General features: G+C 63.6%; 48 protein-coding genes and 3 pseudogenes (2 of these 51 only partly in view). 28 read left to right on the forward strand and 23 right to left on the reverse strand.

The features are described from left to right. The 8 genes from sucC to lpdA all read left to right on the forward strand — a co-directional run. Positions 1-880 carry the 3' portion of an ADP-forming succinate--CoA ligase subunit beta gene (gene sucC / locus M1D34_RS16850; RefSeq protein ID WP_003530260.1) on the forward strand. 317 nt of this gene lie to the left of the window's left edge, so only the last 880 of its 1,197 coding nucleotides appear in the window; the start codon falls outside the window, past its left edge; the stop codon is at positions 878-880. Between the two features lie 6 nt (positions 881-886). Next, positions 887-1,789, forward strand: a complete 903-nt coding sequence (sucD, locus tag M1D34_RS16855) for a succinate--CoA ligase subunit alpha (protein ID WP_003530262.1) — start codon at positions 887-889, stop codon at positions 1,787-1,789. 280 nt (positions 1,790-2,069) lie between these two features. Further along, positions 2,070-5,066 carry a 2-oxoglutarate dehydrogenase E1 component gene (locus tag M1D34_RS16860; RefSeq protein WP_028011346.1) on the forward strand — a complete coding sequence of 999 codons (2,997 nt, stop codon included), beginning with the start codon at positions 2,070-2,072 and terminating at the stop codon, positions 5,064-5,066. 122 nt (positions 5,067-5,188) lie between these two features. Beyond that, complete coding sequence (gene odhB / locus M1D34_RS16865) at positions 5,189-6,436, forward strand: 2-oxoglutarate dehydrogenase complex dihydrolipoyllysine-residue succinyltransferase (RefSeq protein WP_498780013.1); 1,248 nt, start codon at positions 5,189-5,191, stop codon at positions 6,434-6,436. 254 nt (positions 6,437-6,690) lie between these two features. Further along, entirely contained in the window at positions 6,691-7,335 is a 645-nt protein-coding gene (locus tag M1D34_RS16870) for a LysE family transporter (RefSeq protein ID WP_498780015.1), read from the forward strand. Further along, a complete protein-coding gene (locus M1D34_RS16875) occupies positions 7,335-7,835 on the forward strand; it encodes a hypothetical protein (protein ID WP_498781742.1) in 501 nt (166 codons plus the stop codon). The genes M1D34_RS16870 and M1D34_RS16875 overlap by 1 nt, the downstream gene beginning before the upstream one ends. Then, positions 7,832-8,584 carry an SDR family oxidoreductase gene (locus M1D34_RS16880; RefSeq protein ID WP_498780017.1) on the forward strand — a complete coding sequence of 251 codons (753 nt, stop codon included), beginning with the start codon at positions 7,832-7,834 and terminating at the stop codon, positions 8,582-8,584. Before M1D34_RS16875 ends, M1D34_RS16880 begins: the two co-directional genes overlap by 4 nt. A 36-nt stretch (positions 8,585-8,620) precedes the next feature. Beyond that, the gene (lpdA, locus tag M1D34_RS16885; protein ID WP_013844901.1) at positions 8,621-10,027 is read left to right on the forward strand and encodes a dihydrolipoyl dehydrogenase; all 1,407 of its coding nucleotides are present in this window, start codon (positions 8,621-8,623) and stop codon (positions 10,025-10,027) included. Between the two features lie 205 nt (positions 10,028-10,232). Here the strand turns inward: lpdA and M1D34_RS16890 are convergent, their stop codons facing one another. Together M1D34_RS16890 and M1D34_RS16895 are read right to left on the reverse strand one after the other, a co-directional pair. Then, a complete protein-coding gene (locus M1D34_RS16890) occupies positions 10,233-11,309 on the reverse strand; it encodes a TraB/GumN family protein (protein ID WP_010970375.1) in 1,077 nt (358 codons plus the stop codon). A 237-nt stretch (positions 11,310-11,546) separates the two neighbouring features. Then, entirely contained in the window at positions 11,547-12,482 is a 936-nt protein-coding gene (locus M1D34_RS16895) for a tyrosine recombinase XerC (RefSeq protein WP_003530279.1), read from the reverse strand. A gap of 177 nt (positions 12,483-12,659) precedes the next feature. Between M1D34_RS16895 and M1D34_RS16900 the strand changes: the two genes are divergently transcribed. The 3 genes and pseudogenes from M1D34_RS16900 to M1D34_RS16910 all read left to right on the forward strand — a co-directional run. After that, entirely contained in the window at positions 12,660-13,583 is a 924-nt protein-coding gene (locus tag M1D34_RS16900; RefSeq protein ID WP_003530281.1) for a GNAT family N-acetyltransferase, read from the forward strand. 63 nt (positions 13,584-13,646) lie between these two features. Next, positions 13,647-13,850 (forward strand): annotated as a pseudogene (locus M1D34_RS16905) (AAA family ATPase); the annotation flags it as partial. A gap of 615 nt (positions 13,851-14,465) precedes the next feature. Continuing rightward, positions 14,466-14,729 (forward strand): annotated as a pseudogene (locus M1D34_RS16910) (AAA family ATPase); the annotation flags it as partial. Positions 14,730-14,760: 31 nt separating this feature from the next. On the opposite strand, the gene M1D34_RS16915 reads toward M1D34_RS16910, so the two are convergent. Together M1D34_RS16915 and M1D34_RS16920 are read right to left on the reverse strand one after the other, a co-directional pair. Further along, the gene (locus M1D34_RS16915) at positions 14,761-15,930 is read right to left on the reverse strand and encodes a surface lipoprotein assembly modifier (RefSeq protein ID WP_498780021.1); all 1,170 of its coding nucleotides are present in this window, start codon (positions 15,928-15,930) and stop codon (positions 14,761-14,763) included. Next, positions 15,927-16,817: a transferrin-binding protein-like solute binding protein gene (locus tag M1D34_RS16920; protein WP_127596362.1), complete on the reverse strand. Its 891-nt coding sequence runs from the start codon at positions 16,815-16,817 to the stop codon at positions 15,927-15,929. The genes M1D34_RS16915 and M1D34_RS16920 overlap by 4 nt, the downstream gene beginning before the upstream one ends. Before the next feature lie 260 nt (positions 16,818-17,077). Between M1D34_RS16920 and M1D34_RS16925 the strand changes: the two are divergent. Continuing rightward, a pseudogene (locus M1D34_RS16925) lies at positions 17,078-18,607 on the forward strand (bifunctional helix-turn-helix transcriptional regulator/alpha/beta hydrolase). Positions 18,608-18,687: 80 nt separating this feature from the next. Here M1D34_RS16925 and fsa read toward each other — a convergent pair. Continuing rightward, positions 18,688-19,341, reverse strand: coding sequence for a fructose-6-phosphate aldolase (fsa, locus tag M1D34_RS16930; protein WP_003530290.1), 654 nt, complete (start codon positions 19,339-19,341; stop codon positions 18,688-18,690). A 175-nt stretch (positions 19,342-19,516) separates the two neighbouring features. Between fsa and M1D34_RS16935 the strand changes: the two genes are divergently transcribed. The 7 genes from M1D34_RS16935 to M1D34_RS16965 all read left to right on the forward strand — a co-directional run bounded on the left by M1D34_RS16935 (position 19,517) and on the right by M1D34_RS16965 (position 27,542). Beyond that, positions 19,517-21,721 (forward strand): primosomal protein N', encoded by a 2,205-nt coding sequence (locus M1D34_RS16935; RefSeq protein ID WP_010970369.1) that lies wholly within the window; start codon positions 19,517-19,519, stop codon positions 21,719-21,721. A 122-nt stretch (positions 21,722-21,843) separates the two neighbouring features. Then, the gene (locus M1D34_RS16940; protein ID WP_003530294.1) at positions 21,844-22,230 is read left to right on the forward strand and encodes an AGROH133_08824 family phage infection protein; all 387 of its coding nucleotides are present in this window, start codon (positions 21,844-21,846) and stop codon (positions 22,228-22,230) included. Between the two features lie 238 nt (positions 22,231-22,468). Next, positions 22,469-23,035 carry a F0F1 ATP synthase subunit delta gene (locus M1D34_RS16945; RefSeq protein ID WP_010970368.1) on the forward strand — a complete coding sequence of 189 codons (567 nt, stop codon included), beginning with the start codon at positions 22,469-22,471 and terminating at the stop codon, positions 23,033-23,035. Continuing rightward, the gene (gene atpA, locus M1D34_RS16950) at positions 23,035-24,564 is read left to right on the forward strand and encodes a F0F1 ATP synthase subunit alpha (protein ID WP_003530298.1); all 1,530 of its coding nucleotides are present in this window, start codon (positions 23,035-23,037) and stop codon (positions 24,562-24,564) included. Before M1D34_RS16945 ends, atpA begins: the two co-directional genes overlap by 1 nt. Positions 24,565-24,591: 27 nt before the next feature. Continuing rightward, positions 24,592-25,476, forward strand: coding sequence for a F0F1 ATP synthase subunit gamma (locus M1D34_RS16955; protein ID WP_003530300.1), 885 nt, complete (start codon positions 24,592-24,594; stop codon positions 25,474-25,476). 24 nt (positions 25,477-25,500) lie between these two features. Then, on the forward strand, positions 25,501-27,015 hold the full coding sequence (gene atpD / locus M1D34_RS16960) for a F0F1 ATP synthase subunit beta (RefSeq protein ID WP_003530302.1): 1,515 nt from the start codon (positions 25,501-25,503) through the stop codon (positions 27,013-27,015). A gap of 122 nt (positions 27,016-27,137) precedes the next feature. Beyond that, entirely contained in the window at positions 27,138-27,542 is a 405-nt protein-coding gene (locus tag M1D34_RS16965; protein WP_003530304.1) for a F0F1 ATP synthase subunit epsilon, read from the forward strand. Positions 27,543-28,179: 637 nt separating this feature from the next. Here M1D34_RS16965 and M1D34_RS16970 read toward each other — a convergent pair. Then, positions 28,180-29,283 carry a saccharopine dehydrogenase family protein gene (locus M1D34_RS16970; RefSeq protein ID WP_498780026.1) on the reverse strand — a complete coding sequence of 368 codons (1,104 nt, stop codon included), beginning with the start codon at positions 29,281-29,283 and terminating at the stop codon, positions 28,180-28,182. 103 nt (positions 29,284-29,386) lie between these two features. Between M1D34_RS16970 and M1D34_RS16975 the strand changes: the two genes are divergently transcribed. Next, positions 29,387-29,839 carry an Lrp/AsnC family transcriptional regulator gene (locus tag M1D34_RS16975; protein WP_028011080.1) on the forward strand — a complete coding sequence of 151 codons (453 nt, stop codon included), beginning with the start codon at positions 29,387-29,389 and terminating at the stop codon, positions 29,837-29,839. A 14-nt stretch (positions 29,840-29,853) separates the two neighbouring features. Here the strand turns inward: M1D34_RS16975 and M1D34_RS16980 are convergent, their stop codons facing one another. From M1D34_RS16980 to M1D34_RS17000, 5 genes are all read right to left on the reverse strand, one after another. After that, a complete protein-coding gene (locus M1D34_RS16980) occupies positions 29,854-30,738 on the reverse strand; it encodes a DUF6030 family protein (RefSeq protein ID WP_003530308.1) in 885 nt (294 codons plus the stop codon). Between the two features lie 225 nt (positions 30,739-30,963). Further along, a complete protein-coding gene (locus tag M1D34_RS16985) occupies positions 30,964-31,818 on the reverse strand; it encodes a metal ABC transporter permease (protein ID WP_010970363.1) in 855 nt (284 codons plus the stop codon). Next, positions 31,815-32,672 (reverse strand): metal ABC transporter permease, encoded by an 858-nt coding sequence (locus tag M1D34_RS16990; RefSeq protein WP_107608490.1) that lies wholly within the window; start codon positions 32,670-32,672, stop codon positions 31,815-31,817. Before M1D34_RS16990 ends, M1D34_RS16985 begins: the two co-directional genes overlap by 4 nt. Then, positions 32,669-33,604 (reverse strand): manganese/iron ABC transporter ATP-binding protein, encoded by a 936-nt coding sequence (locus M1D34_RS16995; protein ID WP_010970361.1) that lies wholly within the window; start codon positions 33,602-33,604, stop codon positions 32,669-32,671. Before M1D34_RS16995 ends, M1D34_RS16990 begins: the two co-directional genes overlap by 4 nt. Next, entirely contained in the window at positions 33,601-34,506 is a 906-nt protein-coding gene (locus M1D34_RS17000) for a metal ABC transporter substrate-binding protein (RefSeq protein ID WP_498780030.1), read from the reverse strand. Before M1D34_RS17000 ends, M1D34_RS16995 begins: the two co-directional genes overlap by 4 nt. Before the next feature lie 121 nt (positions 34,507-34,627). On the opposite strand from M1D34_RS17000, the gene M1D34_RS17005 reads away from it, so the two are divergent. Beyond that, the gene (locus tag M1D34_RS17005) at positions 34,628-35,056 is read left to right on the forward strand and encodes a Fur family transcriptional regulator (protein ID WP_003530317.1); all 429 of its coding nucleotides are present in this window, start codon (positions 34,628-34,630) and stop codon (positions 35,054-35,056) included. Positions 35,057-35,062: 6 nt separating this feature from the next. Here the strand turns inward: M1D34_RS17005 and M1D34_RS17010 are convergent, their stop codons facing one another. The 11 genes from M1D34_RS17010 to M1D34_RS17060 form a co-directional block, all read right to left on the reverse strand. Next, the gene (locus tag M1D34_RS17010; protein WP_127596373.1) at positions 35,063-35,968 is read right to left on the reverse strand and encodes a DMT family transporter; all 906 of its coding nucleotides are present in this window, start codon (positions 35,966-35,968) and stop codon (positions 35,063-35,065) included. A gap of 126 nt (positions 35,969-36,094) precedes the next feature. Beyond that, a complete protein-coding gene (locus M1D34_RS17015) occupies positions 36,095-37,579 on the reverse strand; it encodes a nucleobase:cation symporter-2 family protein (RefSeq protein WP_027992409.1) in 1,485 nt (494 codons plus the stop codon). A 204-nt stretch (positions 37,580-37,783) separates the two neighbouring features. Continuing rightward, complete coding sequence (locus M1D34_RS17020; RefSeq protein ID WP_027992408.1) at positions 37,784-39,256, reverse strand: nucleobase:cation symporter-2 family protein; 1,473 nt, start codon at positions 39,254-39,256, stop codon at positions 37,784-37,786. A gap of 255 nt (positions 39,257-39,511) precedes the next feature. Then, positions 39,512-41,236: an ABC transporter substrate-binding protein gene (locus M1D34_RS17025; protein ID WP_003530325.1), complete on the reverse strand. Its 1,725-nt coding sequence runs from the start codon at positions 41,234-41,236 to the stop codon at positions 39,512-39,514. Positions 41,237-41,317: 81 nt separating this feature from the next. Beyond that, a complete protein-coding gene (locus M1D34_RS17030; RefSeq protein WP_003530327.1) occupies positions 41,318-41,737 on the reverse strand; it encodes a DUF2160 domain-containing protein in 420 nt (139 codons plus the stop codon). Continuing rightward, positions 41,737-42,561 carry a carbohydrate ABC transporter permease gene (locus tag M1D34_RS17035; protein WP_010970356.1) on the reverse strand — a complete coding sequence of 275 codons (825 nt, stop codon included), beginning with the start codon at positions 42,559-42,561 and terminating at the stop codon, positions 41,737-41,739. The genes M1D34_RS17030 and M1D34_RS17035 overlap by 1 nt, the downstream gene beginning before the upstream one ends. 20 nt (positions 42,562-42,581) lie before the next feature. Next, positions 42,582-43,448 (reverse strand): carbohydrate ABC transporter permease, encoded by an 867-nt coding sequence (locus M1D34_RS17040; protein WP_003530331.1) that lies wholly within the window; start codon positions 43,446-43,448, stop codon positions 42,582-42,584. 1 nt (position 43,449) lies between these two features. Further along, on the reverse strand, positions 43,450-44,520 hold the full coding sequence (locus tag M1D34_RS17045; RefSeq protein WP_107608487.1) for an ABC transporter ATP-binding protein: 1,071 nt from the start codon (positions 44,518-44,520) through the stop codon (positions 43,450-43,452). A 23-nt stretch (positions 44,521-44,543) separates the two neighbouring features. Beyond that, entirely contained in the window at positions 44,544-45,614 is a 1,071-nt protein-coding gene (locus M1D34_RS17050; protein ID WP_010970354.1) for an ABC transporter ATP-binding protein, read from the reverse strand. Between the two features lie 38 nt (positions 45,615-45,652). After that, complete coding sequence (gene glpD, locus M1D34_RS17055; protein ID WP_498780035.1) at positions 45,653-47,164, reverse strand: glycerol-3-phosphate dehydrogenase; 1,512 nt, start codon at positions 47,162-47,164, stop codon at positions 45,653-45,655. Positions 47,165-47,294: 130 nt separating this feature from the next. Continuing rightward, on the reverse strand, positions 47,295-48,059 hold the full coding sequence (locus M1D34_RS17060) for a DeoR/GlpR family DNA-binding transcription regulator (protein WP_003530340.1): 765 nt from the start codon (positions 48,057-48,059) through the stop codon (positions 47,295-47,297). Between the two features lie 167 nt (positions 48,060-48,226). On the opposite strand from M1D34_RS17060, the gene M1D34_RS17065 reads away from it, so the two are divergent. The 7 genes from M1D34_RS17065 to M1D34_RS17095 all read left to right on the forward strand — a co-directional run bounded on the left by M1D34_RS17065 (position 48,227) and on the right by M1D34_RS17095 (position 56,531). Beyond that, positions 48,227-48,997 carry an SDR family NAD(P)-dependent oxidoreductase gene (locus M1D34_RS17065; protein WP_010970352.1) on the forward strand — a complete coding sequence of 257 codons (771 nt, stop codon included), beginning with the start codon at positions 48,227-48,229 and terminating at the stop codon, positions 48,995-48,997. A gap of 157 nt (positions 48,998-49,154) precedes the next feature. Continuing rightward, positions 49,155-50,051 carry a LysR family transcriptional regulator gene (locus M1D34_RS17070; RefSeq protein WP_010970351.1) on the forward strand — a complete coding sequence of 299 codons (897 nt, stop codon included), beginning with the start codon at positions 49,155-49,157 and terminating at the stop codon, positions 50,049-50,051. 176 nt (positions 50,052-50,227) lie between these two features. After that, complete coding sequence (locus M1D34_RS17075; RefSeq protein WP_003530346.1) at positions 50,228-50,707, forward strand: formate dehydrogenase subunit gamma; 480 nt, start codon at positions 50,228-50,230, stop codon at positions 50,705-50,707. Beyond that, a complete protein-coding gene (locus tag M1D34_RS17080; protein ID WP_498780039.1) occupies positions 50,704-52,260 on the forward strand; it encodes a formate dehydrogenase beta subunit in 1,557 nt (518 codons plus the stop codon). Before M1D34_RS17075 ends, M1D34_RS17080 begins: the two co-directional genes overlap by 4 nt. A 259-nt stretch (positions 52,261-52,519) precedes the next feature. Further along, complete coding sequence (gene fdhF, locus M1D34_RS17085; protein WP_010970349.1) at positions 52,520-55,399, forward strand: formate dehydrogenase subunit alpha; 2,880 nt, start codon at positions 52,520-52,522, stop codon at positions 55,397-55,399. An 8-nt stretch (positions 55,400-55,407) separates the two neighbouring features. Then, positions 55,408-56,280, forward strand: coding sequence for a formate dehydrogenase accessory sulfurtransferase FdhD (gene fdhD / locus M1D34_RS17090; RefSeq protein WP_498780041.1), 873 nt, complete (start codon positions 55,408-55,410; stop codon positions 56,278-56,280). A 17-nt stretch (positions 56,281-56,297) separates the two neighbouring features. Beyond that, a complete protein-coding gene (locus M1D34_RS17095) occupies positions 56,298-56,531 on the forward strand; it encodes a formate dehydrogenase subunit delta (protein WP_010970348.1) in 234 nt (77 codons plus the stop codon). Positions 56,532-56,675: 144 nt separating this feature from the next. Here the strand turns inward: M1D34_RS17095 and M1D34_RS17100 are convergent, their stop codons facing one another. Beyond that, a protein-coding gene (locus tag M1D34_RS17100) for a methyl-accepting chemotaxis protein (protein WP_498780043.1) crosses the window boundary here: on the reverse strand, positions 56,676-57,671 show its 3' portion. It continues 786 nt past the right edge of the window; 996 of the gene's 1,782 nt are visible here — the last part of the coding sequence; the start codon falls outside the window, past its right edge; its stop codon occupies positions 56,676-56,678.

Here is a 57,671-nt window from a genome sequence, read left to right on the forward strand (position 1 = left end):
CTATATCGAGGACGGCGCCGATATCGACCGCGAGCTCTATCTCTCGATCCTCGTCGATCGCTCCGTCGGCCAGGTGGCCTTCGTCGTTTCGACCGAGGGCGGCATGGATATCGAAGCGGTCGCCGAACATACGCCGGAGAAGATCGTCACCGTCGCGATCGATCCGGAAAAGGGCGTGACCGCAGAAAATCTGAAGACGCTGGCCGACGCGCTGAAGCTCGAAGGCGAAGCGCGCGCAGATGCCGAGAAGCTCTTCCCGATCCTCTACAAGGCATTCGTCGAAAAGGACATGAGCCTGCTCGAGGTCAATCCGCTGATCGTCATGACGAACGGCCGGATGCGCGTCCTCGACGCCAAGGTCTCCTTCGACGGCAATGCGCTCTTCCGCCATGAGGACGTGGTCGCGCTGCGCGACACGACGGAAGAGGACGACAAGGAAATCGAGGCGTCGAAATACGACCTCGCCTATGTCGCCCTGGACGGCAATATCGGCTGTATGGTCAACGGCGCCGGTCTGGCCATGGCGACGATGGACATCATCAAGCTCTACGGCGCCGAGCCTGCGAACTTCCTCGATGTCGGCGGCGGCGCCTCGAAGGAAAAGGTCACCCAGGCCTTCAAGATCATCACGGCCGATCCGGCGGTGAAGGGCATCCTCGTAAACATCTTCGGCGGCATCATGAAATGCGATGTCATCGCCGAGGGCGTGCTTGCAGCGGTCAAGGAAGTCGGCCTCAAGGTGCCGCTCGTCGTGCGCCTGGAAGGCACCAATGTCGAGCTCGGCAAGAAGATCATCAATGAATCGGGCCTCAACGTGATTTCCGCCGATGATCTGGACGACGCCGCCCAGAAGATCGTTGCAGCCGTGAAGGGAGCCTGAGGTTTCATGTCCATCCTGATCAACAAAGACACCAAGGTTCTCGTTCAGGGCCTGACCGGCAAGACCGGTACCTTCCACACCGAGCAGGCACTCGCCTATAACGGCACCAAGATGGTCGGCGGCATCCACCCGAAGAAGGGCGGCGAGACCTGGACCGGCGCCAAGGGCGAGCAGCTGCCGATCTTCGCTACCGTTGCCGAAGGGCGCGACGCAACCGGCGCCAACGCTTCCGTGATCTATGTCCCGCCGGCCGGTGCCGCCGCGGCGATCATCGAGGCGATCGACGCCGAAATCCCGCTCATCGTCTGCATCACCGAGGGCATTCCCGTCGCCGACATGGTGAAGGTCAAGGCCCGGCTCGAAAAGTCCTCTTCGCGCCTCATCGGCCCGAACTGCCCGGGCGTGCTGACGCCCGACGAATGCAAGATCGGCATCATGCCGGGCAACATCTTCCGCAAGGGCTCGGTCGGCGTGCTTTCGCGCTCCGGCACGCTGACCTACGAGGCGGTGTTCCAGACGACCAATGAAGGCCTCGGCCAGACGACGGCAGTCGGCATCGGCGGCGACCCGGTCAAGGGCACCGAGTTCATCGACGTGCTGGAAATGTTCCTCGCAGACGACGAGACCAAGTCGATCATCATGATCGGCGAGATCGGCGGCTCGGCCGAAGAGGAAGCGGCGCAGTTCCTGAAAGACGAGGCAAAGCGCGGCCGCAAGAAGCCGATGGTCGGCTTCATCGCGGGCCGTACCGCGCCTCCCGGCCGCACCATGGGCCATGCCGGCGCCGTCATCTCCGGCGGCAAGGGCGGTGCGGAAGACAAGATCGCGGCTATGGAATCGGCCGGGATCCGCGTCTCGCCTTCGCCCGCACGCCTCGGCAAGACGCTGGTCGAAGTCCTGAAGGGCTGACGAACGATCCTACGGCGCCCGCGCGTCCTGTCGGACGCATAAAGGTCGCCGTGGCACTTTGCAGCGGGGCGGCAGGCCATGCCGCCCCATTGGAGCCACGAAAGATACGATGATGAGCGTCAAGTCCGGTGCAGATGGCGAATTGCCGGAACCGGGCCGACGCAGCCGGAGCGACGCGCCTGACCGTTGAAAGGCGCCGATCCGGCAGAAGGCAAACATGACCGGGAAAACCCGGCACACCAACTTAAGTCAGGAGGCGGGCCGAAGTCCGCGATAGACCATGACAAGGCAAGAGGCCAACGAGCAATTCCAGCTCACATCCTTTCTGGACGGCGCCAATGCCGCCTATATCGAGCAGCTCCATGCGCGCTACGAAGCGGACCCCTCATCCGTTTCGGCCGAGTGGCAGTCCTTCTTCAAGGCGCTTGCCGACCGGCCCGAAGATGTGGTGAGGGCGGCCAAGGGCGCCTCCTGGAAGAAGCAGAACTGGCCGATTCCCGCCAATGGCGAGCTCGTCTCGGCCCTCGACGGCGACTGGGGCACGGTCGAAAAGGTCATCGAAAAGAAGGTGAAAGCGAAGGCCGAGGAAGCCGCAGCCGTTGCCGGCGTGGCGCTCAGCGAGGCCGAGGTGCATCAGTCGACGCGCGATTCCGTCCGCGCCATCATGATGATCCGCGCCTATCGTATGCGCGGCCACCTGCACGCCAAGCTCGACCCGCTCGGCCTTGCCGATCCGGTCGAGGATTACGACGAACTCTCCCCGAAGACCTACGGCTTCGAAGAGAAGGACTACGACCGCAAGATCTTCATCGACAACGTGCTCGGCCTCGAATATGCGACCGTGCGCGAGATGGTCGAGATCCTCGAGCGGACCTATTGTTCGACGATCGGCGTCGAATTCATGCATATGTCCAACCCGGAAGAGAAGGGCTGGATACAGGAACGCATCGAAGGTCCGGACAAGGGCGTCGAATTCACCCCCGAGGGCAAGAAGGCGATCCTGCAGAAGCTCATCGAGGCGGAAGGCTTCGAGCAGTTCATCGACGTCAAGTACAAGGGCACCAAGCGCTTCGGCGTCGACGGCGGCGAATCGCTGATCCCGGCGCTCGAGCAGATCATCAAGCGCGGCGGCCAGCTCGGCCTCAAGGAGATCGTGCTGGGCATGGCGCATCGCGGCCGCCTCAACGTTCTCTCGCAGGTGATGGCCAAGCCGCACCGCGCCATCTTCCACGAGTTCAAGGGCGGCTCCTACACGCCCGATGACGTGGAAGGCTCCGGCGACGTCAAGTATCACCTGGGCGCTTCCTCGGACCGCGAGTTCGACGGCAACAAGGTCCACCTGTCGCTGACGGCGAACCCGTCGCATCTCGAGATCGTCAATCCGGTCGTCATGGGCAAGGCGCGCGCCAAGCAGGACCAGATGGCGACCGTATTCGAAGGCGACATCATTCCGCTGCGCGAACGCGTCAAGGTCATGCCGTTGATCCTGCACGGCGACGCGGCATTTGCCGGCCAGGGCGTGGTCGCCGAAATTCTCGGCCTCTCCGGCCTGCGCGGGCATCGTGTCGGCGGCACGGTGCACTTCATCATCAACAACCAGATCGGCTTCACCACGAACCCGGCCTTCTCGCGTTCCTCGCCCTATCCGTCGGACGTGGCGAAGATGATCGAGGCGCCGATCTTCCACGTGAACGGTGACGATCCGGAAGCGGTCGTCTATGCGGCCAAGGTCGCGACCGAATTCCGGATGAAGTTCCACAAGCCGGTGGTCATCGACATGTTCTGCTACCGCCGCTTCGGTCACAACGAGGGCGACGAGCCGGCGTTCACGCAGCCGAAGATGTACAAGGCGATCCGTGCGCACAGGACCGTCGTCCAGCTCTATTCGGACCGGCTGATCGCCGAGGGCCTGATCAGCGAAGGCGAAGTCGAGAAGATGAAGGCCGATTGGCGCGCCCATCTCGAACAGGAATTCGAGGCGGGCCAGTCCTACAAGCCGAACAAGGCCGACTGGCTCGACGGCGCCTGGTCGGGCCTGCGCACGGCCGACAACCAGGATGAGCAGCGCCGCGGACGGACCTCGGTGCCGATGAAGCAGTTGAAGGAGGTCGGCCGCAAGCTGTCCGAAATTCCGGCCGGCTTCAGCGCGCACCGCACCATCCAGCGCTTCATGGAAAACCGCGCCAATATGATCCAGACCGGCGAGGGCATCGACTGGGCGATGGCGGAAGCGCTCGCCTTCGGCACGCTCGTTACCGAGGGCACCAAGATCCGCCTGTCCGGTCAGGATTGCGAACGCGGCACCTTCTCGCAGCGCCATTCGGTCCTCTACGATCAGGAGACCGAAGAGCGCTATATCCCGCTCGCCAACCTGTCGCCGACGCAGGCACGCTACGAGGTCATCAATTCGATGCTCTCGGAAGAGGCGGTGCTCGGCTTCGAATACGGCTATTCGCTCGCCCGCCCGAACGCCCTGACGCTCTGGGAAGCCCAGTTCGGCGACTTCGCCAACGGCGCGCAGGTAGTGTTCGACCAGTTCATCTCGTCGGGCGAGCGCAAGTGGCTGCGCATGTCGGGCCTCGTCTGCCTGCTGCCGCACGGCTACGAGGGCCAGGGGCCGGAGCATTCCTCCGCCCGGCTGGAACGCTTCCTGCAGCTTTGCGCGGAAGACAACATGCAGGTCGCCAACGTCACGACCCCGGCGAACTATTTCCACATCCTGCGCCGTCAGGTGAAGCGCGATTTCCGCAAGCCGCTGATCCTGATGACGCCGAAGTCGCTGCTGCGTCACAAGCGGGCGGTCTCCAGCCTGTCGGAAATGGCCGGCGAGAGCTCCTTCCATCGTCTCCTCTGGGACGATGCCGAGGTTATCAAGGACGGTCCGATCAAGCTGCAGAAGGATTCGAAGATCCGTCGCGTCGTCATGTGCTCGGGCAAGGTCTATTACGACCTTCTGGAGGAGCGCGAGAAGCGCGGCATCGACGACATCTACCTGCTGCGCGTCGAACAGCTCTATCCGTTCCCGGCCAAGGCGCTCATCAACGAGCTCAGCCGTTTCCGCAACGCGGAGATGGTCTGGTGCCAGGAAGAGCCGAAGAACATGGGCGCCTGGTCGTTCATCGATCCCTATCTGGAGTGGGTCCTTGCCCATATCGATGCCAAGTACCAGCGGGTGCGCTATACCGGCCGTCCGGCCGCCGCTTCCCCGGCGACGGGCCTGATGTCCAAGCATCTGGCACAGCTTGCCGCCTTCCTCGAGGATGCGCTGGGGGGCTGACGAAGCCCCTCACGGTCTGCCGATCGCTGGAGCACTTCCAGGAAAGTGCGTAGCGGTTTTCCGTCCGGGAGCGCGTAACTCAAAGAGCTAGAAACAGAAATCTGATCAACGGAACAAAACTCATGGCAACAGAAATCCGCGTTCCCACCCTTGGCGAATCCGTCAGCGAAGCGACCGTCGGCACCTGGTTCAAGAAGGTCGGCGACGCGATCAAGGCCGACGAGCCGATCCTCGAGCTCGAGACCGACAAGGTGACGATCGAAGTTCCGGCCCCGGCCGCCGGCACGCTCAGCGAAATCGTCGCGCAGGCGGGCGAAACCGTGGGTCTCGGCGCGCTGCTCGGGCAGATCGCCGAGGGCGCGGGTGCTGCCGCCGCTGCGCCGGCTGCGGCCGAGAAGAAGCCTGAACCTGCTGCCGCCACCGCTGCTGCGGCCGCACAGCCGGCCGCCGCTGCCGCGACGCAGACGTCCACGTCGATGCCGCCGGCCCCGGCCGCCGCCAAGCTCATCGCCGAGAACAATCTTTCCGCCGATCAGATCGACGGCTCGGGCAAGCGCGGCCAGGTGCTGAAGGGTGACGTGCTCGCGGCCGTCGCCAAGGGCATTTCGGCTCCGGCTGCAGCCGAACCGGCCAAGGTCCAGGCCCGCGCGCCGGCGCCGGCGGAAGATGCCGCCCGCGAAGAGCGCGTGAAGATGACCCGCCTGCGCCAGACGATCGCCCGGCGTTTGAAGGACGCGCAGAACACCGCGGCTATGCTCACCACCTATAACGAGGTGGACATGAGCGCCGTCATGAGCCTGCGCTCGAAGTACAAGGACATCTTCGAGAAGAAGCACGGCGTGAAGCTCGGCTTCATGGGCTTCTTCACCAAGGCCGTGACGCATGCGCTGAAGGAGTTGCCGGCTGTCAACGCCGAGGTCGACGGCACCGAGATCATCTACAAGAACTTCTGCCACGTCGGCGTCGCCGTCGGCACCGACAAGGGTCTCGTCGTGCCGGTCGTGCGCGATGCCGACCAGATGTCGATCGCCGAGATCGAGAAGGAAATCGGCCGTCTCGGAAAGGCAGCGCGTGACGGTACGCTGTCCATGGCCGACATGCAGGGCGGCACCTTCACCATCTCCAACGGCGGCGTCTACGGTTCGCTGATGTCCTCGCCGATCCTCAACGCTCCGCAATCGGGCATCCTCGGCATGCACAAGATCCAGGACCGCCCGGTCGCGATCGGCGGTCAGGTCGTCATCCGCCCGATGATGTATCTGGCGCTCTCCTACGATCACCGCATCGTCGACGGCAAGGAAGCGGTGACCTTCCTCGTGCGCGTCAAGGAAAGCCTCGAGGATCCGGAACGCCTGGTGCTGGATCTCTAGATCACGGTGATTTTAGGTCGGGTCGACTCAAAGTCATGAGACGCGGGATGCGGGAGGAAAACCGCACACGCTTTTCCTCATCCCGCTCCAAGGAATGGCGGGGGCCGCGTGCCCCCGTTTCCATCTCCACCGATGCCCGTGCCGGGACGCGCGTCTGACGGGCATCGACAGCCACGGAACCAGAGGTTAGGTTTCGGGGGCACGCTATGCGCGCATCCCGGACAGTTTGGCATCGTAAGCACCGGTCGCAAAACATGATGAGCTATCTGATCGAACTCGCTTCGCTAATGGCGATCTTCACCTTCGCCATCGTTTCGCCCGGCGCCGACCTCGCCATGGTGCTGCGCCAATCGCTGGTGCACGGCCGCCGCTCAGCGGTCATCACCTCCTTCGGCATCGGCGCGTCGCTGATGTTCCACGTGACCTACACCATTCTCGGCCTCGGGCTGATCATCTCGCAGTCGATCTACCTCTTCAACATCGTCAAATGGTGCGGCGTCGCCTACCTGATCTACATCGGCATCAAAGCCCTTCGCGCCGGCCAGACGGAAATCGCGGTCGAAGAAGCGGCCGAGTGCGGCGAAGCCCGCCGGCAGCAGTCGGCGCTGAAGGCCTTCGGGCTCGGCTTTGCCGCCAACGCGCTCAATCCCAAGGCGGTCTTCTTCTTCCTGTCGATCTTTTCGACGGTCGTCAGCGCCCATACGCCGATGACGGTCAAATTCGGCTATGGCTTCGTCATGGCGAGCGCGCTGATCCTTTGGTTCGTCGGGGTCAGCCTGTTCATGACGACGCCGCGGATGCGGGCGGCCTTCACGCGTGCGAGCAAATGGATCGACCGGGCGAGCGGCATGGTCTTCATCGCTCTCGGACTGAAGCTGGCGACGGAAAAGGCCGCGTGATGATCTGCGGCCGCAACGTTCTTTTCGCTTCGCTTATGCTTTCGGCAGCACCCGCGCTTGCGGACGAGTGCACCCAGGCGCAGGCGGTCTATGCCGATCCGGCCGGAACCTATGAGCTGCACTTCGAGCCCGTCGGATCGGAGGCGGCAGTCACCAGCAATCACTTCAAGGTCAGGATCGGGGACACCGGGGTATTGCTCGATGGCGTCGTGATGCAGTCGGGCGAACCACTGCGGGCGAACGGGATCGTCATGAACGATTGCCCGACCGGCGACGTGACCGGCGCGGAACTCGAGGCCTGCACCGTCTGGCAGGGCCCGATCTATGCGGTCGACAAGGCCGGCCAGATCGGACTGCTTCAGCCGGAGGACGCGCCCGCAGCCGATCGGATCCTGCTTCCGGATTTCGGACCGTCGCTGCGCGAATCGAGCGCCTGGGGCGAAGGCAGGGATACCACCGACAGTTCCGATGTCTTCCAGTTCAAGGGGTGTGGATCATGAGCGACGGACCCGTGCTTCTCGTCACCGGGGGCAGCCGCGGCATCGGCGCCGCGGTCGCGCTTGCCGCGGCCAGCGAAGGCTGGAGGGTCGCCGTCAACTATGCGTCCAATCGCGATGCGGCCGAGGACGTGGTCCGCCGCATCGCGGAAGCCGGCGGCACGGCCGTTTCCGTCGAGGGCAACGTGGGCAGGGAAGAGGGCGTGAAGGCGATCTTTGCCGCTGTCGACACCGCCTTCGGCCGTCTCGACGGCCTCGTCAACAATGCCGGGATCATCGGTCCGCCGCAGCGCGTAGACGAGGTTTCGCCCGAGCGGATCGAGCAGTTGTTCCGCGTCAACGTGACGGGCTCCATCCGTTGCGCCGCCGAGGCGGTGCTTCGAATGTCGACGCGCCACGGCGGGCGGGGCGGTTCGATCGTCAATCTCTCCTCCATCGCCGCCGTGCTCGGTGCGCCCGGGCAATATGTCGACTACGCCGCCACGAAGGGCGCGATCGACAGCTTCACGGTCGGACTGGCGCGTGAAGTTGCCACCGAGGGCATACGCGTGAACGCGGTCAGGCCCGGCATCATCGATACGGAAATTCATGCCTCCGGCGGGCTGCCCAACCGCGCCCGCGACCTCGCACCCACGATCCCGATGCAGCGGCCCGGAACGGCCGGTGAGGTTGCCGATGCAATTCTCTATCTCCTGTCCGACAAGGCGACTTACGTGACGGGAACCATTCTCACCGTCAGCGGCGGGCGGTAGCCCTCCCAAGACTGTCCTCCCAAGAAGGATTATCAAATGGCCTATGATCTCATCGTTATCGGAAGCGGCCCCGGCGGCTATGTCTGCGCCATCAAGGCGGCGCAGCTCGGCATGAAGGTTGCCGTGGTCGAGAAGCGCAGCACCTATGGCGGCACATGCCTGAATGTCGGCTGCATCCCCTCCAAGGCGCTGCTGCATGCTTCCGAGATGTTCCATCAGGCTCAGCACGGCCTGGAGGCGCTGGGTGTGGAGGTCGCAAACCCGAAGCTCAACCTTCAGAAGATGATGGCCCACAAGGACGCGACCGTTAAGTCCAACGTCGACGGCGTCTCCTTCCTCTTCAAGAAGAACAAGATCGATGGCTTCCAGGGCACCGGCAAGGTTCTCGGCCAGGGCAAGGTCTCGGTCACGAACGAAAAGGGTGAGGAGCAGGTGCTCGAGGCGAAGAACGTCGTCATCGCCACCGGCTCGGATGTCGCCGGCATCCCGGGCGTGGAGGTCGCGTTCGACGAAAAGACCATCGTCTCCTCGACCGGGGCGCTCGCGCTCGAAAAGGTCCCCGCGAGCATGATCGTCGTCGGCGGCGGCGTCATCGGCCTCGAGCTCGGCTCGGTCTGGGCGCGCCTCGGCGCCAAGGTGACCGTGGTCGAATTCCTCGACACGATTCTCGGCGGCATGGACGGCGAAGTCGCCAAGCAGCTTCAGCGGATGCTGACCAAGCAGGGCATCGACTTCAAGCTCGGCGCCAAGGTGACGGGCGTCGTGAAATCGGGCGACGGTGCCAAGGTCACCTTCGAGCCCGTTAAGGGCGGCGAGGCCACTACGCTCGATGCCGAAGTCGTGCTCATCGCTACCGGTCGCAAGCCCTCGACGGACGGCTTGGGTCTCGCCAAGGCGGGCGTCGTCCTCGATTCGCGTGGCCGCGTGGAGATCGACCGGCATTTTCAGACGAGCATTGCCGGCGTCTACGCGATCGGCGACGTGGTGCGTGGGCCGATGCTGGCGCACAAGGCCGAGGATGAAGGTGTCGCCGTGGCGGAGATCATCGCAGGTCAGGCCGGCCACGTGAACTACGACGTCATTCCGGGCGTTGTCTACACCCAGCCCGAGGTCGCCTCCGTCGGCAAGACCGAGGAAGAGCTGAAGGCTGCGGGCGTCGCCTACAAGATCGGCAAGTTCCCCTTCACCGCCAATGGCCGCGCCCGCGCCATGCTTCAGACGGACGGTTTCGTGAAGATTCTCGCGGACAAGGAGACCGACCGCGTGCTCGGCGGCCACATCATCGGCTTCGGCGCCGGCGAAATGATCCACGAGATCGCGGTGCTGATGGAATTCGGCGGATCGTCGGAGGACCTCGGCCGCACCTGCCACGCCCATCCGACGATGTCGGAGGCGGTAAAGGAAGCGGCGCTTTCCACCTTCTTCAAGCCGATCCACATGTGATTATTGGAGGGCGGCGCTGCCCCTCATCCGCCTGCCGGCTCCTTCTCCCCGCAGGCGGGGAGAAGGGACAAGCGGCGCCAACTGAACCCCGCATTCACTGCCCGCCCGAGGGAGCGAGCGGGCGCGGCATATCCCTTCTCCCCGCCTGCGGGGAGAAGGTGGCGGCAGCCGGATGAGGGGCATTCTCACCGCATCGACCGGCCGATCATTCCACCCGCGTTACCGTGAACCCCTGCTGACGCAGGAGTTCGACGAGGCCTTCCCTGCCGGGAAGGTGGAGCGCGCCGACGGCCATGAAGGCGCCGCCGCCCTTCAGGAGGGGCGCGGCGCGATCTGCCATGATCCTGTTGCGATCGATGATGATGCGCTGCTCGAATTCGGCGTAGCCGGCGTCGTCGGACGACAGCCCGGCGGAGACGAGTTTCATCATCGGCATGATCGTGCCCGTCTCGCCGGAGAGGTAGAGATCGGTGGTCGTCGTCATCACGTCGTCCATCGTCTTGCCGAGAGCAAGCGTTTCGATCAGCGCCTTGAGATGCAACTCGACCGGCAGCGAATCCATCGCCGATAGCTGCTCGACCAGCGTTTCGAGCCCCTTGAGCGTCTTGCCCTCCTTCACCGCGTCCTCGGCGAGCTTCTTGTCGAGGAAGGAGGCACCGGCCGCCTTGCGCGAGAATTCGCAGGCCGGCAGGGCCACGAAGCTGGCGATCATCCAGGGCTTCATCTTGGTGACGAGCGGCAGGGGGATGCCGCGCGCCTTGAGGCCGTTTTCGAGAAGCGCGCGGTCCTCCGGCTTCAGGAAGTCGTTGATCGTCTTGTCGCCGGTGAACATGGTCAGTTCGGGCTGCATCATGATCGCAGCGGTTGCCCTGTTCTGGTCGACGATCTCGTCGGATTCGACGATCACGGTCTCAGCCCTTGCGAAGGCTTCCGTCGCGCCGCCGGGCATCGCCAGTACGCGAGGATCGGTGACATGCATGGTGCCGAGCAGGAAGGAGGGCGCCTGTCCGTGGCCTTCGATTTTCCAAAGCAGGCCCTTTCCGTTGGGCACCGCCGCCGCTTCCGCGCGCAGCGCCGCCAGGCGGGCCGGGTCCGAGAGTTCGAGGCCGGTCAAGATGTTGCTGCCGGCGCAATCGACTTCTTCCGCGCGTGCATCCGACACATAAAGCAGGGCGGCAAGGAGGCTTGCTGCCGTCAGTGCATTCAACATCGCGATCAGCCACAGCAGGCCGTCTGCCGCCTTGGCCGCCAGATCGCGGACCGGTCCGGTGAAAGTGTTCATGGGTGCCCCCCGCATTTAGAGCATGTCAGCGTTTCATTGAAACGCAGATGCGCTCTAACTCTTTGAAGCTGCGCACTTCCGGACGGAAAACCGCTGCACACTTTTCCTGGGAGCGCTCTGGCGGAACCCTACTCCCCCGCGGTCACGGGTTCCTTAACGCGCTTGGTTAACCGTCAAGCACGTCGGATTTTGGGCACGTCGGATTTTGGGCACGTCGGATTTTGGGCGCGTCGGATCTTAGGCGCGCGGGTGGGCACGGTCGTAGATTTCCAGGAGCCGCGCCGAATCGACGCCGGTATAGACCTGCGTCGTCGACAGGCTGGCATGGCCGAGCAGTTCCTGGATGGTGCGGAGATCCCCTCCGCCTGCCAGAAGATGCGTCGCGAAAGAGTGGCGCAGCGCGTGCGGCGTCGCCGAATCCGGCAGGCCGAGTGCGGCGCGCAGCTTCTGCATCTCGCGCTGGATGATCGCCGGCTGGAGCTTCGCGCCGCGAGCGCCGCGGAAAATCGGCTCTTCGGGCTCGATATGGTAGGGGCAGAGCTTCCGATAGGTCTCGACCGCTTCCGCGGCGGCCGCGATCATCGGCACGATCCGTGTCTTGCCGCCCTTTCCGGTGACCCTGAGCGACGTGACCGGTCCTGAGAAATCGGCAGGGGTCAGGTCCAGCGCCTCCGCTATCCGCAGGCCGCAGCCATAGAGCAATGTCAGCACTGCGGCGTTGCGCGCCGCGATCCAGGGTTCCTCGGCCAGTTGCGCGTCCGCCGTGACGACCTTCAGGGCCTCCCGGTCGGTCAATGCCTTGGGGAGGGACTTCGGCTGCTTCGGGGACCGCACCGCCCCTGCGCCCGCCGCATTGGCGAGCCCGTTTCTCTCGAGATAGCGCAGGAAGGAACGCAGACCTGCCAGCCCGCGGCCGAGCGTGCGCGCGCCGGCCCCGCCCTTGCGGCGCTGCGCCAGGAAGCCGCGCAGATCCGCCGGGCGCAGGGCGCGAATATCCGAGAGCCGCGGCGGCCCCGCGAGGTGCCCGGTCAGGAACGTCAGGAACTGCCGCGTGTCGCGCTCATAGGCGTCGACCGTCTTTTCGGACAACCGGCGTTCCTCGGCGAGGCTCGCAAGCCAGCGCCTTCGTTCCGCCATCACTTCCGGATGGCCTATCGCAAGAAGTTCGTTCATCATCGGGCCCGGCGGTTTCATCAGCGCGGTGAGCTCGCTGATCCAGGCTCGGAGCATCGCATCGGGCGTGTTATGTTTTTGCTAACGTGCTGAAGTTTGCTGCGGCGGCCCCTTGGAATTTGTCATTGTTCGATCATATTGAACTGCAATGTTCGGCCAGCAACAGCGGATGGGACAATGTCGAGACGTGATTCGGCGAGCGCTCTGGCGCATTTTGCAGAGGCGGTTGCGCTGGTCTCGCAAGGGCGTCCCGGCCATATCGTCGATACGCTGATAGCGGAGCGCGGCCAGAAGATCGTCCGCCATCCCCTGTGGCCCGCAATGCGGCCCTTTCTCTACACGCTGCTCAACTACCGCAAGGCGATCGAGTTCGCCAATGCCGTCGCCAATATGCCGGGCTTCCAGGCCTTCGAGCATCTGAGTTCGCTTCTCGATCTCGAGATCCGCGCCGACAAGCCGGAGCGTATTCCCGAGAAGGGCGGGTTCCTGCTCGTCAGCAACCACCCGACGGGGATCGCCGACGGCATCGCCGTCTTCGATCTCCTGAAGAGCCGGCGGCCGGACATGATGTTCTTTGCGAACCGCGACGCGATCCGCGTCAATCCGCGTTTCGTCGAGATGGTCATCCCGGTCGAATGGCGGGAGGAGTACAAGTCGAAGCTGAAGGCGCGCGAAACGCTGCAGGTCACGAACAGGGCAATCGAGGAGGGCAAGGCGACCGTGCTCTTCCCCTCCGGCCGCATCGCCTACTGGGCCGAGGGACGCCTCAACGAGCGCCCCTGGAAGAGCTCGGCGGTCGGCTTCGCACGCAAATACGGCCTGCCGATCCTGCCGGTGCATATGAGCGCGCGCAATTCCGGCCTCTTCTACTGGTTCGCCAAATGGTCGACGGAACTGCGCGACATGACGGTGTTCCACGAACTCCTGAACAAGAAGGGCGACCGCTTCGACTTCCGGATCGGCAATCTCATTCCGGCGGACGCGCTCGACGGCGATCCGATGGAAGTGACACGTGCGCTGGAACGTCATACGGTACACGCACTGGCTGCCGACAGCGACGCGGCGTTCGAGCTGTCTGCCAGGGCGGTTGTAGCGGGCTAAGCCGTCACCATGATGCTTCGCTCGATGTTCGCCGAGAACTACCGGTCGCTGCGCTCGATCCGTATGGATTTGGCCGGCGTCAATCTGTTCATCGGAGAGAACGGCGTCGGGAAGTCCAACCTCTATCGTGCCCTGCAGCTGGTTCAGGCTGCCGTGCGAGGCCATCTCGCCCGCGAGATCGCCGAAGAAGGCGGCATGGTGTCCGCTATCTGGAGCGGCCCGCAACGCGTCGGCAAGCCGGCGCGTATTCGCCTGGACGCCGAACTGATCGACGAGGAGCGAGCGATCACCTTCCGCTACCGGATCGAGGCGGGGTTCCGCCCGCCAAAAGGGGCGGCGGGTTTCGCTCATGAGCCGCAGGTCAAGGAGGAGGAGCTCACGATCGAGACGGGCCGGCGCCCGGTTCCGGTGATGAAGCGTACCGGCCCCGGTATCTTCGTGCGCGGCGAGGGCGGCCGGATGGTGGACTATCCGGAACAGGCGATGACATCGGAAACGGCCATTTCGTTGCTCGGCGATGCCGGCCACTATCCGGAGATCGGGGACTTCCGCCGGGCGGTCGACCAATGGCGGTTCTTTCACGGCTTTCGCACCGACCGCGAATCGCCGCTGCGAATGCCCTGTCTCGCGATCACCGCGCCGCTGCTGGACGAGACCGGCTTCAACATGGCCGCCGTCTTCGCGACGCTTCGGCACACGAGACAGGATACGGTCGATCTCGATCGCGCGATTGCCGACGCCTTTGCAGGCGCCCGTCTCGCGGTTCCTGAACCTGGTCAATACGCCGATTTCTCCCTGGTCTTTCCTGACTTTCCGCACCGGTTGTTTTCGCCCCGCGAGCTTTCGGACGGGCAGATGCGCTTCCTGGCGCTGGCGGCTGCGCTTTTATCCTATCGCCGTCCCAGGTTCATCGCGCTGAACGAACCGGAGACCAGTCTTCATCCCGATATGCTGCCGGCCCTGGCCGCCATGGTCGCCAGCGCCGCGCGCGAAAGCCAGATATGGATCGTCACCCATTCCGAAAGACTGGCGGCACTCGTTCAGGAGCGGTGCGGCGTCCGGCCCCGCCGGGTGATCCGCAGGGACGGGGCCACCTGGATCGAGGGTATGCGGCTTACCGGCATGATCGACGAGGAAGACGAATAAGGACGCCCCTTCATCCGCCGTGCGGACGCCGTCAGAAAAGCTTGCGCAAATTCACATAGCCGCCAAACTGATCATAATCGTAGATGCCGACATTACTGCTGCGCTTCTCATAGAAGACGCTCACCTCCGGGCGGATACCGTTCCACTCCAGCCGTTCGGCCGACAAGGCTATCTCGGGCCTTACCGTTGCATCTCTACGCCGGTTGCCCCAGAAGGGGCTGTATTCGGCGAAACGCGTTTGCTTCCAGCTCACTTGCGGCGTCAGCTGTATGTCGGCGACACTGAAATTGACGCCGAAATCGACCTTTGTCGAAATATAGCTGTAGTAATCGTTCCGACTGTTGAGCGTTTCTGCCGACAACTTGCCGAACACGGTCGCGTTTGGCTGGAATGTCCAGTCCCCGAAAACATAGGCTCGGTGGAATGGTCCGGAGACGTCGGCCTCTCGCGAAAACATGTATCCGGCCTGGCCGCCAAGCCCGGCACCCGCCGTGTCGGAAAGCCGGAAGCGTTTCCACGATTCGATGGTGGGCAGCACATAGGAGTTCGGCCGGGCGATGCCGGTATCGAGGTTCGCTTGGACGAAGAGGCCGGCCAGGGTCGTGATCTGCTTGCCGACTGCAAGCTGAAGATGGCCCGCTCGCAGCTCGTCGTCCTCGAAGAGCCTCGCCGACAGTTGGAACTTTGTCAGGTAACCGTTCTGCCAGAGTTTCTCGGCGGAAAACCACGGTTCTATCCCGTAGGACACTTCTTTCCGGGCCGGCGGTTGATACTCCAGCGGAATGCCGTTGAAATAGACCGTGCCGCCCTCCCCAACCTTGGACGGGTTGCTGTCCGTAATGATTCTGGCGCCATAACGGATGCGCAGCACGCGCAGTTCAGCCTGCTCGATAAAGGGAAGAATGTTGCGCCGAACCTTTTGTGGCGTGGCTTTTTCCAGATAGACCTGTCGAAACAATGCAAGCGCACCGGCATTGTCGCCGGTGCGCAGGAGTAACCGCGCCAGTTCGAGTTTGATACGGGGTGCCGCCGTCTCAGTTACAAGGAGGCGGAGGCTTCGTATCGCGCTGTCCGGCCGACCGGCGCCGGCTTCGGCCAGGGCTTGCTTGAACCTGGCGTCGATCTCGGCAGGCGTGGCGGCGGCCGAGTTCGTCGCCACGCCTGCGATGAGCATCCCGGCCATGAACCCGATGCGAATCATGGCTGCTTGACGGTGCCGTAGCCGCCAACCATCGTCGCGTTGTTTCCCTTCAAGTCGAAGGTGCCGCCGACTTCTTGAGCGCCCGATCCGTAGAAGCGGCCGTCTACCGTGCCGGACATCGACTGGTCGGCAGTAGCGATATTGCCGGAGAGACCGCCGGCTGCGATATCGAGCTTGCCGGACATGTCGAGGTTGGCAGCCGTGCCGCCCGCTTCGAGCCTGGTGTTGTTGGTCCTGAACCTGGCCGTATTGTCGCCGAAGTCGACATCCAATGCGGCGTCCGCGCTCATGACGTCATAGCCGACCGTGTCGACGTAGATGCCGCCCGCCGTTCCTTTGAACGTCGCGGTTGAACTGGTGGGAACATCCGCCTTGGCCGTTTCGCTGCCGAGGCTGAAGGCCCCCAAACGGCCGCCCTTTTCGTCGACCCAGCCGCCATAGGTCTGATAGGCGAACCCGTTCTTTTCCGGATCGGCGAAACCGATGCTGCCGCTGTCGTCCTCGGCGCTGGCGATCACAAGCTTTCCGTTTTGGGAATAGGCGAGCTCGGAATTGGTGTGGTCCCAGGTTTTCGTCGTGGTCGCCGTCTTCAAGGTAGTCGAGCTGATGTCGCCACTCGTCGCGTCCCTCGCCAACTCCGCTTCCAAAGGAGCGGAAGCGCCAAACGCGGAGACGGCACCGCTTTTCGTAACGGTGGCTTCCCGGCCGTTTCCTTTTAAAGTCGTGGTCTTGCCCGTTTCGAGCGGAAACTTCGTGAAGTTGGTCGTCCCGCCTGGAACGCCTGAACCGCCTGGACCGCCTGGACCGCCGGAGCCTCCTCCGCAGCCGGCCAGTGCCAGTGACGCTGCCAACAGAACCGAAAATCTGACTGTAACCGAAGAATTCATTCCAGTGCCCCTCAATGTGTTGCCTATTCCTGTAGTATTACCTCCAATCAAGGAGGCAAAACTGCAATAGAGAATGCCCTTTCCGATCGGCGCATGCCGAAATTGCACTTTGGTGTTTCTACCGGGCTAATTTGTTCTCTCTGGAGAGAAACTTAGCTATACGGACCTTACGGGCGGGTCCTGTTGAGGCAATCACCCAAATGGGTGAGTGCTTGATTTTGTTGCCGGGCCTATGGGTTGGCAGACACGGGAGGGGCGAAGTGGACGACGCGGCATCGGAAGAACTGACGGAAGCACTGGCGCATGCATTGGGTACGCTGCAGGATGGGCTGACCGGTTCCTTCCTGAAGAGCGTGGGGTCCGGGCGGAGCGATCCGGGCGATCCGGCCGGGGCATGGCAGATCATCGATTGCCAGCTTACCGGCCGCGTTCCGCATCCGCTGAAACAGGCAGACCGGCACAGCGCGCTGTGGCGGGACCTCACCCATGCGCTGAACCGGCAAGGGGAACTGCGCGGCGGGATTCTTCTCGACGATGGCCTGGCGCTGTTCGTGCCCGGCGGCAGCGAACGTCCTGCCCGCCTCATCGTCTTGAGGGATTCAACCCTTTTCGATGCCGCGGGCGAGGTTACCGGTGGCCTGACGCTCTACCCTTCGGAGCAACGCCTCCTGAAGCAACTTGTCTGCGGTTTCAACCTGGCCGCGGCCGCGACTCTCGATGGTGTCAGCCATGAGACGAAGCGCTCGCAGTTCAAGTCTCTCGCCCGCAAGCTTGGCGGCGGTTCGCAGGCGGAGATCGCCGGCAGGGCGCTCTCGCGCGTCTTCCTCGAGATTGCTTCGTTTTCCGGTACGGGCGTATCGCAGGACGACTACTTCGACGATCTGCTGCGGGAGTTCGCGCCCGGAGCGCGGACCTTGCGCCTGCGCAGCCGGGCCGGTCGGAGCCACCGCTTCGTGGAGATAGGGCCGATCGGTGGGCGGCCCGTCGTGATGCTGCATCCCATGGTTCTGCCTGACTTCAGGAACGGGGATCTCGGGGCGCTCGATACCGTCGCCCTGCGCCTGATCGTCCCGTTGCGCCATGGCGCGATGTCGCAGGAAACGGTTGCACTGGGAGTCTCCGCTCATCTCGACCACGCCTGTGAGGGGATTGATCTCGCTCGCAGGCATTTCTGCGGCGAGCAGGCAGATATCATGGCCTGCATCAGCGGAACGGCCTATGGATTGGAATATGCCCGCCGTCATCCCGATCGCGTTGCTTCCTTGGCTTTCGTGGGCGCCACCGTGAAGCCGACGACATCGCGTACCACGGCGGGGCGGCTGCGGTCCGGCCTGTTCACTCTCTCGATGAACCAATGGCACGTCTACTCACGGCTCATGGATTTCTATGTGCGGCGCATCCGTCGGCCGGAAACGCTGAAACAGCTGCTCTTAAGCGTTTATCGACCCAACCTGGCCGATGTGGCCATCATCGGTGCCGAATAGAGAGCGCCCTTCGGCGGCGAACGGCTGCGCAAGTTCTTCACCTCGTCGGTGCAATCGATCAAGCACGACTTCTATCATCAAGCCTTACCCGACTGGAGCGGTTTCCCGGCACCGGGCTGCCGTACGATCTTTCTTCACGGTGCGCAGGATTTCATACACTCCGCCACTGACGTGCGCGCCCTGGCGCAATCGCTGGGCGGCGTTCCGGTCGTAACGCTGCCCAATGCCGGGCAGTTGCTCTACCATGACCACTTCGAGGCAGTGATTGGCCTCTATCGCGGATTTCTCGAACATCGGCTGGAATGAGGGCTTTCGCGGTCAGCAAACGGGCGAAACGAAAGGGCCCCGCATCGCTGCGAGGCCCTTTCCACTCCATGCCATTAAAGTCAGGCGATCTTCTGGCCGGTCTTGGCCCAATCGGCGAGGAACATTTCGAGGCCCTTGTCGGTCAGCGGGTGCTTGACCAAGGCCTTCAGCGTTGCCGGCGGCGCGGTGACGACGTCGGCGCCGATGAGGGCGGCTTCCTTCACGTGGTTGACCGTGCGCACCGAGGCGGCGAGGATCTCGGTCTCGTAGCCGTAATTGTCGAAGATCTGGCGGATTTCGCGGATCAGGTCCATGCCGTCGACAGCGATATCGTCGAGGCGGCCGATGAACGGCGAGACGAAGGTCGCGCCGGCCTTGGCGGCGAGCAGCGCCTGGTTTGCCGAGAAGCACAGCGTCACGTTGGTCTGGTGGCCGTCCGAGGTCAGCGCCTTGCAGGCCTTGAGGCCGTCGAGCGTCAGCGGCAGCTTGATGCAGATGTTGTCGGCGATCTTCGAAAGTGCGGCCGCTTCCTTCATCATCGCGCTGTATTCGGTCGCGGTCACTTCGGCCGACACCGGTCCTTCGACGATCGAGCAGATTTCCTTGGTAACCTCGACGATGTCGCGGCCCGCCTTCAGGATCAATGACGGATTGGTGGTGACGCCGTCGAGCAGGCCGAGATCGTTCAGTTCCCGGATGTCCTTCACATCGGCGGTATCAACGAAAAATTTCATCGGAGTCTTCCTTTGGCACTCAGCCGTTTCGGGCGCATCTCCGCAGCAGGAAATTCCATGGCGGATATCGCGCGCGTTGAAACTCGGTTGGAACCGTGACAAACCCTGCTTTCTGCAAGGCAGCGGTTCGCTGCGAGTTTTCTTTAACTGAAAGCGGTGGCAAGGTCACGGCAAAATGACTCTTGATTCAACCGATTTATTCGGCCCCGTACTCGACCGCCGGGTGGTGCCCGTCCTGGTGCCCATGCCGGCGCCGAGGGCCTATTCCTACGCGGTGCCCGACGGCATGGCGGTCGAGCCGGGATCGATCGTGCAGGTGCCGCTCGGCCCCCGTTTCGTCGTCGGCGTCGTCTGGGACGGCGAAGACGACGGCGGCGTCGATCCGAAGAAGCTGAAGCAGATCGAGAAGGTCTTCGACTGCCCGCCGCTCGGCCCGGACATGCGCGCCTTTCTCGATTGGGTGGCCGCCTATACGCTGACGCCGCCTGGCCTCGTCGTCCGGATGGCGCTCCGGGCGCCGACCGCCTTCGATCCGGAGCCGATGGTGGAAGCCCTGCGCCTGACCGAGATGCGGCCGGAACGGATGACTGCGGCGCGCGAGCGCGTCCTCGCCACGGCGAGCGACGGGCTTTCCTGGACCCGCTCGGGGCTTGCCCATGCCGCCGGGGTCTCGTCCAGCGTCATCGACGGCCTGACGTCGCAGGGCGTGTTCGAAACCGTCTTCATGCCGCCGCCGCCCGTCGTCGCCGCGCCGGATCCGGCTTTCGCCGCGCCGCGCCTCGAAGGCCCGCAGAAGCAGGCGGCTGCGGATCTTCTGGCGGCTGTCGAGGAGCGGAAATTCTCGGTATCGCTGATCGACGGCATCACCGGTTCCGGCAAGACGGAGGTCTATTTCGAGGCGATAGCGGCGACGTTGCGCGCCGGCAAGCAGGTCCTGATCCTGTTGCCGGAGATCGCGCTGACCGCAAGCTTCCTCGAACGCTTCCAGGACCGCTTCGGCGCGAAGCCCGCGGAGTGGCACTCCGATCTCGCGCCGCGCATGCGGGAAAAGGTCTGGCGGCAGGTGACGACGGGCCAGGTGCGCGTCGTCGCCGGTGCCCGCTCGGCGCTGTTCCTGCCTTTCGAGGATCTCGGCCTCATCATCGTCGACGAGGAGCACGACCCCGCCTACAAGCAGGAGGACCGTGTCTTCTATAATGCGCGCGATATGGCCGTGGTGCGCGGGCGGATCGGCAACTTTCCGGTCGTGCTCGTCTCCGCCACGCCTTCGGTCGAGAGCCGGGTGAACGGCGAGGTGGGGCGCTACCGGCCGATCCATCTGCCCACCCGCTTCGGCGATGCGGCGCTCCCGGATCTCGGCATAGTCGACATGCGCCGCCATCCGCCGGAACGCGGCGGCTTTCTCTCGCCGGTGCTCGTGAACCAGATCGGCAAGACGATCGGCCGGCGCGAGCAGGCGCTCCTGTTCCTGAACCGGCGCGGCTACGCACCGCTGACGCTCTGCCGCGTATGCGGCCATCGCTTCCAATGCCCGGATTGCTCGAGCTGGCTGGTCGAGCACCGCTTCCGCGGCCAGATCCAGTGCCATCACTGCGGCTACTCTGAACGGACTCCGGAAGCCTGCCCGGAATGCGGCACGCTCGATCATCTCGTTGCCTGCGGCCCCGGGGTCGAGCGCATCGCCGAAGAGGTCGAGCGGCACTTTCCCGACGCGCGCACCATCGTGCTCTCCTCCGATCTGATGGGGGTCAAGCGGCTGCGGCTGGAGCTCGAGGCAATCGCCCGCGGGGAGGCGGACATCGTCATCGGCACGCAACTCGTCGCCAAGGGGCACAACTTCCCGAACATGACCCTGGTCGGCATCGTCGATGCGGATCTGGGTCTTGCCAATGGCGACCCTCGCGCTGCGGAACGGACGTTCCAGCTCCTTTCACAGGTGACGGGACGTGCCGGGCGGACGGGCCTCAAGAGCCTCGGCCTTCTGCAGACCTATCAGCCGCAGCATCCGGTCATGCAGGCGATCGTGTCCGGCGATTCCGACGCTTTCTACGAACGCGAGATCCATGAGCGGGAAAGGGCGGTGCTGCCTCCTTTCGGCCGGCTCGCCTCGGTCATCGTTTCGGCCGATACGCGCGGCGATGCCGAGGGCCACGCCCGCGGACTGCGCAATGCCGCGCCGCGCGTCGACGGCATCGCGATCCTCGGACCGGCGGAAGCGCCGCTCGCGCTTATCCGCGGCCGGCATCGCTTCCGGCTTCTCGTCCACGGGCGGCGCAACAGCGACATGCAGTCCTTCGTCCGGGCGATGATCGCCGCCGGTCCCAAGGAGCGCGGATCGGTCAGCGTCCAGCTCGACATCGATCCGCAGAGTTTTCTGTGATCACTGTCGGAACTTCGTCCTTCGACCGATTCACATCCGGAAGGACATAGGCTAGACCTCTTCCACGCACTGCGTCGGCTCGGCGCGCGGCGGAGGGTCCACAGCAACGGGCGGGGACGGCGATGGAGTTCTACATACCGACGGAAACCGGGGAACTGCTGGCCTTTTGTGCGGCCGCGCTCGCGGCGCTGATCGGGCTCGTCATGCTCTTTGCGCCGCGCCTGACCTTTCGTGCCGCCGGGATCGGCATCGCCGAGGGGCGGCGGGGAGGACTGGCGGAGGCCCGCTCCACCATGGGCGGCATGCATCTGGGCCTGGGCCTCGGCGCCATCCTGCTTGCCCAGCCGATGGTCTATCTCGCCGTCGGCGCGGCTTTCGCGCTCGCGGCGTTCGGTCGCATCCTGTCGATCATGAGCGACAACGGCGCGACCCTCTTCAACTGGCTCGCGCTCCTGGTCCAGGCGGCGCTCGCGATCCTGCCGCTCGCCTATGTTTTCGGGCTGATCTGACCGCCGACAAGGGCCTGCGACACTATTTACGGCAAAATTCGGCCGAACCGGCCGGGTAATGCCGCATTCCTGCCGTTGGCGTGTTGCGAGTCCAAACATCCTATGCTAGACGAACCGCGAACTGCGGGGGAAGTGGGTCGACCGGCCTCGATATCCTGCGAGTTATTGCAGCAAATTCAAGATGTTAGGTCGACGGTTCGCCGGTCCTGACATTCCTGGATGATTTTGAGAGAAGCTTGTGCCCGTGGCAGACACATCCCAGCTCATTTCCGGTGTTGCAGAAAGATATGCCTCCTCGCTTTTCGAGCTTGCCCTTGACGCCGGGTCGATCGAAGCGGTCGGTGCCGATCTGACGCGCATCCAGGCGCTGATCGACGGCAGCGACGATCTGAAGCGGCTGATCGTAAGCCCGGTCTTTTCCGCCGACGACCAGTTCAAGGCGATTTCCGCCCTCGTCGAGAAGTTCGGCTTCTCCGGGTTGGTCGGCAACTTCCTGAAGGTCGTCGCGCGCAATCGCCGCCTCTTCGTGCTGCCGGGCATCATCAAGGCGTTCCGTCTGCTCGCTGCCCGCCACAAGGGCGAAATCACCGCCGACGTCACGTCGGCACATGCGCTGACGCTGGCGCAGGAAATCGAATTGAAGGCGGCGCTGAAAGGCGTCACCGGCAAAGACGTGGCGGTAAACGTCACCGTCGACCCGTCTATTCTTGGAGGTCTGATCGTCAAGGTCGGGTCCCGCCAGATTGACACCTCCCTTCGCACCAAACTCTCTACCCTTAAGCTTGCACTGAAAGAGGTCGGCTGATGGATATCCGCGCCGCGGAAATTTCCGCAATTCTTAAAGATCAGATCAAAAATTTCGGCCAGGAAGCGGAAGTTTCCGAAGTCGGCCAGGTGCTTTCCGTCGGTGACGGTATCGCCCGCGTCTACGGCCTCGACAACGTCCAGGCAGGCGAGATGGTCGAATTCCCGGGCGGAATTCGCGGCATGGCGCTGAACCTCGAAGCCGACAATGTCGGTGTGGTTATCTTCGGCTCGGACCGGGACATCAAGGAAGGCGACACGGTCAAGCGGACCGGCGCCATCGTGGACGTTCCCGTAGGTCCGGAGCTGCTCGGCCGCGTCGTGGATGCGCTCGGCAATCCGATCGACGGCAAGGGCCCGATCAATGCCAAGCAGCGCGCCCGCGTCGACGTCAAGGCGCCCGGCATCATTCCGCGCAAGTCGGTCCATGAGCCGATGTCGACCGGCCTCAAGGCCATCGACGCCCTCATCCCGGTCGGCCGCGGTCAGCGCGAGCTCGTCATCGGCGACCGCCAGACCGGCAAGACCGCGATCATTCTCGATACGATCCTCAACCAGAAAGCCATTCACGACAATGGCCCGGAAGGGGATAAGCTCTATTGCGTCTATGTCGCTATCGGCCAGAAGCGCTCGACCGTTGCCCAGTTCGTCAAGGTGCTCGAAGAGCGCGGCGCCCTGCAGTACTCGATCATCGTCGCTGCCACCGCTTCCGACCCGGCGCCGATGCAGTATCTGGCTCCCTTCGCCGGCTGCGCGATGGGCGAATATTTCCGCGACAACGGCAAGCACGCCCTGATCGGCTATGACGACCTTTCCAAGCAGGCCGTCGCCTACCGTCAGATGTCGCTGCTGCTGCGCCGCCCTCCGGGCCGTGAAGCCTATCCGGGCGACGTCTTCTACCTGCATTCGCGCCTCCTGGAGCGCGCCGCCAAGCTCTCCGACGAGCGTGGCGCCGGCTCGCTGACGGCTCTGCCGGTCATCGAGACGCAGGGCAACGACGTGTCCGCGTTCATTCCGACCAACGTGATCTCGATCACCGACGGCCAGATCTTCCTTGAAACCGACCTGTTCTACCAGGGTATCCGCCCGGCCGTTAACGTCGGTCTGTCGGTTTCGCGCGTCGGCTCCTCCGCCCAGATCAAGGCGATGAAGCAGGTCGCCGGTTCGATCAAGGGCGAGCTCGCCCAGTACCGCGAAATGGCGGCCTTCGCACAGTTCGGCTCGGACCTCGATGCCGCGACGCAGCGTCTGCTCAACCGCGGTGCCCGCCTGACCGAACTCCTGAAGCAGCCGCAGTTCTCGCCGCTGAAGACGGAAGAGCAGGTCGCGGTCATCTTCGCCGGCGTCAACGGCTATCTCGACAAGCTGCCGGTCAGCGACGTCGGCAAGTTCGAGCACGGTCTCCTTTCCTACCTGCGTTCGGAAGGCAAGGCCGTTCTGGATACCATCCGTACGGAAAAGGCTATCTCGGACGACACCAAGGCCAAGCTGAAGGGCGCAATCGACAGCTTCGCCAAATCCTTCGCCTGAGCGGACCTCAACTAGGACGGACAACGGATGCCTTCACTTAAGGATCTGAAGAACCGGATCGCCTCCGTCAAGGCGACGCAGAAGATCACCAAGGCGATGAAGATGGTCGCCGCGGCGAAGCTTCGGCGTGCGCAGGAGGCGGCCGAGGCCGCCCGGCCCTATTCGCAGCGCATGGCTGCCGTTCTCGCCAATATCGCCCAGGCGGTCGGTGCGGACGACAGCGCGCCGCGGCTGATGACGGGAACCGGCAGGGACGACACGCACCTGGTGATCGTGTGCACGGCCGAGCGCGGCCTTTGCGGCGGCTTCAACTCGCAGATCGCCCGCTTTGCCCGCGACCATGTGCGCAAGCTTCTGGCCCAGGGCAAGACGGTCAAGATCATCTGCGTCGGCAAGAAGGGCTTCGATATGCTTCGGCGCGACTTCGCGTCGCTGATCATCGACCGTGTCGACCTGCGTGAAGTCAAGAAGATCGGTTTTGAGAACGCGGACCGGATCGGCCACAAGGTCATCGAGCTCTTCGACAAGGGCGAGTTCGACGTCTGCACCCTGTTCTACTCCGAGTTCAAGTCCGTCATTTCGCAGATCCCGACCGCCCAGCAGCTCATCCCGGCATCGGCCGGCGAAGTGGCCGCTGCCGAAGGCGAGGGCGCATCGGCGATCTACGAATACGAGCCGGAAGCCGGAGCGATCCTGAGCGATCTCATTCCGCGCAATATCTCCGTGCAGATCTTCCGGGCCCTGCTCGAGAACGTCGCGGGTGAAATGGGCGCGAAGATGAGTGCCATGGACAATGCGACGCGCAATGCGGGTGAGATGATCGACAAGCTGACGCTCAGCTACAACCGTCAGCGGCAGGCGCAGATCACCAAGGAACTCATTGAAATCATCTCTGGCGCGGAAGCGCTCTAAGGTTACGAGAAGAGGGTAAGAATTATGGCTAAGGCAGCTACCCCGAAAGAAACCGCAGCGGCGAAGAAGCCGGCTGCTCCGAAGAAGGCAGCTTCCGCCAAGACAGTCGTTGCGGCTACGGGTGCTGTCGGTCGCGTGACGCAGGTCATCGGCGCCGTCGTCGACGTCGCATTCGAAGAAGGCCAGCTCCCGCAGATCCTGAACGCGCTGGAAACCGACAACAACGGCAACCGCCTCGTTCTCGAAGTTGCGCAGCATCTCGGCGAAAACTCCGTCCGCACGATCGCCATGGACTCGACCGAAGGTCTCGTTCGCGGCCAGAAGGTCGCCGACACGGGCGGCCCGATCGCGGTTCCGGTCGGCAAGGAAACGCTCGGCCGCATCATGAACGTCATCGGCGAGCCGGTCGACGAAGCCGGCCCGCTGAAGACTTCCGCCCGCCGCGCCATCCACCAGGAAGCGCCGGCCTATGTGGACCAGTCGACGGAAGCGCAGATTCTCGTCACCGGCATCAAGGTCGTCGACCTGCTCGCTCCCTATGCGAAGGGCGGCAAGATCGGCCTCTTCGGCGGCGCGGGCGTCGGCAAGACCGTTCTGATCATGGAACTGATCAACAACGTCGCCAAGGCGCACGGCGGTTACTCCGTCTTCGCAGGCGTCGGTGAACGGACCCGCGAAGGCAACGACCTCTATCACGAAATGATCGAGTCCGGCGTGAACAAGCATGGCGGCGGCGAAGGTTCCAAGGCCGCGCTCGTCTACGGCCAGATGAACGAGCCGCCGGGCGCCCGCGCACGCGTCGCGCTGACCGGCCTGACGGTCGCCGAACAGTTCCGTGACGAAGGCCAGGACGTTCTCTTCTTCGTCGACAACATCTTCCGCTTCACCCAGGCAGGCTCGGAAGTGTCGGCTCTGCTCGGCCGTATTCCTTCGGCCGTGGGCTATCAGCCGACGCTGGCAACCGACATGGGCCAGATGCAGGAGCGCATCACCACCACGACCAAGGGCTCGATCACCTCGGTTCAGGCGATTTACGTTCCGGCCGACGATTTGACCGACCCGGCACCGGCGACCTCGTTCGCGCACCTCGATGCGACGACGGTTCTGTCGCGCTCGATCGCCGAAAAGGGCATCTACCCGGCCGTGGATCCGCTCGACTCGACCTCGCGCATGCTGGACCCGATGATCGTCGGCGAAGAGCATTACGAAGTGTCGCGCAAGGTGCAGTCGACCCTGCAGCGCTACAAGGCCCTGCAGGACATCATCGCGATCCTGGGCATGGACGAGCTTTCCGAAGAGGACAAGATCGCCGTCGCCCGCGCCCGCAAGATCGAGCGTTTCCTGTCGCAGCCGTTCTTCGTCGCCGAAGTCTTCACCGGCTCGCCGGGCAAGCTGGTTGCGCTCGAAGACACGATCAAGGGCTTCAAGGGCCTCGTCAACGGCGAGTACGACCACCTGCCGGAAGCCGCCTTCTACATGGTCGGTTCCATCGAGGAAGCCGTCGAGAAGGCCAAGAAGCTGGCTGCCGAAGCCGCCTGATCTGCATCAGGAACCGTGGCGCGGAGTTTTCGCGCCACGGCTTTCATCCCGCCGCGGCAAATGATGGCGGAGAACGTGCACAGCCCGCCGACCAGCGGCGCGCTCACCAGAAGTGAATGGTCATGGCCGAAAGTTTCAATTTTGAGCTTGTTTCCCCCGAGCGTCTGCTTGTCTCGGAGAAGGTGACCGAAGTCGTCATTCCGGCGACCGAGGGCGAGATGACCGTGATGGCCAATCACGCGCCGACCATGACGACCATCAAGCCGGGCGTCGTCGCGGTGAAGACGGCTGCCGGCAAGACAGAACGTTACGCCGTCTTCGGCGGCTTTGCCGACATCCTGCCTTCCGGCTGCACGCTTTTGGCCGAATCCGCCGTCCATGTCGACGAGCTGGATCCCACGGTTCTCGAGAACCGCATCGAAGCGGCACGCGCCGAACTCGAAGGGGCCGGCGATGAGAAGAAGACCCGTCTGGAACAATTCATCGCCGAACTTACGAAGCTCGGGGAGATCGTGATCCCGGCCTGAAAGGGACATCCCGATAAGGGATAATGCCTAACGAACCCCGCCTCGAGCGGGGTTTTTCGTCTCCGGATATCGGTCTATTTGCGCTGAATATCCCTCTCTCCGTCCGTTGCCGCCCCTCATCCCGCTGCCGCGACCTTCTCCCCGCAGGCGGGGAGAAGGGGCAAGCCGCGAAACTCCCAGCCCCATCCTGCTGGCCGCTGCTCGCTTCGAGGGAAAGAGGACAGGACGGCGCCGCGAGTCCCCTTCGCCCCACTTGGGACGAGAAGGTGCCGGCAGGCGGATGCAGCGCAAATAGACCGATATCCGGAGACGAAAAACCCCGCTCGAGGGGTAGTTCGTTAGGCATTATCCCTATCGGGATGTCCCTAATATCCCTCTCTCCGTCCGTTGCCGCCCCTCATCCCGCTGCCGCGACCTTCTCCCCGCAGGCGGGGAGAAGGGGCAAGCCGCGAACTCCCAGCCCTATCAGGTTTGCAGCTGCTCGCTTCGACGGAAAGAGAACAGGACGGCGCCGCGAGTCTCCTTCGCCCCGCTTGCGGGGAGAAGGTGCCGGCAGGCGGATGAGGGGGCGCTTCAAGCAGGAATGAAAAATGCCCGGACGAGGTCCGGGCATTTCGATAAACAACTGAACTCGGGCTTAGCTCGCCGCGCGTTCCGTCTCGTGCTTCTGGGCGTAGTAGTGGCCGAAGCGGTTGGCGAGGAAGGTGTCGAGCGCGATGTCTTCCTGGCGGACGAAGCCCTTGGTAGGGATCTTGCCTTCCGCGAGCATGTCGAGAACGGCGCAGATGCTGCCGGCGGTGGTGATCTGGATGCCGCTCTGCATGCGTCCTGCAACGACGCCGCTATAGACCTTGTTGGCGTAGGTCTCCTGCACCAGGCGGCCTTCGCGGAAGCCCGAAACGGTGACGAAGATCACGACCACGTCCTGGGTGGTCGTCGGCAGGGCGTTTTCGAGGATGTCCTTCAGTACTTCGCGGCGATGACGCAGGCCGAGGTCGTTCAGGAGCGCCTTGAAGATCGCGGCATGGCCGGGATAACGGATCGTCTTGTAATTGAGCGTCCGAACCTTGCCTTTCAGCGTCTCGCAAAGCGTGCCGAGGCCGCCGGAGGTGTTGAAGGCCTCGTAGGTGACGCCGTCGAGCGAAAACTCCTCGCGCTCTTCCATGGCGGGAACTTCGATCAGCGAACCTTCGACGATCGCCTCGCAGGGCTCGATATATTCGTTGATGACGCCGTCGGTGCTCCAGGTGAGATTGTAGTTCAAAGCATTCGACGGGTATTGCGGCAGGGCGCCGACGCGCATGCGCACGCTTTCGAGCGTATCGAAATGCCGGCTGAGATCGTTGGCGACGATGGAAATGAAGCCCGGTGCAAGGCCGCACTGCGGAATGAAGGCGGCCCTGGCCTCAGCGGCGATCGCCTTGACCTGCCGGGTCGATTCGACGTCTTCCGTCAGGTCGAGATAGTGGATTTCCGCCTCGGCTGCGGCTTCGGCGATCGCCACCGTCAGATGGAACGGCGCGGCGCTGAGCACGGCGAATTTGCCGGAGAGCAGGGTTACAAGCGCCTTTCTGTCGGTGATGTCGACGACCGCGGTCGAGACGGCGTCGTGCTTCTCGACCTGCTGCAACTGCTCGGCGCTGCGATCGGCGACGCAGACGCGGTAGTCGCCGCTATGGGCCAGCATGCGCGCGATGGTGGAGCCGATCTTGCCGGCGCCGATGACGACGATGTCTTTCATTTTGTATCCCCGGGGTATGAGCCTCTTTCACCACCATTGTCCCGCGGCCGTATATTGATTTGAAGCGTCGATATGGCTAAATCGTCGGTCTATATTCGGCATTATGCCGATAAAGGTCGACGATATGCATGTGACGGACAAGGACCGCGAACTCCTCGCCATACTGAGCGAGAACGCCCGCATGCCGACGGCGACGATCGCCCGCCGGCTGGGCCTGTCGCGCACCACCGTGCAGGCGCGCATCGAGCGGCTGGAGCGCGAGGGGGTGATAGCGGGCTATGGCGTGCGCCTCTCGGAAAACTATGAGAAGGGCCTCGTGCGCGCGCATGTTCTGATCACGATCGCACCGCGGGCGCTGAGCCGGGTCACGCCCGAGCTCGCCGCCATCCGCGAAATCCGCATGCTGCACTCGGTCAGCGGCAGCTTCGACCTGATCGCGGTCGTCGCTGCGGCTTCGATCAGCGAGCTGGACCTGTTGATCGACCGCATCGGCGAAATCGAGGGTGTCGAAAAGACCCTGTCGTCGATCATCCTTTCAACGCGCATCGACCGCTGATAGTCAGGTTCGCATCAATGGTCCGGGATTGCGCCCCGGCCGGCAGGCTGCCGCGCTGCCGCCTGCGGTTCTGCCCGAGCATCGGGCCGCGCCCAGGCGCTCGGGCCCCGGATAAAGGAAACGCTCGCTCCGTCGCCCGGGATCAGCCATTTTTCGCGGTCGAAATAGAGCTCGGCGATGCTCTTCGGCCGCGCGCGTGCGGCCTGATTGGCAAGGAAGTTGTAGCGGGGCGTGTCCCCCATCTCCCGTTTGAACTGGATACGACTGCCGAAGCGCTTGAGATCGAATTCCTGCAGGGCCTGGATCTTGAGAGTGATGCTTGCGCTGCCCGCCCAGCGGACCTCGCTCAAGAAGACGGATGCCGCCTTCGCAGCAGCGCTGGTGACGACCGGCGTGTCCCCGCTGTGCTCGATATTGAGTTTAACGCGGAAGGAGGTGATCTCCTCCTCGCCACGGCCCTTGACCAGGATGAAGATGGAAGAGCTCGGTTCCTGGCCGGGGCGGGCAAAGGGAACGAGCGATGAGCATTCCCAGCGGCCGCTCTCGGCGGATTTCCATTCGAGGTCGCGGAAGCCGGCCTCCCTCAGTCCCTCGCAAAGTGCCCTCGGGTCGCTGCGGATCTGACGGATGAATTGCTGTTCCGGCGTTGCAAGATCCGCGAAGATGTGGGCGGGCAGGAGTGCCTTTGGCGGTTCGGGCTTTTTACGTGGACCGCGGGCAGCCTCCGGCGGCCGCTCCGTTTGCGGCGGCGTCATCGCGAAACCCAGACCGGCAAGCAGCTGCTTCAGGTGGCGCTGCTCGTTGGCCAGGAGCACGGTCGCGGCGATCGCCGTGAAGATGAGCCCCACGGCGACGAAGAAGAAAGCGATGCCGGAACGGCCTTGCTGTTTCCTCTCCATCTTGCGTCGTTGCTCCGCCACGGAGATCACGGCATTACACCGGACCGCTCCAAACCTTCAGTCGTGGCGCACCATAAGGGATCATGGCGCCGGCGTCCAAGGGGCTGACGAGGCGTTTGATGGGCCCCTCCCCAACCCTCCCCACAAGGGGGAGGGGCTTAAACTGTGGGTGCCGCAAGGGAGCCCCTCCCCCTTGTGGGAAGGGGTTGGGGAGGGGTCTTACGTCTATTCCACGCTTGTCCGCTGCGCCTCGGCACGGGCAATCTTCCAGGTGGAATAGGCGAAGGCGAGCAGGAACATCGCCGTCATCAGAAGGACGATGGTGGGTGCCGGTGCGCTGTCGATGAAGAAGGAGAGATAGACGCCGCAGAAGGAGGCGGCGACGGCGACCATCACCGCGACCGCCAGCATGGCGCCGAATGTCCGCGTGACGAGATAGGCGATCGCGCCGGGGGCAATGAGCATGGCGATGGCCAGGATCAGCCCGACCGCCTTGAGCGCACCGACGATCGTCAGCGACAGGATCGCGAGCAGTCCGTAATGCAGCCAGCCGACCCTCAGACCGATGGCGCGCGCCTGAGCCGGATCGAAGGCGTGGAGCAGCAGGTCGCGCCATTTCAGGCCGAGAATGCCGGCGGCGAAAAGCGCGATGAGGCCCGTCTCCAGAATGTCGCCCCAGCCGATGCCTAGCATGTCGCCGAAAAGGATGTGATCGAGATGCACGTCGCTCTGGATCTTGGTGTAGAGCACAAGGCCAAGGCCGAACATGCCGGAAAAGACGACGCCCATCACCGTGTCCTGCTTGATGCGGCTGTTTTCCTTCAGGTAGCCGGTCAGAAGCGCGCAGCACATGCCGGCCGTAAAGGCGCCGACGGCGAGCGGCAGGCCGACGATGTAGGAAACGACGACGCCGGGGAAGACCGCATGCGAGATCGCGTCGCCCATCAGCGACCAGCCCTTGAGGACCAGGAAGCAGGAGAGCATCGCCGTCGGAATCGCAACCAGGACCGAGATCAGCAGCGCATTGCGCATGAACTCGAACTCGAAGACGGCAAGGAGCATGTCGAGCGAAGGCATCATGCGGTCTCCAGAGCCTCGGATGCGCGGCGGCGGGCGGCGAGCAGCCCGTGTTTCGGGGCAAATACGAAGGCGAACAGAAAGATCGCGGTCTGCAGAACGATGATGATGCCGCCGGTTGCGCCGTCGAGGAAGTAGCTCGCATAGGCGCCGACGAAGCTCGTCAGGGCCCCGATCGCGATGCTGATCACGATCAGCCGCGGAAAACGGTCGGTCAGGAGATAGGCGGTCGCGCCGGGGGTGACGACCATGGCGACGACCAGGAAAGCGCCGACCGTCTGCAGCGCCGCCACCGTCGAGGCCGAGAGCAGCGTGAAGAAGAGCACCTTCAGGAAGGTGGTGTTGATGCCGATGGAGCGGGCGTGGCTTTCGTCGAAGAAGGTCACCATCAGGTCCTTCCACTTCGCGGACAGGATCATGAGCGAGACGACGCCGATGATGGCGAGCTGCAATGTGTCGGCCGGCGTGATGGCGAGGATATTGCCGAGCACGATCGTCTGAATGTTCACCGAGGTCGGCGACAGAGAAACCATGAACAGGCCGAGGCCGAAGAAGGAGGTGAAGATCAGACCGATGATCGTGTCCTCCTTCAGCCGCGTGCGCTGGTTGAGGAACAGCATGGCACCGGCGGCAAGGGCACCGGAAAAGAAGGCGCCGAGCGAGAAGGGAAGCCCGAGCATATAGGCCCCGGCGACACCCGGCACGATCGAGTGGGAGAGGGCATCGCCGATCAGCGACCAGCCCTTCAGCATGAGATAGGCCGAAAGAAATGCGCAGACCGCGCCCACCAGCGCGCTTACCCACATGGCATTCACCATGTAGCTATAGGCGAACGGCTCGATGAGCGTGGCGATCATTCGGAGTCCGCCTCGGATTCCGATTCCGGCTTGGCCGGCTGCGCAACCATGCGGTCGCGGGCGCCATACATGACGAGCGGACGCTCGTCGTCGCTGATGACCGAGAGCTGGCGTGGATCGGCATCGTCATGGAGGTTCTCTCCGCCGAGCACGAAGTGACGCAGGACGCCCCCGAAGGCGAGCTCCAGGTTTTCGCGGGTGAAGGTGGTTTCCGTGGGACCGTAGGCGAGCACCGTATTTTTCAGAAGGATGGTGCGGTCGCAGAATTCCGGCACGCTTCCGAGATTATGGGTGGAGACGAGCATCACACGGCCTTCTTCGCGAAGCGCGACGAGCAGGCGGATGATCGCGTCCTCCGTTTTCACGTCGACCCCGGTGAAAGGCTCGTCGAGCAGGATGACGCGGCCGTTCTGGGCAAGCGCCCGGGCCAGGAAGACCCGCTTCTTCTGACCGCCGGAAAGCTCGCCGATCTGGCGCTTGCGGAACTCGCTCATGCCGACCCGCGCCAGCGCCGTCTCGACCGCCTCGTGATCGGCCTTTTTCGGGATGCGCAGCATGTTCATATGGCCGTAACGGCCCATCATCACCACGTCTTCGACGAGGACGGGAAAATTCCAGTCGACCTCTTCGGCCTGCGGGACATAGGCGACGAGGTTCTGTCTCAGTGCCTGCGGCACGGTGAGGCCCAGGATCGAGATGTCGCCCTTGGCCAGCCGGACGAAGCCCATGATAGCTTTGAACAGCGTCGACTTGCCGCTGCCGTTGACGCCGACAAGGGCCGCGATGGTGCCCGTCGGGATTTCGAAGGAGGCGTCGCGCAGCGCTCGGTGGCCGTTGCGGTAGGTCACCGTGGCGCCGCTGACGCGAATGCCGCCATCCTCCTCTTGCGGAGCTGCTCCCGGATAGGCGCGGGCCTTTTCCTGAAGGTTCATTGCGACAAGCCTTTCGCGATCGTTTCCGATGTAACGCGCAGCAGATCGATATAGGTCGGAACGGGGCCGTCGGCCTCGCTCAAGGAGTCGACATAGAGCACGCCCCCGTATTTTGCACCCGTCTCCCGCGCGACCTGCTCGGCGGGGTCGGGCGAAATGGTGCTTTCGGAAAAGACTACGGGTATCCGATTGGCGCGAACCACGTCGATCACCTTGCGCACCTGCTGCGGCGTGCCTTGCTGGTCGGCATTGATCGGCCAGAGATAAAGCTCCTTCATGCCGAAATCGCGGGCGAGATAGCTGAATGCGCCCTCGCTCGAAACGAGCCATCGCCTTTCCGCCGGTATCCTTTCGAGCTCGGTGCGGATGGGTGCGACCGCCGCCTCGATCTTCTTCTTGTAGGCCTCGGCATTTGCCTTGTAGACCTCGGCATTCGGGGGATCGTGTTGCGCGAAGGCGTCGCGGATATTGTCGACATAGATCAGCGCGGCCGACGGCGACATCCAGGCATGCGGGTTGGGTTTGCCGGTATAGGGCCCCTCGGCGATGCCCATCGGCTCGACGCCTTCGGAGACGACGACGCCGGGAACGCCGTCGAAGTTCTGGAAGAACCTTTCGAACCAGAGCTCGAGGTTCAGCCCGTTCCACAGAATGAGGTCGGCATCATGCGCCTTGAGGATATCGCGGGGCGTCGGCTGGTAATTGTGGATCTCGGCGCCCGGCTTGGTGATCGATTCGACCACCGCGGCGTCGCCCGCGACGTTCTGCGCCATATCGGCGATGACCGTGAAGGTGGTGACGGCCTTGAGCTTTTCCGCCGCCCGGGCCGCCGCCGGCATGAGCGATAGAGCAGCCATCGCCGCTGCTGCCGCCACGATCATGCGCCTCGTTGGATGGATCATCCGGCTCTCCTCTTTGCGAACGATAATATGGGTAGGCGAATGGTCTGCATAAGTCAATGCAAATGAGAAGCATTTGCAACTAGCTATTTCCAAAAGGTGTCCCCTTGGCTAGTGTCGCGGGATGAGCCAGAGCAAGAATCGGATCGAGGAACTGGAAGGAATCCTGCGGGAAGGCGGCGTCCGCGTGACGCGCCAACGCGCCGCGATTCTGAAGATCCTGGCCGAGGCCGAAGACCACCCGGATGCCAGCGAACTTCACCGGCGCGCGAAGGAAATCGACGCGACCGTGTCGCTCTCGACCGTCTACCGGACCCTTTCCGCACTGGAGCAGCAAGGGGTGGTGCAGCGGCATGCCTTCGAGAACGCGACTGCCCGCTTCGAGACGGCGGATGCGCCCCACCACGATCACCTGATCGATATCGAAACGGGTGCGGTGATCGAGTTCCGCTCCGACAAGATCGAGCAGCTGCAGGCGGAGATAGCCGCCGAACTCGGCTATGACCTGGTGCGCCACCGGCTGGAGCTCTATTGCCGGAAGCGCAAGGACTGAGCGAAATTACCCTCCGACAGTGGCAACCCTGGGCCGCGTAGGCATGGTCATGGCGGCGACGCCGGCGATGACGCAGCCGAGGCCGAGCCATGCAGTGGTCGAAAGCGTTTCCCCGAGAAATACCACTCCGATCGCAACGCCGATCGGAACGCGCACATAGGCCTGTGCCGTCGCGCCGACGGAACCGAGCGTGTGGATCAGGCGGAAATAGATGACGAAGGCGAGCGCGGTCGAGAAGACGGACAGGCAGAGGAGCGCAATCAGCGATTCCGGCGAGGGATCGAGCGTCCAGGGTCGATCGACGACGAGGCTCGCCGGGATGAGCAGGGCCGCACCCGCGAGAAGCGATCCGCAAGCGGGCATCATCGGATCGAGCCCCCTGAAGCCCTTCCCGAATATCGCCGCGCCGGCATAGCAGACCGTCGCAATAACGACCGCAAGCTGCGGGATGAGCTGATCTCCGATGCCGCGGAAGGCCTCGAGACCGATGATCAGCCCGATTCCGGCGATGCCTGCAAGGACGCCCAGGAACTTGCGGGCGGTAACTGGCTCGTGCCGGGTGATCAGCGCCGTCAGGAGAAAGGCGAAGATCGGCGTCGTGGAGTTGAGGATGGCCGCGACGCCGGCATCGATCGTGCGCTCCGACCAGGCGATCAGGGTGAAGGGAACGACGCTGTTCAAGCAGGCCTGGAACAGGAACCGCCGCCACATCGCCCCGTCGCGCGGCAATGTCAGGCCGCGCCACGCGATCAGCGCCAGAAGAACCGTGCCGGCAATCAGCGTTCGCGCGGCGATCAGCGTAACCGGGGGGATGGTTTCGACGCCGATCTTGATGAAGGTGTAGGAGGCGCCCCAGAGCGTTGCGAGGGCGACAAGCAGAAGCAGTTCGAGAGCGAGACGTGGCCTGTCCATGAATGTGGTCCTTGTGAATCGTTGTTCATCGGACCATTCCTAGCGTCCGGAGCCGCGGCGATGCTTCGGTGCCGATCGAAGTGTGGCGCAATACCCCGCGGGCTTTTGCCCGCGGGGTATTGCGGTTCAATGGCCGTCTGCCAGCCGCGCGGCCTCGACGCATGCGGAACGCTCGATGCTGAGGCCGTTGAAGAAGGCATTGAGCACGACGGCCGAGACCGCGGCCAGCACTATGCCGGACTCGATGATGGGATGGATCGCGTGCGGCATCCACATCAGGAAGTTGGGTGCGATCATCGGAATGAGGCCGAAGCCGACGGAGACGGCGACCACGAACAGGTTGTTGCGCGAGGACTTGAAGTCGACCGTCGAGAGAATCCTGACGCCGGTTGCCGCCACCATGCCGAACATCACGAGCCCCGCACCGCCGAGAACGAAGGTCGGAACCGCCTCGACCAGCGCGCCCATCTTCGGGATAACGCCCAGCAGGATCATGATGACTCCGCCCATCACGCAGACGTAGCGGCTCTTGACGCCGGTGACGCCGACGAGGCCGACATTCTGCGAGAAGCTCGTATAGGGAAATGTGTTGAAGAGACCGCCGATGATGGTGCCGAGGCCGTCCACCCGAAGTCCGGCGGTCAATTGCTGCTGCTTGACCTCGCGGTTCGTCATCTCGCCGAGTGCCAGGAACATGCCGGTCGATTCGATCATCACGACGATCATGACGAGCGACATGGTGGCGATCAGCACCGGGTCGAAGATCGGCATGCCGAAGCGCAAGGGCGTCACGACGGCGAACCAGCCGGCGCTCGCCACCCGATCGAAATGCATCATGCCGAGCAGGGCTGCCGCGACGCATCCGATCACGATGCCGATCAGAACCGCGATGTTGCTGATGAGCCCCTTGCCGAAACGGGCCACCACGAGAATGGAGACCAGCACGAAGGCGGCAAGCGCCACATGGCCCGGTTCGGCATAGATCGGGTTCGGAACCGTGGCGCCGAGGACCAGCCCATCCGGCACGGCCGGACCGCCGCTTGCGGCGAGCTGCTTCAAGCCGGCCAGCCACTGTGCGTGGGCCGGATCGACGAGTTTCGGCGCCGTCGGACCGAAGGGATTGCCGAATATCCAGTTGACGCCGACGCGCATCAGGGTCACCCCGATGACGAGAATGATGGTGCCGGTGACGACGGGCGGGAAGAACTTCAACAGGCGTCCCATGATGGGCGCGATGAGAAGCGCGACGAGGCCGGCGCCGATGATCGCGCCGAAGATCGTCCGTGCCCCGTCGATCCCGGGCGTCATGGCGGCCATGGAGACCATCGGGCCGACGGCGGCAAAGGTGACGCCCATCATCACGGGAAGGCGGATGCCTATGCCCCTGGTCAGCCCGAGCGACTGGATGATGGTGACGATGCCGCAGACGAACAGGTCCGCCGAGATCAGGAAGGCGACGTCTTCCGGGCTCAGCTGCAGCGCCCGGCCGACGATCAGGGGCACCGCGACGGCGCCGCCATACATGACAAGAACATGCTGTATCCCAAGCGTCGCAAGCCTGCCGATCGGCAGGCGCTCGTCCACGGGATGTATGCTGGATGCGTCGTTCATGGTTCCTCCTCCATCGCCGCGACCGTCCGTTCCCGTCCTCCAACGGGGAGGGGAACTTTTCGTGCGGCGGGAGCATGCCGCAAGGGTGCAGGAAGTGAAAACACTTTCGGGTTTTCGAGGGTAATCGGGCGCATCGGGGGCGATCCGGACGAGCATGTGCCCGGATCGCGTTTTCGCCGGTTCAGCGGAACGGATTGCCGTGTGTCAATGCGCTTCCGCGGCAAGCACGGGCACTTCCGTGCCGTTGGCGTCGTAGAGCTTGCCGTTGAGGAAATAGTCGCCGTCGTGCAGCCGCGCGATGTCCTGATAGCGCAGCGTCCGCTCCGTGCCGGCGACGAACACCGATTGCTGGTCCGAGTTCCCGGCGGTCATATGGTTGAAGATCAGGTTGAGGCTGATCGCCATCAGCGCGGCGGAGCTGATGCCGGAATGGAAGATCGTCTCGACCCAGGCCGGGAAATGCTCGTAGAAGGTCGGCGAGGCGATCGGGATCATGCCGAAGCCGATCGAGGTCGCGACGATGACCAGGTTCATGTTGTTGGCGTAGTCCACCTTCGACAGGGTGCGGATGCCGCTCGCCGCGACCGTGCCGAAGAGCACGATGCCGGCGCCGCCGAGCACGGAACTCGGAACCGCCGCGACGATGCGGCCCATGACAGGCAGAAGACCGAGCGTGACGAGAAACAGGCCGCCGGTTGCAACGACATAGCGGCTCTTGACCCCGGTGACCGCCACCAGCCCGACATTCTGGGCAAAGGCGCTCTGGGTGAAGGAGCCGAAGATCGGTGCGAGCAGGCTCGACAGCATGTCGGCCCTGAGGCCGTCGCCGAGCCGGCGCGAATCCACTTTCGTCTCGATGATTTCGCCGACCGCCAGAATGTCCGCCGAAGTCTCGACCAGCGTCACCATGATGACGATGAACATCGAAGCGATCGCCGCGACTTCGAAGGTCGGATAGCCGAAGTGGAAGACCAGCGGAAGCGCGAAGAAAGGCCCTTCGGTCACCTGCGAGAAATCAGCCATGCCGGCGAAATAGGCTATCACCGTACCGATGATCAGGGCGAGCAGGATCGAGAGCCGCGAGATCGCGGCGCTTCCGAGCTTGCTGAGCAGAAGCACGATGACGAGCGTGACCGCTGCAAGCTGGATATTGGCGGGACTGCCGAAATCGGGCGCACTGCTGTTGCCGCCCATGGCCCAGCGCGCGGCCACGGGCATCAGCGTCAGTCCTATGGTGGTGATCACGATGCCGGTGACGAGCGGCGGAAAAAAGCGGGTGATCCGCGAGAATATGGGCGTTATCAGCAGGCCGATCAGCGAGGCGGCAATGACGGCGCCGAGCACCGACTGAAGCCCCCCATTGCCGGAAATGGCGATCATCGTCGCCACGCCGGAAAAGGAAACGCCCTGAACCAGCGGCAACTGGCTTCCGAAGAAGGGCAGGCCGATGGTTTGCAATATGGTGGCGAGCCCGCCGGCAAACAGGGATGCCGTGATGAGCAGGCCGATGTCGCCGGAGCCGAGGCCTGCGGCCTGGCCCAGTATCAGGGGCACGGCGACGATGCCTCCATACATCGTCAGTACGTGCTGCAGGCCATAGGCCAGATTGGCGCCGATGCCGAGCTTCTCATCCTCCGGGCGCGTTGGTGATACGGTTTCCTCTGCACTGTTTGCCAAGGTAATCTCCTCCAATACCTTTGCATGTCATCCACTTCCTACGAAGAAGGTGGCAAATAATGGCAGCGGCGATAGGGCGCTGCCTTACCGAAATTGGGGAAACAGTTTTCGCCTGGCGGGCGGTAATGCTGCGGTGGTCAGAGCGGCGAGCGCGGGGTGGCACCCGATTCGAAACGAAAAAACCGGGGCCGTTTCCAGCCCCGGTGCCGCATCTCCCCTGAAGAACGCCGCCGACGGATCGGCGGCGTCTATCGATCAGTTCGTCTGCCAGCTCTTGACCAGCTCGTCATAATTGACGGTGGTCGGCTTTTCCTTCTCGTTCTCGACCTTGAGCTGCGGTGCGAGGTTGCCGGCCTTCACGGCTTCCGCGTTCCAATATTCGAGGTCGTGCTCTTCGGCGAGCTTCGGACCGATGTCGCCCTGGACTCCCGCACGTTCCAGGCGCTGCAGCACCTTCTCCTGCTCGGCGCAGAGCGAGTCCATCGCTTCCTGGGCGGTCTTCGCGCCGGAGGAAGCGTCGCCGATCGCCTGCCACCAGAGCTGTGCCAGCTTCGGATAGTCGGGCACGTTCGTTCCGGTCGGCGACCACTGCAGGCGGGCCGGCGAACGGTAGAACTCGATCAGGCCGCCGAGCTTCGGGGCGCGTTCGGTGAAGCTCTGATGGTCGAGCGTCGACTGGCGGATGAAGGTGAGGCCGACATGGCTCTTCTTCACGTCCACCGTCTTGGAGGTTACGAACTGCGCGTAGAGCCACGCAGCCTTGGCCCTGTCGTCCGGCGTCGACTTCAGAAGAGTCCAGGACCCGGCGTCCTGGTAGCCGAGCTTCATGCCGTCCTTCCAGTAGACGCCGTGCGGGCTCGGGGCAAAACGCCACTTCGGTGTGCCGTCCTCGTTCACGACCGGCAGGCCTTCCTTCACGAAGTCGGCGGTGAAGGCCGTATAGGTGAACATCTGCTGGGCGACCTCGCCCTGCGATGGTACCGGGCCGGATTCCGAGAAGGTCATGCCCTGGGCAGCAGCCGGCGCATAGGCCTTCATCCAGTCGAGATATTTCTGGATGGCGTAGACCGAGGCCGGGCCGTTGGTGTCGCCGCCGCGCGCGACGCAGGATCCGACGGGCCGCGAGTTCTCGTCGACCTTGATGCCCCACTCGTCGACCGGCTTGCCGTTCGGGATGCCCTTGTCGCCGTTGCCGGCCATCGACAGCCAGGCATCGGTGAAGCGCCAGCCGAGCGACGGGTCCTTCTTGCCGTAGTCCATGTGGCCATAGACCTTCTTCCCGTCGATCTCGCGGCCGGTGAAGAACTCGGCGATGTCCTCATAGGCCGACCAGTTGACCGGAACGCCGAGTTCGTAGCCGTACTTCGCCTTGAAGTCCGCCTTGTTCTTCTCGTCGTTGAACCAGTCGTAGCGGAACCAGTAGAGGTTCGCGAACTGCTGGTCGGGAAGCTGGTAGAGCTTGCCGTCCGGAGCGGTGGTGAAGGATTTGCCGATGAAGTCGTCGATGTCGAGGTTGGGGTTGGTGACGTCCTTGCCCTCGTTCGCCATGAAGTCGGTCAGGCTGCGCGCCTGCTGGTAGCGCCAGTGCGTGCCGATCAGGTCAGAGTCGTTGATATAGGCGTCATAGACGTTCTCGCCCGACTGCATCTGCGTCTGCAGTTTTTCGACGACGTCGCCTTCGCCGATCAGGTCATGGGTGATCTTGATGCCGGTGATCGCGGTAAAGGCCGGTGCCAGCACCTTCGATTCATATTCATGCGTGGTGATCGTTTCGGAAACGACCTTGATCTCCATGCCGGCAAAGGGCTTTGCCGCATCGACGAACCATTGCATTTCCGCTTCCTGGGCAGCGCGGTCGAGCGAGGACATGTCGCCGACTTCCTTGTCCAGGAACTGCTTTGCCTCGTCCATCCCGGCAAATGCCGAGCCGGTAAATGCCAGCAGCATAGCCGCCGTCGTTGTCAAAAGGTGCCTTCGCATTAAATCCTCCCTTGGGTTTTGCGATTGCGTTCACTTGCAGTTTCAAAGGGCGCCCGCGGTGAGCGCCCTTCGTTTGGTTCCTCAGACGTAGCGGAAGACGCCGACCGCGTAGATCACCGACAGGGCGACCGCCCACCAGAGATTTGCGCCGACCAGCCCCAGCCAGGCGAGGTGAATGAATGCGCTTCCGAGCAGCGAGACGAAGAGCCGGTCGCCGCGGGTCGTCTCGAAGCGCAGGATGCCGACGCGCGGGTTTCCGCCCGGCCGGGCATATTCCCAGACGGCCATCAGCGACAGGAGCGCGAAGATCGTCAGAAAGAACATGGCGGTCGGGAAAGACCAGGCCATCCAGCCGCCGGGGATCAGCGGGGCGAACCAGTCGGTCTTGCCGTCCTTGGCCGGCAGAACGGAAAAAAGCAGGCCGGCTGCGGTGAGATAGACGACGAGCACGGCGGCAAGCGCGACGGGCCAGCGGTTCTTGCGAGTGGCGATGGTTGCCATCAGACCCTCCCCAGGGCGAAGCCCTTGGCGATGTAATTGCGAACGAAATAGATGACGAGCGCACCGGGGATGATCGTCAGCACGCCGGCGGCGGCGAGCACGCCCCAGTCGAGACCGGAAGCGGAGACCGTGCGCGTCATCGTCGCGGCGATCGGCTTGGCGTCGGTCGTCGTCAGGGTGCGGGCGATCAGCAGCTCGACCCACGAGAACATGAAGCAGAAGAAGGCTGCCACGCCGATGCCGGACGCGATCAGGGGTACGAAGATCTTCACGAAGAAGCGCGGGAAGGAGTAGCCGTCGATATAGGCGGTCTCGTCGATCTCCTTCGGCACGCCGGACATGAAGCCTTCCAGGATCCAGACGGCGAGCGGCACGTTGAACAGGCAATGCGCGATCGCCACCGCGATGTGCGTGTCGATGAGACCGAAGGCGGAATAGAGCTGGAAGAAGGGCAGCGCGAAAACCGCCGGCGGCGCCATCCGGTTGGTGAGCAGCCAGAAGAACAGGTGCTTGTCGCCGAGAAAGCGGTAGCGTGAAAAGGCGTAGGCTGCCGGCAGCGCCACCGTCACGGAGATCAGCGTGTTCAGGACGACATAGGTGATCGAGTTGATGTAGCCGTTGTACCAGGAGGGATCGGTAAAGATCACCGCATAGTTCCGAAGCGTCGGATTCTGCGGCCACAGCGAGAAGGTGCTGAGGATCTCGCTCGTCTCCTTGAAGCTCATATTGACGAGCCAGTAGATCGGCAGGAGCAGGAAGACGATGTAGATCGTCGGCACCAGCCAGGAGAGGCGCTGCGAAAGTGGTTGCTTGTTGGTCATCATGATGTCTCCTCCCTCCTTTCTCAGCCTTGCGCGTCGCTCGTGGTCATCACCGTGTAGAAGATCCACGACAGGAGCAGGATGATGAGGAAGTAGATGATCGAGAGGGCTGCGGCCGGACCGAGGTCGAACTGGCCGATCGCCGTCTTGACGAGATCGATCGACAGGAAGGTCGTCGAATTGCCCGGGCCGCCGCCGGTCACGACGAAGGGTTCCGTATAGATCATGAAGCTGTCCATGAAGCGCAGCAGGAAGGCGATCAGGAGCACGCGCTTCATCTTCGGAAGCTGGATGTAGCGGAAGACCGACCAGCGCGAGGCGCCGTCGATCTTGGCGGCCTGGTAGTAGGCGTCCGGGATCGAGACGAGGCCGGCATAGCAGAGCAGCACGACGAGGCTCGTCCAGTGCCAGACGTCCATGACGATCAGCGTGACCCAGGCGTCGAGCGGATTCTGCACGTAATTATAGTTGATGCCGAGCGAGGCGAGCGTGCGCCCGAGCAGGCCGATGTCGACGCGGCCGAAGACCTGCCAGATGGTGCCGACGACGTTCCACGGAATGAGCAGCGGCAGCGCCATCAGAACGAGGCAGATCGGCACGCCGATGCCTCTCTTCGGCATGTTGAGCGCGATGACGATGCCGAGCGGGATCTCGATCGCCAGAATGATCGCCGAGAAGATCAGGTTGCGGGTGAGCGCATCCCAGAAGCGGTCGGATTCGAGCACGTCCAGGAACCAGTCGGTGCCGGCCCAGAAGAACTCGTTATTGCCGAATGTGTCCTGGACCGAATAGTTGACGACGGTCATCAGCGGGATCACCGCCGAGAAGGCGACGAGCACCAGCACCGGCAGGACCATGAACCAGGCCTTGTTGTTCCAGGTCTTTTCCATGTCAGGCCTCCCCGCCGACGCGCCAGGAATCGGCGTAGATGTTGATTGCCTTCGGATCGAAGGTGACACGCGGCTCGGCGGGGATCTCGCCGTCCTCGTCGACGATGATCGAGATCGGCCGGTCGGCGAAGCGCGCGCGCACGACCTTGTGGCGGCCGATATCCTCGACCTTCGTGACGGCGACCGGCATGCCTTCGCGGCCGAGGGAAATGAATTCCGGACGGATGCCGAGTTCGGTCCTGGCGCCGGGCTTGATCTGCGGCTGGAAATTGAGCGCGATCCTCTGGTCGCCGACGGCTGCCGTGTTGCCGGCGATCTCGGCCGGCAGCACGTTCATGCCGGGAGAGCCGATGAAATAACCGACGAAGGTGTGGCGCGGCCGCTCGAAAAGCTCGGCCGGCGTGCCGATCTGGACGATCTGGCCGTCATACATGACGACGACCTTGTCGGCGAAGGTGAGCGCCTCGGTCTGGTCGTGCGTCACATAGACCATGGTGAAGCCGAACTGCTTGTGCAGCCGCTTGATCTGCGAGCGCAGGACCCATTTCATTTCCGGATCGATGACGGTCAGCGGCTCGTCGAAGAGGATGGCGCTGACGTCCGAGCGCACGAGGCCGCGGCCCAGCGAAATCTTCTGCTTCTGGTCGGCGGTCAGCCGGCGCGCGGTCTTATTGGCCCAGCTGCCGAGCCCGGTCATCTCTAGGATTTCCTTGACGCGGCGGTCGACCTCAGTTTCGGGCACATGCCGGTTGCGCAGCGGAAAGGCGAGATTGTCGTAGACGGTCATCGTGTCGTAGATGACCGGGAATTGGAACACCTGGGCGATGTTGCGCTGCTGCGTCGTCAGATGCGTGACGTCGGTTCCATCGAAAAGGATGCGACCCTCGGAAGGGTTGATCAGCCCCGAAATGATGTTGAGCAGCGTGGTCTTGCCGCAGCCGGAAGGGCCGAGCAGCGCATAGGCGCCACCGTCGTTCCATTCGTGATGGACCTCTCTCAGGGCGTAGTCGGACTCCGACTTCGGCCTGGCGCCGTAGGCGTGGCGGATATGTTCGAGATTGATGCGTGCCATGGTTTCCTCCCCGACGCCTTTTCTCAGGCCATCCCGCCGACAGCCCTGCCGTCCGGCCCGAAAGCCATGAGGTGGCGGGTATCGACGAAGACCTTTAGCATTGCGTCCGGTTCGATCTCGTGAATGCCGGGTGCGAGCATGACCCAGCGGGCGCCCGCGAAGGCGACGTGAATGAAACTTTCGGATCCGGTGATCTCCGAGATCGCCGTTTTTACGGTCAGCGGCTCGTCGCTGCCGTCCGGCTGGCCGAAAGAAAGGTGATGCGGCTGGAAGGCCACCGTGCAAGGACCGTCGGCGAGGGAGCGAAGATGGGAGGGAACGGCGAGCACCGGCTTACCTTCAAGCACGAACTGCGACCCCGTCTTCAGCAGGCCGATGGTGTTCAGCGGCGGATCGGCGAATGTGCGGGCCGTGACGATGTCGACCGGGCGGCGATAGACGTCGATGGTGCGGCCGAACTGGGTGATCCTTCCCTCGCTCAGGGTGGCGGTATTGCCGCCGAGCAAAAGCGCTTCCGACGGCTCTGTCGTCGCGTAGACGAAGATCGCGCCGGATGCGGCGAAGATCTTCGGCAGTTCCTCGCGCAGTTCCTCCCGCAGCTTGTAGTCGAGATTGGCAAGCGGCTCGTCGAGCAGCACCAGATCGGCATTCTTGACGATGGCGCGGGCGAGCGCGGTGCGCTGCTGCTGACCGCCGGACAGGTTGAGCGGCGTGCGGTCGAGATAGGGCGTGAGCTTCAGGAGTTCCGCCGCCTTGCGCACTTCGCGGTCGACGGTGGCGCCGTCGGCGCGCTTGATCCGCATCGGCGAGGCGATGTTCTCGTACACCGTCATCGCCGGATAGTTGATGAACTGCTGATAGACCATGGCAACCGAGCGCTTCTGAACCGGAACGCCGGTAACGTCGGCACCGTCGAAAAAGATCGAACCGGAGGCGGGCTTGTCGAGACCTGCCATCAGCCGCATCAGCGACGTCTTGCCGGAGAGCGTCGGGCCGAGCAGCACGTTGAGCGTCCCCCTCTCCAGCACAAGGTCGGTCGGGTGGATGTGCGTCTCTCCACCCACGACCTTGGATATCTTCTTCATTTCAAGCATTGAATTCTCCACCCCAACGGCAGTTCAGCCGTGGTACCTCAGGCGGCCGCGTTGACCGCGCCCCGCATATATTCCTCCAGTTCCGCGGTTTGCGCCCGCGAAAACTTCAGTCCCAGTTTCGTGCGGCGCCAAAGCACGTCCTCCGCGCGCAATGCCCATTCCTGCACGATGAGCCAATCCACTTCCGCAGCATAGAGATCCGCGCCGAAGTGCTTTCCGAGGTCGGCCTCGCTCGCGGCATTGCCGAGAAGCTGCGCCGCCCGCGTGCCGTAGAGCCGTACCAGCCGGCGGGCGTGGGAAGCGGTCAGGAAAGGATAGCGCGTCCTGAGCTTCGCGACCTCGTCGTCATAGCCGGCGGCCGGAAAATCGCCGCCCGGCAGATGCGATACGGCCGTCCATTTCCTGCCCTTTTCCCCGATGGTCTCGCCGATCTTCTCGAGCGCCGATTCCGCAAGCCGCCTGTAGGTGGTGAGCTTGCCGCCGAAGACGTTGAGCAGCGGTGCATCGCCGTTCTCGACGCGCAGCACATAGTCGCGGGTCGCCTCCTGCGCCTTGCTCGCACCGTCATCGAAAAGGGGGCGCACGGCGGAATAGGTCCACACGATATCCTCTCTGCCGACCGGGTCGCTGAAATATTCGCTCGCCGCCCTGCAGAGATAATCTATCTCCGCATTGCTGATGCGCACGTCAGCCGGATTGCCGGTGAAATCGCGATCGGTGGTTCCGATCAGCGTGAACTCGTCCTGGTAAGGAATGGCGAACATGATCCGCCCGTCCGGGTTCTGGAAGAAATAGGCGCGCGGATCGTCGAACTTCTTCTTCACGACGATATGGCTGCCCTGGACCAGGCGGACATTGCGGACGTCGTTGTTGCCGACCGCTTCGGAGAGAACCCGGTCCACCCAGGGGCCCGCGGCATTGACGAGCATGCGGGCGCGCATCGTCTCGCGCGCGCCCGTCTCCGTGCTCTCGATTTCGATTGCCCAACGGCCGCCCTCGCGGCGCGCCGCGACGACGCGGGTGCGTGCCATGATCCTCGCGCCGCGGTCGGCGGCGTCGCGCGCGTTCAGCACCACGAGGCGAGCATCGTCGACCCAGCCGTCCGAATATTCGAATGCTTTGGTGAAGAGGCCCTTCAGCGGTGCGCCCGCGGGATCGCGCGTCATGTCGAGCGTCTTCGTCGCCGGCAGAAGCTTACGGCCGCCTATATGATCGTAAAGGAAGAGGCCGAGGCGGATCAGCCATGCCGGCCGCGGACCACCCTTGTGGAAGGGCAGCACGAAGCGCATCGGCCAGATCACGTGCGGCGCCATCGCCCAGAGGACTTCGCGCTCCATCAGGGCTTCGCGCACGAGGCGGAATTCATAATGTTCGAGATAGCGCAAGCCGCCATGGATGAGCTTGGTCGAGCCGGAGGATGTTCCGGAGGCGAAATCGCTCATCTCCGCCAGCGCGACGGAATATCCGCGGCCAGCCGCATCACGCGCGATGCCGCATCCGTTGATGCCGCCGCCTATGACGAAGACGTCGAAGATCGTCTGCTCTGACACTCTTGTTTTCCCCTCCACACTCCGCGGCGCACAATTTGTGCAATCGCGAAAGTGAAAGCAGTTAAAGCGAAAATATTTCGAATGTCAAACGAATGTTTCCGGGCTCCGCGCCAGGGAATCGGAGACCGGATCAGACCTCGGTCTCGACCAGCCTCACATCCTGGTCAGCACAGATTTTCCGAACGTTTTCAATGATGCAGCGGTCGGTGATGAACGTCTGCACCTGCGAGATATGGCCGATACGCACCGGCGCGGTGCGTTCGAATTTCGTCGAATCCGAAACGAGGATGACATGGCGCGCATTGGCGATGATCGCCTGCGCCACCTTCACTTCGCGATAGTCGAAATCGAGCAGGGCTCCGTCGGAGTCGATCGCCGAGGCGCCGATCACCGCGAAATCCACCTTGAACTGCTTGATGAAGTCGACGGCGGCCTCTCCGACGATGCCGCCGTCGGAGCCGCGCACGACCCCGCCGGCGATCACCACCTCGATCGAGGGGAAGACCCGCAACCTGTTGGCAACGTTGATGTTGTTGGTGATGATCATCAGTTCCCGGTGGTCGAGGAGCGCTTCTCCGACTGCTTCCGTCGTGGTGCCGATATTGATGAAGAGCGAAGAATTGTCCGGGATGAGCGCGGCCGCGGCGCGGCCGATCGCCTGCTTTTCCGCTGCGGCGATCTGGCGGCGGGATTCGTATCTGACGTTTTCCTTGCCGCTCGGAAAAATGGCGCCGCCGTGAATGCGGTTCAAAACCCTGGCGTCGCAGAGATCGTTCAGATCCTTGCGGATCGTCTGCGGCGTAACGGAAAAGCGCTGGGCGAGATCCTCGACCAGCACGCGGCCTTCCGTTTTCGCCAGTTCCAAAATCTCCGCCTGTCGTCCGGTCAGATACATCCGCCCCTCGCGTTTCGTTTTCTTTCATAATATGCGAAAACGAAAGCGGTGCAATTTCAGATTAGAAATATCCAGCGCGTTCGATTTTCGTTGCGGCTTGCGCCCGATCTGCGCTGTAATCGGTGGAGGGGCACGCCAGTCCGACGTTATCGGGAGGAAGAAAGCGCATGTATCATCCGGCCTTGTTCAAGGGCATGAACGTGGTGGTCACCGGCGGCGGCAGGGGCATCGGCCTCGAGGTCGCACGGCAGTTCCTCGACTGCGGTGCGCGCGTGCTGGTGCATATGGGGCGGACGATCGCCGCCGACCGCCCGGAGTTTCTCGATCTTGCAGCGGCCGAGGGCAGGGCATTCCTCGCGGCGGCGGATTTCCTTGCCGAGGGGGGCGTCGAGAGCCTCGCCGATGTCGCGAGGAGCCGCTTCGACAGCGTCGATGTCCTCGTCAACAATGCCGGCACGATGGTCGGCCGTTTTCCGGCGGCCGATCTCACCGATGAGCAATACCGCATGGTCGTGCAGCTCAACCAGACCTCGGTCGTGGAGATGACCCGGACGATGCTGCCGCTCCTGCGCAAGGGCACGCATCCTGCGATCGTCAACACGGTTTCGATCTCGGCGCGCATGGGCGGCAGTCCGGGCTCTTCGATCTACTCTGCCACCAAAGCTTTCGTCGCAACCTATTCGAAGGCGCTGGCGCGTGAACTTGCGCCGGACGGCATCCGTGTCAACTGCGTCTCGCCCGGCACGATCACGACGGATTTCCACGAGCGCTATTCGACGCCGGAGAAGCTGGAAGCGACGCGCAAGACGATCCCGCTCGGCCGGCTCGGGACGGCGGAGGATTGCGCGCCGGCCTATCTCTTCCTCGCCGCACACGCGCTTTCGGGCTATATCACCGGCCAGGTCCTGGAGGTGAACGGTGGGCAGCTCATCGCTTGAGCGCGCGTCCGCCCCTCATCCGCCTGCCGGCACCTTCTCCCCGCTTGCGGGGAGAAGAGACTCGCGGCGGCGTCTTCAGTCCCCTCTCCCCGCGCTGCGGGGAGAGGGCTAGTCCTCGGGTTAGACCCTGGGAGAGGGACAAATCTAAAGGCCACGAATGATCGACAAGCTGGAATTCTTTCTCGCACTGGCCCGCGAACGGCATTTCGGCCGGGCGGCGGAGGAGTGCGGGGTGACGCAGCCGACGCTTTCGGCAGCGATCCGGCAGCTCGAAGAACAGCTCGGCGTCATTCTGGTCAATCGCGGATCACGTTTCCAGGGGCTGACGCCCGAAGGGCAGCGGGTGCTGGAATGGGCACGGCGGATCGTCAGTGACAGCCGTACGATGCGCGAGGAGATGCGTGCGGCGCGAAAAGGTCTCTCGGGGCATATGCGCCTCGCCGCGGTGCCGACGACCCTCTCCATGGTGCCGCTGATCACTGCGCCCTTCCAGGAGAAGCATCCGGACGTCACCTTCTCGGTGCTTTCGACCACATCGCTGCAGATCCTCGCGCTCCTCGAAAACCTCGAGATCGATGCCGGTCTGACCTATCTGGAGAACGAGCCGCTCGGCCGGGTGACGAGCGTGCCCCTGCAGATCGAGCAATATCATCTGGTTACGGCCGCCGGTACGGCGCTTTCGGATCGCGAAAGCGTGACCTGGAAGGAAGTGAGCGACATTCGGCTTTGTCTATTGACGGCCGACATGCAGAACCGGCGCATCATCAATCAGCACTTTGCCGAGGCAGGCGCGGTCCCGAAGCCGACCCTCGAATCGAATTCGATGATCGTGCTCTTCTCCCACGTCCGGACGGGCCGGTGGGCGAGCATCATGCCTTATAACGTTGCGAAATCATTCGGTTTTCACGAGGATATACGGATGATCCCGATCGTCGATCCGGACGTCCGCCATACGGTGGGCCTGGTCGCCACCTATCGTGAGCCGTTCACGCCGCTCGTCTCCGCGCTGTTGCACGAGGCCCGTATCCTCGGTGAGCGCAACCAGGTTCAATAGAAATTTTCTATCGATCGACGGAACAGCCTTATTGACCCATGGAAGCATAAGCGCGAAGCTTGTTTCATGGGCAAAGAGCGTGAAATCTCCGATCTTTGCCAAGTGGTTGAGACAGCGGCGCGACGACGGTCGGGGAGATCTTGGCGGTGCGGCCGCGAGCCGGGAGGGCTCTTTCAGTGAATATCCATCTGCCGCGTGCAGACGTGACCGAACGGACGCTGGCGATCGTCGGCGAACTCAAGGGGCTCGAAGGCCCGCTTATTCCCATTCTGCACGAAATCCAGGACGAGTTCGGCTATGTGCCGGAGGAGAGCCTGCCGGTGATCGCGCGGGAACTCAATCTGTCGCGCGCCGAAGTCTATGGCGTGGTTACCTTCTATCACGATTTTCGCGAGCATCCGGCCGGGCGCCATGTGCTGAAGCTCTGTCGCGCCGAAGCCTGCCAGTCGATGGGCGGCGACCGGCTTGCGGAGCGCGCCAAAGCGCTTCTCGGGATCGATTTCCATGAGACGACGCCGGACGGCGCCGTGACGCTCGAGCCGGTCTACTGTCTCGGGCTCTGTTCCTGCTCGCCGTCGGCGATGCTCGACGGCGAGGTTCATGCGCGGCTCGACGAAACAGTGCTCGAGGCGCTGGTTGCGGAGGCGCGCCGATGACCGTCACGATCTACATTCCCCGGGATGCGGCGGCCCTTGCGCTTGGCGCCGAAAAGGTGGCGGAGGCGATGGCCGGCGAGATCGCCGCACGCGGGCTCGACGCCACGATCGTCCGCAACGGCTCGCGCGGCATGCACTGGCTTGAGCCGCTGGTCGAAGTCGAAACGGCCGGAGGGCGCGTCGCCTACGGCCCGGTGAAGGCGAGCGACGTTGCCTCGCTTCTCGATGCCGGGCTGATTTCGAGTGGCGCGCATCCGCTCTGCCTCGGCAAGACCGAGGAGATTCCATTTCTCAAGCGACAGACGCGGCTTACCTTTGCCCGCTGCGGCGTCATCGATCCTCTCTCGCTCGAAGATTATCGCGCTCATCGGGGCTTGCTCGGTCTCGAGCGGGCGATCGCAATGCAACCAGCGGCGATCGTTGCCGAGGTCACGGAAAGCGGCCTTCGCGGCCGCGGCGGCGCCGGCTTCCCGACCGGCATCAAATGGAAGACCGTCCTGGAGGCGCGAGGGCCGCGGAAATACATCGTCTGCAATGCCGACGAGGGCGACAGCGGAACTTTTGCCGACCGGATGATCATGGAAGGCGATCCCTTTGTGCTGATCGAAGGCATGGCGATCGCCGGTATCGCGACCGGCGCGACCAAGGGCTACATCTATACCCGTTCGGAATATCCGCATGCGATCGCGGTGATGAGCGCGGCGATCGAGATCGCCCGGGCCGCCGGTGTGCTCGGCGCTTCGGTGCTCGGCTCGGCGCACGCCTTCGACATGGAAGTGCGCACCGGCGCCGGCGCCTATGTCTGCGGCGAGGAGACCTCGCTCCTGAACAGCCTCGAAGGCAAGCGCGGGCTCGTGCGCGCCAAGCCGCCGCTGCCGGCACACAAGGGTCTTTTCGACCGCCCGACCGTCATCAACAACGTCATCTCGCTTGCTTCCGTGCCGGTGATCCTCGACAAGGGCGCCGGTTACTATCGCGATTTCGGCATGGGCCGGTCGCGCGGAACGATCCCGCTGCAGATCGCCGGCAACGTCAAGCATGGAGGGCTCTTCGAGACCGCATTCGGCCTGACGCTCGGCGAGATCGTCGACGAGATCGGCGGCGGCACGGCGAGCGCCCGGCCGGTCAAGGCCGTCCAGGTCGGCGGCCCGCTCGGCGCCTATTTCCCGCGGGCGCTGTTCGATACGCCCTTCGACTACGAGGCATTTGCCGCCAGAGACGGGCTCATCGGTCATGCCGGCATCGTCGTCTTCGACGACACGGCAGACATGCTGAAGCAGGCGCGTTTCGCGATGGAATTCTGTGCCGTCGAAAGCTGCGGCAAGTGCACCCCCTGCCGCATCGGTTCGACACGCGGCGTCGAGGTGGCCGACAGGATTGCCGCCGGCATCGAGCCGGAGAAGAACCGCGAACTGCTCGCCGATCTCTGCAACACGATGAAGTTCGGTTCCCTCTGCGCCCTTGGCGGCTTCACGCCCTATCCGGTGATGAGCGCGATGACGCACTTCCCGGAGGATTTTTCACCGGTGCCGGTGGTGGAGGCTGCGGAATGATGAGCCTTGCACGTCGAGATTTGCCCCTCACGCTTTATGCTGGGAAGCCCCTCACGCTTTATTCTCGGAAGCCCCTCACCCTAACCCTCTCCCCGCAAGCGGGGAGAGGGGACAGCCCATGTGCGGCGGCTGCGGTTGCGCAGGACGGTGCGGCATATCCCTTCTCCCCGCGAGCGGGGAGAAGGTGGCGGCAGCCGGATGAGGGGCGGACGGCAGAGTCGGCAATCGCCCCGAACGCAATTTTTCAGGAGGCCCGCTAATGTCTCTCATTCATGAAATCGACTACGGCACTCCTGCTTCCAAATCCGAAAAGCTGGTGACGCTGACGATCGACGGACGCGAGATCACGGTGCCGGAAGGCACGTCGATCATGCGCGCGGCGATGGAAGCGGGCATCGAGGTGCCGAAGCTTTGCGCATCCGACATGATGGATGCCTTCGGTTCCTGCCGGCTCTGTCTCGTAGAGATCGACGGGCGCGCCGGCATGCCGGCCTCCTGCACGACGCCGGTGGCGGCGGGCATCAGCGTTTCGACGCAGACGCAGCGGCTGAAGGATGTCCGCCGCGGCGTCATGGAGCTCTATATTTCCGACCACCCGCTCGACTGCCTCACCTGCGCGGCCAATGGCGATTGCGAGCTGCAGGACATGGCCGGTGCCGTGGGCCTGCGCGACGTGCGCTACGGCTATGACGGCGAAAACCATGTGACGGCGCGCAACAATGGCGAGATCAACGCCAAATGGGCGCCGAAGGACGAATCGAACCCGTATTTCACCTATGATCCGGCCAAGTGCATCGTCTGCTCGCGCTGCGTGCGGGCCTGCGAGGAAGTGCAGGGCACCTTCGCGCTGACGATCAGCGGCCGCGGCTTCGATTCGCGCGTCTCCGCCGGCATGAACGAGGATTTCGTTTCCTCCGAATGCGTCTCCTGCGGCGCCTGCGTGCAGGCTTGCCCCACGGCGACGCTGACGGAAAAATCGGTGATCGAGATCGGCCAGCCGGAGCATTCGGTCGTCACCACCTGCGCCTATTGCGGAGTCGGCTGCTCGTTCAAGGCGGAGATGCGCGGCGAGGAGCTGGTGCGCATGGTGCCCTGGAAGGACGGCCAGGCGAATCGCGGCCATTCCTGCGTCAAGGGCCGCTTCGCCTATGGTTACTCCAACCACAGGGACCGCATCCTCAATCCCATGGTCCGCGAGAAGGTCACCGATCCCTGGCGCGAGGTCACCTGGGAAGAGGCTTTCGCGCATGTCGCCTCCGAGTTCCGCCGCATCCAGTACCAGTACGGCCGCGATTCCGTCGGCGGCATCACGTCTTCGCGCTGCACCAATGAGGAAACCTTTCTGGTGCAGAAGCTGGTGCGTGCCGGTTTCGGCAACAACAATGTCGACACCTGCGCCCGCGTCTGCCATTCGCCGACCGGCTACGGCCTCAACCAGACCTTCGGCACCTCCGCCGGCACGCAGGATTTCGACAGCGTGGAGCACACGGATGTTGCGGTCATCATCGGTGCCAACCCGACCGACGGCCATCCGGTCTTCGCCTCGCGGCTGAAGAAGCGGCTGCGCCAAGGCGCCAAGCTGATCGTCATCGATCCGCGCCGGATCGACCTCGTCCGCTCGGCCCATGTCGAAGCGTCGTACCACCTGCCCCTGAAGCCCGGCACCAACGTCGCCATCCTGACGGCGATTGCGCATGTCATCGTCACGGAAGGCCTTGCCAACGAAGCCTTCATCCGCGAGCGCTGCGACTGGTCGGAATTCGAAGACTGGGCGGCCTTCGTCGCCGAGCCCCATCACAGCCCGGAAGCGACCGAAGCCTATACCGGCGTTCCGCCGGAACTGGTGCGCGGGGCTGCGCGGCTTTACGCCACGGGCGGCAACGGCGCGATCTATTACGGCCTCGGCGTCACCGAGCACAGCCAGGGCTCGACGACAGTGATGGCGATCGCCAACCTTGCCATGCTCACCGGCAACATCGGCCGGCCGGGCGTCGGCGTCAATCCGTTGCGCGGCCAGAACAACGTCCAGGGCTCCTGCGACATGGGCTCCTTCCCGCACGAGCTTCCCGGCTACCGGCATATTTCGGACGATGCGACGCGCGAGATCTTCGAGAAGCTCTGGGGCGTGACGCTCAATCATGAGCCGGGCCTGCGCATCCCCAACATGCTCGACGCCGCCGTCGAGGGCACCTTCAAGGGGCTCTACGTGCAGGGCGAGGACATACTGCAGTCGGATCCGGACACGAAGCACGTCGCCGCCGGCCTTGCCGCAATGGAATGCGTCGTGGTGCACGATCTCTTCCTCAACGAGACGGCCAACTACGCCCATGTCTTCCTGCCCGGATCGACCTTCCTCGAAAAGGACGGAACCTTCACCAATGCCGAGCGCCGCATCAACCGCGTCCGGCGCGTCATGCGGCCGAAGAACGGCTATGCCGATTGGGAGGTGACGCAGAAGATGGCGCAAGCCATGGGGCTTGCCTGGAACTACCGCCATCCGTCCGAGATCATGGACGAGATCGCGGCGACGACGCCGAGCTTTGCCATGGTCTCCTACGACTATCTGGACAAGATGGGCTCGGTGCAGTGGCCGTGCAATGAAAAGGCGCCGCTCGGCTCGCCCATCATGCATGTCGACGGTTTCGTGCGCGGCAAGGGCAAGTTCATCCGCACCGAATATGTGGCGACCGACGAGAGGACCGGCCCGCGCTTCCCGCTGCTTCTGACGACCGGCCGTATTCTCAGCCAGTACAATGTCGGCGCCCAGACGCGGCGCACGGAGAACGTCGTCTGGCATGCGGAAGACCGGCTGGAAATCCACCCGCACGACGCGGAGCAGCGTGGCATCCGCGACGGGGACTGGGTCAGGCTCGCCAGCCGCTCGGGCGACACGACGCTCCGCGCGCTGATCACCGACCGCGTCGCACCGGGCGTCGTCTATACGACCTTCCATCACCCGTCGACGCAGGCGAACGTCATCACCACGGACTTTACCGACTGGGCGACCAACTGCCCGGAATACAAGGTGACCGCGGTGCAGGTCTCGCCGTCGAACGGTCCCTCCGACTGGCAGCGCGACTATGACGAGCAGGCTCGCCAGTCGCGTCGCATTGCCGGCAAGCTGGAGGCGGCGGAATAGGAGCGAGAATGGCGGGCAAGCGAGTTTCGTCCTCTCCATCCGGAACGACGGCGACGGTCCCGGAGGCTGCGCGGCGCGGCGGCATCCTCGTCGCGCAGTCGCGCGTGGTGCCCGAGGAAACGCCGGTCGCCTTCACCTATGGCGGTTCGACGCATGCGGTGATGATGGCGACACCTGCCGATCTCGAGGATTTCGCCATCGGCTTCAGCCTGACCGAAGGGATCATCACCGGTCCCGAACAGATCGACGACATAGACACCGTCGTCGAGGAAAAGGGCATCGACCTGCAGATCAGGCTCGAGGACGAACAGAACGACGCTCTGCAGCTCAGACGTCGCCACATGGCCGGGCCGGTCGGCTGCGGTCTCTGCGGGATAGAGTCGATCGATGAGGCCGTTCGCCCGACGCCGGACGTCTCCGGCTCCCTGCTTCGCCTTTCCGAGCAGGACGTGGTGGACGCCGTCGCGCTTCTCAATGGACAGCAGCCGCTGCATTTCGAGACACGGGCTGTGCACGGTGCGGCCTTCTACGTGCCGGGACGCGGGCTGATCGCGGTTCGCGAGGATGTCGGGCGTCACAATGCGCTGGACAAGCTCACCGGAGCGGCCGCGCGCGCCGGCTTCAGGGGCGCCCAGGGCGCGGTTGTCGTCACGTCGCGGGTGTCGGTCGAGATGGTGCAGAAAACCGCGATCGTCGGAAGCCCGGTGATCATCGCCATTTCCGCACCGACGGCGCTCGCCATCCGCACGGCGGAAGGGGCGGGCATGACCCTCATCGCACTTGTCCGCGGTGACGAGTTTGAAATCTTCACGCATGCGGAGCGCATCATCCGAAACGACGAGGAGCCTGCGTCCTTATCCGCCCGCGTGCCGCTATTCTGAATCCGGAGCAATCGTTCATGTCTGACCCCAACGCCAAGCTCGTCTATATGGCAAACCAGATTGCCACTTTCTTCCTGACCCAGCCGGCGGCGGGGGCGGCCGAGGGCGTGGCGACGCACATCAATAAATATTGGGAGCCGCGCATGCGCCGCAAGCTCTTCGAGCATATCGCGCATGGCGGTGAAGGGTTGAACCCGCTGGTGCTCGAAGCGGCTGAGAAGATCCGCCGTCCGCAGGTCCTAGAGCACTGACAGGAAAGGCTTGCCCTTCGATCCTCATTCTTGTGCCTGTCACAGGAATCCATCCTCTGCCAGGCAAGTGTGTGAGGGAGAGCTTATGCTCTTCCCGACGGGGGAGCCGTTAGGCTCGAAAAATGAGCGCGGGCGGGCGTGCGGTCAGAAATTCTCCCAGTCGTCCGCGGCGGGAGCGAGCGCGAGATTGGATCTCGTGCCGCTGCGCAGCGCCTTTGCCGTTGCGTGGAGCCGCGTGGGCGAATGAGGCGCTTCCATCCTGTTGTCGCTTGCGGGCGAAGCGTCCCGTCCGATGCGGAACTGACGCAGCAGGGCGTGCAACGCGTCCGCCTCCTGCGACATCCGATGGCTCGCGGCCGTGCTTTCCTCCACCATGGCGGCGTTCTGCTGAGTCGTCTGATCCATCGCATTGACCGCCTGGTTGATTTCCTTGAGCCCGGTCGACTGTTCGCGGGCCGCTTCCACGATCGCCGAGACGTTGTGATTTATCTCCTGCACCTGCGCCAGGATGGTTTCCAGGGCGGTACCGGTCTGGCCGACCAGCGATACGCCGTTCCTCACATGCTCGCCTGAAGCGGTGATAAGGGTCTTGATGTCCTTTGCCGCGCTGGCCGATCGCTGCGCCAGTTCGCGGACCTCCTGAGCCACGACGGCAAAGCCCTTGCCGGCTTCTCCGGCACGCGCCGCCTCGACACCGGCGTTGAGCGCCAGCAGGTTCGTCTGGAAGGCGATGTCGTCGATCACGCCGATGATGTTGCTGATTTCCCGCGAGGATTGCTCGATCTGGCCCATGGCGCCGATCGCGCTTTTGACGACAAGTCCGGAGCGCTCGGCGCCGTCCTTCGTCTTTGCGACCAGATTGCCTGCTTCCTCGGCGCGGCGGCTGGAATCCGCGACAGTCGTGGTGATCTCGTCCAGCGCTGCGGCCGTTTCCTCGACGGAGGCCGCCTGCTGTTCGGTGCGTTTCGACAGGTCGTCGGCGGCAGACCGGATCTCGCGCGCGCCGCCAGCGATCGCGCTGGCATTTTCGCCGACCGTCTGCATGGCCCGACAGAGGCGGACAAGCGCTTCGTTGAAGTCCTTGCGCACCATTTCCATGCTGGGAACGAAGGGCGTGTCGATCGATTGTGCCAGATCGCC

The organism is Ensifer sp. D2-11 (genome assembly GCF_054161295.1).

Excerpts from the sequence above, each read along its gene's own strand:
- M1D34_RS16875 (WP_498781742.1), top strand. The coding sequence starts at position 7,335 with ATGATCTGCGGCCGCAACGTTCTTTTCGCTTCGCTTATGCTTTCGGCA.
- M1D34_RS17015 (WP_027992409.1), bottom strand. The coding sequence starts at position 37,579 with ATGAACGACGCATCCAGCATACATCCCGTGGACGAGCGCCTGCCGATC.
- M1D34_RS17045 (WP_107608487.1), bottom strand. The coding sequence starts at position 44,520 with ATGGCACGCATCAATCTCGAACATATCCGCCACGCCTACGGCGCCAGG.
- M1D34_RS16880 (WP_498780017.1), top strand. The coding sequence starts at position 7,832 with ATGAGCGACGGACCCGTGCTTCTCGTCACCGGGGGCAGCCGCGGCATC.
- atpA (WP_003530298.1), top strand. The coding sequence starts at position 23,035 with ATGGATATCCGCGCCGCGGAAATTTCCGCAATTCTTAAAGATCAGATC.
- M1D34_RS17060 (WP_003530340.1), bottom strand. The coding sequence starts at position 48,059 with ATGTATCTGACCGGACGACAGGCGGAGATTTTGGAACTGGCGAAAACG.
- M1D34_RS16985 (WP_010970363.1), bottom strand. The coding sequence starts at position 31,818 with ATGATGCCTTCGCTCGACATGCTCCTTGCCGTCTTCGAGTTCGAGTTC.
- M1D34_RS17050 (WP_010970354.1), bottom strand. The coding sequence starts at position 45,614 with ATGCTTGAAATGAAGAAGATATCCAAGGTCGTGGGTGGAGAGACGCAC.
- M1D34_RS17005 (WP_003530317.1), top strand. The coding sequence starts at position 34,628 with ATGAGCCAGAGCAAGAATCGGATCGAGGAACTGGAAGGAATCCTGCGG.
- M1D34_RS17065 (WP_010970352.1), top strand. The coding sequence starts at position 48,227 with ATGTATCATCCGGCCTTGTTCAAGGGCATGAACGTGGTGGTCACCGGC.
- lpdA (WP_013844901.1), top strand. The coding sequence starts at position 8,621 with ATGGCCTATGATCTCATCGTTATCGGAAGCGGCCCCGGCGGCTATGTC.
- fdhF (WP_010970349.1), top strand. The coding sequence starts at position 52,520 with ATGTCTCTCATTCATGAAATCGACTACGGCACTCCTGCTTCCAAATCC.
- M1D34_RS17070 (WP_010970351.1), top strand. The coding sequence starts at position 49,155 with ATGATCGACAAGCTGGAATTCTTTCTCGCACTGGCCCGCGAACGGCAT.
- M1D34_RS17000 (WP_498780030.1), bottom strand. The coding sequence starts at position 34,506 with ATGATCCATCCAACGAGGCGCATGATCGTGGCGGCAGCAGCGGCGATG.
- M1D34_RS16955 (WP_003530300.1), top strand. The coding sequence starts at position 24,592 with ATGCCTTCACTTAAGGATCTGAAGAACCGGATCGCCTCCGTCAAGGCG.
- M1D34_RS16940 (WP_003530294.1), top strand. The coding sequence starts at position 21,844 with ATGGAGTTCTACATACCGACGGAAACCGGGGAACTGCTGGCCTTTTGT.
- M1D34_RS16990 (WP_107608490.1), bottom strand. The coding sequence starts at position 32,672 with ATGATCGCCACGCTCATCGAGCCGTTCGCCTATAGCTACATGGTGAAT.
- M1D34_RS16890 (WP_010970375.1), bottom strand. The coding sequence starts at position 11,309 with ATGAACACTTTCACCGGACCGGTCCGCGATCTGGCGGCCAAGGCGGCA.
- M1D34_RS17080 (WP_498780039.1), top strand. The coding sequence starts at position 50,704 with ATGACCGTCACGATCTACATTCCCCGGGATGCGGCGGCCCTTGCGCTT.
- M1D34_RS16900 (WP_003530281.1), top strand. The coding sequence starts at position 12,660 with ATGTCGAGACGTGATTCGGCGAGCGCTCTGGCGCATTTTGCAGAGGCG.
- odhB (WP_498780013.1), top strand. The coding sequence starts at position 5,189 with ATGGCAACAGAAATCCGCGTTCCCACCCTTGGCGAATCCGTCAGCGAA.
- M1D34_RS16895 (WP_003530279.1), bottom strand. The coding sequence starts at position 12,482 with ATGAACGAACTTCTTGCGATAGGCCATCCGGAAGTGATGGCGGAACGA.
- M1D34_RS16965 (WP_003530304.1), top strand. The coding sequence starts at position 27,138 with ATGGCCGAAAGTTTCAATTTTGAGCTTGTTTCCCCCGAGCGTCTGCTT.
- sucD (WP_003530262.1), top strand. The coding sequence starts at position 887 with ATGTCCATCCTGATCAACAAAGACACCAAGGTTCTCGTTCAGGGCCTG.
- fsa (WP_003530290.1), bottom strand. The coding sequence starts at position 19,341 with ATGAAATTTTTCGTTGATACCGCCGATGTGAAGGACATCCGGGAACTG.
- M1D34_RS16915 (WP_498780021.1), bottom strand. The coding sequence starts at position 15,930 with ATGATTCGCATCGGGTTCATGGCCGGGATGCTCATCGCAGGCGTGGCG.
- atpD (WP_003530302.1), top strand. The coding sequence starts at position 25,501 with ATGGCTAAGGCAGCTACCCCGAAAGAAACCGCAGCGGCGAAGAAGCCG.
- M1D34_RS16860 (WP_028011346.1), top strand. The coding sequence starts at position 2,070 with ATGACAAGGCAAGAGGCCAACGAGCAATTCCAGCTCACATCCTTTCTG.
- M1D34_RS16970 (WP_498780026.1), bottom strand. The coding sequence starts at position 29,283 with ATGAAAGACATCGTCGTCATCGGCGCCGGCAAGATCGGCTCCACCATC.
- M1D34_RS16920 (WP_127596362.1), bottom strand. The coding sequence starts at position 16,817 with ATGAATTCTTCGGTTACAGTCAGATTTTCGGTTCTGTTGGCAGCGTCA.
- M1D34_RS16870 (WP_498780015.1), top strand. The coding sequence starts at position 6,691 with ATGATGAGCTATCTGATCGAACTCGCTTCGCTAATGGCGATCTTCACC.
- M1D34_RS17030 (WP_003530327.1), bottom strand. The coding sequence starts at position 41,737 with ATGGCAACCATCGCCACTCGCAAGAACCGCTGGCCCGTCGCGCTTGCC.
- fdhD (WP_498780041.1), top strand. The coding sequence starts at position 55,408 with ATGGCGGGCAAGCGAGTTTCGTCCTCTCCATCCGGAACGACGGCGACG.
- M1D34_RS16980 (WP_003530308.1), bottom strand. The coding sequence starts at position 30,738 with ATGGAGAGGAAACAGCAAGGCCGTTCCGGCATCGCTTTCTTCTTCGTC.
- M1D34_RS16935 (WP_010970369.1), top strand. The coding sequence starts at position 19,517 with ATGACTCTTGATTCAACCGATTTATTCGGCCCCGTACTCGACCGCCGG.
- M1D34_RS16995 (WP_010970361.1), bottom strand. The coding sequence starts at position 33,604 with ATGAACCTTCAGGAAAAGGCCCGCGCCTATCCGGGAGCAGCTCCGCAA.
- M1D34_RS16975 (WP_028011080.1), top strand. The coding sequence starts at position 29,387 with ATGCCGATAAAGGTCGACGATATGCATGTGACGGACAAGGACCGCGAA.
- M1D34_RS17040 (WP_003530331.1), bottom strand. The coding sequence starts at position 43,448 with ATGGAAAAGACCTGGAACAACAAGGCCTGGTTCATGGTCCTGCCGGTG.
- M1D34_RS17035 (WP_010970356.1), bottom strand. The coding sequence starts at position 42,561 with ATGATGACCAACAAGCAACCACTTTCGCAGCGCCTCTCCTGGCTGGTG.
- M1D34_RS17095 (WP_010970348.1), top strand. The coding sequence starts at position 56,298 with ATGTCTGACCCCAACGCCAAGCTCGTCTATATGGCAAACCAGATTGCC.
- M1D34_RS17010 (WP_127596373.1), bottom strand. The coding sequence starts at position 35,968 with ATGGACAGGCCACGTCTCGCTCTCGAACTGCTTCTGCTTGTCGCCCTC.
- M1D34_RS17025 (WP_003530325.1), bottom strand. The coding sequence starts at position 41,236 with ATGCGAAGGCACCTTTTGACAACGACGGCGGCTATGCTGCTGGCATTT.